The organism is Sphingomonas sp. ABOLH (genome assembly GCF_003951715.1).
GTDB lineage: Bacteria > Pseudomonadota > Alphaproteobacteria > Sphingomonadales > Sphingomonadaceae > Sphingomonas > Sphingomonas hankookensis_A.
Genome location: NZ_QQWV01000027.1, coordinates 1 through 52,015 on the forward strand (window position 1 = coordinate 1; position 52,015 = coordinate 52,015).

Annotated in this window: 51 protein-coding genes and 1 tRNA gene; 28 read left to right on the plus strand and 24 right to left on the minus strand. The window is 67.5% G+C overall.

Annotation, left to right across the window (positions count from 1 at the left end; genetic code table 11):
- Positions 1-598: 598 nt before the first annotated feature.
- From CA237_RS12780 to CA237_RS12790, 3 genes are read left to right on the plus strand one after another with little or no spacing between them, the layout of a single operon-like run.
- Complete coding sequence (locus CA237_RS12780) at positions 599-1,684, plus strand: PLP-dependent cysteine synthase family protein (protein WP_066690951.1); 1,086 nt, start codon at positions 599-601, stop codon at positions 1,682-1,684.
- Positions 1,681-3,033 carry an L-serine ammonia-lyase gene (locus CA237_RS12785; protein ID WP_232307974.1) on the plus strand — a complete coding sequence of 451 codons (1,353 nt, stop codon included), beginning with the start codon at positions 1,681-1,683 and terminating at the stop codon, positions 3,031-3,033. The genes CA237_RS12780 and CA237_RS12785 overlap by 4 nt, the downstream gene beginning before the upstream one ends.
- A gap of 11 nt (positions 3,034-3,044) precedes the next feature.
- On the plus strand, positions 3,045-5,030 hold the full coding sequence (locus tag CA237_RS12790) for a M3 family metallopeptidase (protein ID WP_332307333.1): 1,986 nt from the start codon (positions 3,045-3,047) through the stop codon (positions 5,028-5,030).
- A 304-nt stretch (positions 5,031-5,334) separates the two neighbouring features.
- Here the strand turns inward: CA237_RS12790 and CA237_RS12795 are convergent, their stop codons facing one another.
- Entirely contained in the window at positions 5,335-6,105 is a 771-nt protein-coding gene (locus CA237_RS12795; RefSeq protein WP_066690935.1) for an Ada metal-binding domain-containing protein, read from the minus strand.
- Between the two features lie 113 nt (positions 6,106-6,218).
- Here CA237_RS12795 and ogt point away from each other — a divergent pair, with 113 nt between their 5' ends.
- Complete coding sequence (gene ogt, locus CA237_RS12800; protein WP_232307975.1) at positions 6,219-6,734, plus strand: methylated-DNA--[protein]-cysteine S-methyltransferase; 516 nt, start codon at positions 6,219-6,221, stop codon at positions 6,732-6,734.
- A gap of 244 nt (positions 6,735-6,978) precedes the next feature.
- Here the strand turns inward: ogt and CA237_RS12805 are convergent, their stop codons facing one another.
- Positions 6,979-8,394, minus strand: a complete 1,416-nt coding sequence (locus CA237_RS12805) for a mannitol dehydrogenase family protein (protein ID WP_066690938.1) — start codon at positions 8,392-8,394, stop codon at positions 6,979-6,981.
- On the minus strand, positions 8,391-9,800 hold the full coding sequence (gene uxaC / locus CA237_RS12810; protein WP_066690940.1) for a glucuronate isomerase: 1,410 nt from the start codon (positions 9,798-9,800) through the stop codon (positions 8,391-8,393). The genes CA237_RS12805 and uxaC overlap by 4 nt, the downstream gene beginning before the upstream one ends.
- Positions 9,801-9,864: 64 nt before the next feature.
- Here uxaC and CA237_RS12815 point away from each other — a divergent pair, with 64 nt between their 5' ends.
- Both CA237_RS12815 and CA237_RS12820 read left to right on the plus strand, forming a co-directional pair.
- Positions 9,865-11,358, plus strand: coding sequence for an altronate dehydratase family protein (locus tag CA237_RS12815; protein ID WP_066690942.1), 1,494 nt, complete (start codon positions 9,865-9,867; stop codon positions 11,356-11,358).
- 40 nt (positions 11,359-11,398) lie between these two features.
- Entirely contained in the window at positions 11,399-11,947 is a 549-nt protein-coding gene (locus CA237_RS12820) for a hypothetical protein (RefSeq protein WP_126014296.1), read from the plus strand.
- Here CA237_RS12820 and CA237_RS12825 read toward each other — a convergent pair.
- The 3 genes from CA237_RS12825 to CA237_RS12835 all read right to left on the minus strand — a co-directional run bounded on the left by CA237_RS12825 (position 11,931) and on the right by CA237_RS12835 (position 16,707).
- Entirely contained in the window at positions 11,931-12,455 is a 525-nt protein-coding gene (locus tag CA237_RS12825) for a gamma carbonic anhydrase family protein (protein WP_066690948.1), read from the minus strand. The genes CA237_RS12820 and CA237_RS12825 overlap by 17 nt on opposite strands.
- Positions 12,456-12,468: 13 nt before the next feature.
- Positions 12,469-13,629 (minus strand): histidine-type phosphatase, encoded by a 1,161-nt coding sequence (locus CA237_RS12830; RefSeq protein ID WP_126014298.1) that lies wholly within the window; start codon positions 13,627-13,629, stop codon positions 12,469-12,471.
- Between the two features lie 267 nt (positions 13,630-13,896).
- A complete protein-coding gene (locus CA237_RS12835) occupies positions 13,897-16,707 on the minus strand; it encodes a TonB-dependent receptor (protein ID WP_066690498.1) in 2,811 nt (936 codons plus the stop codon).
- A 214-nt stretch (positions 16,708-16,921) separates the two neighbouring features.
- On the opposite strand from CA237_RS12835, the gene CA237_RS12840 reads away from it, so the two are divergent.
- Positions 16,922-17,677 (plus strand): DeoR/GlpR family DNA-binding transcription regulator, encoded by a 756-nt coding sequence (locus CA237_RS12840; RefSeq protein ID WP_066690496.1) that lies wholly within the window; start codon positions 16,922-16,924, stop codon positions 17,675-17,677.
- Positions 17,674-18,486, plus strand: a complete 813-nt coding sequence (locus CA237_RS12845) for an endonuclease/exonuclease/phosphatase family protein (protein WP_198158547.1) — start codon at positions 17,674-17,676, stop codon at positions 18,484-18,486. The genes CA237_RS12840 and CA237_RS12845 overlap by 4 nt, the downstream gene beginning before the upstream one ends.
- A 62-nt stretch (positions 18,487-18,548) precedes the next feature.
- Here the strand turns inward: CA237_RS12845 and CA237_RS12850 are convergent, their stop codons facing one another.
- The 3 genes from CA237_RS12850 to glmU all read right to left on the minus strand — a co-directional run bounded on the left by CA237_RS12850 (position 18,549) and on the right by glmU (position 23,261).
- Positions 18,549-19,817 (minus strand): sorbosone dehydrogenase family protein, encoded by a 1,269-nt coding sequence (locus CA237_RS12850; RefSeq protein WP_126014300.1) that lies wholly within the window; start codon positions 19,815-19,817, stop codon positions 18,549-18,551.
- A gap of 231 nt (positions 19,818-20,048) precedes the next feature.
- Complete coding sequence (glmS, locus tag CA237_RS12855; protein ID WP_126014302.1) at positions 20,049-21,872, minus strand: glutamine--fructose-6-phosphate transaminase (isomerizing); 1,824 nt, start codon at positions 21,870-21,872, stop codon at positions 20,049-20,051.
- 30 nt (positions 21,873-21,902) lie between these two features.
- Positions 21,903-23,261 (minus strand): bifunctional UDP-N-acetylglucosamine diphosphorylase/glucosamine-1-phosphate N-acetyltransferase GlmU, encoded by a 1,359-nt coding sequence (glmU, locus tag CA237_RS12860; RefSeq protein WP_126014304.1) that lies wholly within the window; start codon positions 23,259-23,261, stop codon positions 21,903-21,905.
- A 63-nt stretch (positions 23,262-23,324) separates the two neighbouring features.
- On the opposite strand from glmU, the gene CA237_RS12865 reads away from it, so the two are divergent.
- The 4 genes from CA237_RS12865 to wecC all read left to right on the plus strand — a co-directional run bounded on the left by CA237_RS12865 (position 23,325) and on the right by wecC (position 27,399).
- Positions 23,325-23,999 (plus strand): HAD-IA family hydrolase, encoded by a 675-nt coding sequence (locus CA237_RS12865; RefSeq protein ID WP_126014306.1) that lies wholly within the window; start codon positions 23,325-23,327, stop codon positions 23,997-23,999.
- A gap of 25 nt (positions 24,000-24,024) precedes the next feature.
- On the plus strand, positions 24,025-24,810 hold the full coding sequence (locus tag CA237_RS12870) for an SDR family NAD(P)-dependent oxidoreductase (protein WP_126014308.1): 786 nt from the start codon (positions 24,025-24,027) through the stop codon (positions 24,808-24,810).
- A gap of 218 nt (positions 24,811-25,028) precedes the next feature.
- Complete coding sequence (gene wecB, locus CA237_RS12875; protein ID WP_066690477.1) at positions 25,029-26,153, plus strand: UDP-N-acetylglucosamine 2-epimerase (non-hydrolyzing); 1,125 nt, start codon at positions 25,029-25,031, stop codon at positions 26,151-26,153.
- Positions 26,146-27,399: a UDP-N-acetyl-D-mannosamine dehydrogenase gene (wecC, locus tag CA237_RS12880; protein WP_066690467.1), complete on the plus strand. Its 1,254-nt coding sequence runs from the start codon at positions 26,146-26,148 to the stop codon at positions 27,397-27,399. The genes wecB and wecC overlap by 8 nt, the downstream gene beginning before the upstream one ends.
- Before the next feature lie 272 nt (positions 27,400-27,671).
- On the opposite strand, the gene CA237_RS12885 is transcribed toward wecC, so the two are convergent.
- Genes CA237_RS12885 through CA237_RS12900 form a run of 4 tightly spaced genes read right to left on the minus strand, consistent with a single transcriptional unit; the run spans position 27,672 to position 30,220 of the window.
- On the minus strand, positions 27,672-28,676 hold the full coding sequence (locus CA237_RS12885) for a nucleotidyltransferase family protein (RefSeq protein WP_066690464.1): 1,005 nt from the start codon (positions 28,674-28,676) through the stop codon (positions 27,672-27,674).
- Positions 28,673-29,536, minus strand: a complete 864-nt coding sequence (locus tag CA237_RS12890; protein ID WP_126014310.1) for an HprK-related kinase A — start codon at positions 29,534-29,536, stop codon at positions 28,673-28,675. The genes CA237_RS12885 and CA237_RS12890 overlap by 4 nt, the downstream gene beginning before the upstream one ends.
- A complete protein-coding gene (locus CA237_RS12895) occupies positions 29,533-29,817 on the minus strand; it encodes an HPr-rel-A system PqqD family peptide chaperone (RefSeq protein WP_126014312.1) in 285 nt (94 codons plus the stop codon). The genes CA237_RS12890 and CA237_RS12895 overlap by 4 nt, the downstream gene beginning before the upstream one ends.
- 7 nt (positions 29,818-29,824) lie before the next feature.
- Positions 29,825-30,220, minus strand: a complete 396-nt coding sequence (locus CA237_RS12900; RefSeq protein ID WP_126014314.1) for a hypothetical protein — start codon at positions 30,218-30,220, stop codon at positions 29,825-29,827.
- Between the two features lie 116 nt (positions 30,221-30,336).
- On the opposite strand from CA237_RS12900, the gene CA237_RS12905 reads away from it, so the two are divergent.
- The 10 genes from CA237_RS12905 to CA237_RS12950 all read left to right on the plus strand — a co-directional run bounded on the left by CA237_RS12905 (position 30,337) and on the right by CA237_RS12950 (position 39,672).
- Complete coding sequence (locus CA237_RS12905; protein ID WP_126014316.1) at positions 30,337-31,539, plus strand: ATP-binding protein; 1,203 nt, start codon at positions 30,337-30,339, stop codon at positions 31,537-31,539.
- Between the two features lie 67 nt (positions 31,540-31,606).
- Positions 31,607-32,638, plus strand: a complete 1,032-nt coding sequence (locus CA237_RS12910) for a substrate-binding domain-containing protein (protein ID WP_126014318.1) — start codon at positions 31,607-31,609, stop codon at positions 32,636-32,638.
- The gene (gene pstC / locus CA237_RS12915) at positions 32,638-34,020 is read left to right on the plus strand and encodes a phosphate ABC transporter permease subunit PstC (protein ID WP_066690441.1); all 1,383 of its coding nucleotides are present in this window, start codon (positions 32,638-32,640) and stop codon (positions 34,018-34,020) included. The genes CA237_RS12910 and pstC overlap by 1 nt, the downstream gene beginning before the upstream one ends.
- Before the next feature lie 79 nt (positions 34,021-34,099).
- Entirely contained in the window at positions 34,100-35,311 is a 1,212-nt protein-coding gene (gene pstA, locus CA237_RS12920) for a phosphate ABC transporter permease PstA (protein WP_084401561.1), read from the plus strand.
- Positions 35,311-36,093 (plus strand): phosphate ABC transporter ATP-binding protein PstB, encoded by a 783-nt coding sequence (gene pstB, locus CA237_RS12925; RefSeq protein ID WP_066690437.1) that lies wholly within the window; start codon positions 35,311-35,313, stop codon positions 36,091-36,093. The genes pstA and pstB overlap by 1 nt, the downstream gene beginning before the upstream one ends.
- 10 nt (positions 36,094-36,103) lie before the next feature.
- Complete coding sequence (gene phoU, locus CA237_RS12930; protein ID WP_066690435.1) at positions 36,104-36,805, plus strand: phosphate signaling complex protein PhoU; 702 nt, start codon at positions 36,104-36,106, stop codon at positions 36,803-36,805.
- Between the two features lie 2 nt (positions 36,806-36,807).
- Positions 36,808-37,500, plus strand: coding sequence for a phosphate regulon transcriptional regulator PhoB (gene phoB / locus CA237_RS12935; RefSeq protein WP_055761798.1), 693 nt, complete (start codon positions 36,808-36,810; stop codon positions 37,498-37,500).
- Between the two features lie 79 nt (positions 37,501-37,579).
- Positions 37,580-37,957 carry a hypothetical protein gene (locus CA237_RS12940; RefSeq protein WP_066690425.1) on the plus strand — a complete coding sequence of 126 codons (378 nt, stop codon included), beginning with the start codon at positions 37,580-37,582 and terminating at the stop codon, positions 37,955-37,957.
- 151 nt (positions 37,958-38,108) lie between these two features.
- A complete protein-coding gene (locus CA237_RS12945) occupies positions 38,109-38,579 on the plus strand; it encodes a VOC family protein (protein ID WP_084401558.1) in 471 nt (156 codons plus the stop codon).
- A gap of 67 nt (positions 38,580-38,646) precedes the next feature.
- Positions 38,647-39,672 (plus strand): hypothetical protein, encoded by a 1,026-nt coding sequence (locus CA237_RS12950; protein ID WP_126014320.1) that lies wholly within the window; start codon positions 38,647-38,649, stop codon positions 39,670-39,672.
- 52 nt (positions 39,673-39,724) lie between these two features.
- Here CA237_RS12950 and CA237_RS12955 read toward each other — a convergent pair whose 3' ends face one another.
- Together CA237_RS12955 and epsC are read right to left on the minus strand one after the other, a co-directional pair.
- Positions 39,725-40,066 carry a DUF2794 domain-containing protein gene (locus CA237_RS12955; RefSeq protein WP_066690411.1) on the minus strand — a complete coding sequence of 114 codons (342 nt, stop codon included), beginning with the start codon at positions 40,064-40,066 and terminating at the stop codon, positions 39,725-39,727.
- Positions 40,066-40,749 carry a serine O-acetyltransferase EpsC gene (gene epsC, locus CA237_RS12960; protein ID WP_066690403.1) on the minus strand — a complete coding sequence of 228 codons (684 nt, stop codon included), beginning with the start codon at positions 40,747-40,749 and terminating at the stop codon, positions 40,066-40,068. Before epsC ends, CA237_RS12955 begins: the two co-directional genes overlap by 1 nt.
- A 212-nt stretch (positions 40,750-40,961) precedes the next feature.
- Here epsC and CA237_RS12965 point away from each other — a divergent pair, with 212 nt between their 5' ends.
- The gene (locus CA237_RS12965; RefSeq protein WP_066690401.1) at positions 40,962-41,723 is read left to right on the plus strand and encodes a sulfite exporter TauE/SafE family protein; all 762 of its coding nucleotides are present in this window, start codon (positions 40,962-40,964) and stop codon (positions 41,721-41,723) included.
- A gap of 185 nt (positions 41,724-41,908) precedes the next feature.
- On the opposite strand, the gene CA237_RS12970 is transcribed toward CA237_RS12965, so the two are convergent.
- Together CA237_RS12970 and CA237_RS12975 are read right to left on the minus strand one after the other, a co-directional pair.
- Positions 41,909-42,430, minus strand: a complete 522-nt coding sequence (locus CA237_RS12970) for a carboxymuconolactone decarboxylase family protein (RefSeq protein ID WP_126014322.1) — start codon at positions 42,428-42,430, stop codon at positions 41,909-41,911.
- Between the two features lie 130 nt (positions 42,431-42,560).
- A complete protein-coding gene (locus CA237_RS12975; RefSeq protein ID WP_066690393.1) occupies positions 42,561-43,103 on the minus strand; it encodes a peroxiredoxin in 543 nt (180 codons plus the stop codon).
- A gap of 126 nt (positions 43,104-43,229) precedes the next feature.
- Here CA237_RS12975 and CA237_RS12980 point away from each other — a divergent pair, with 126 nt between their 5' ends.
- Positions 43,230-44,129, plus strand: coding sequence for a hydrogen peroxide-inducible genes activator (locus CA237_RS12980; protein ID WP_066690390.1), 900 nt, complete (start codon positions 43,230-43,232; stop codon positions 44,127-44,129).
- A gap of 106 nt (positions 44,130-44,235) precedes the next feature.
- Entirely contained in the window at positions 44,236-44,907 is a 672-nt protein-coding gene (locus tag CA237_RS12985; RefSeq protein ID WP_066690386.1) for a fasciclin domain-containing protein, read from the plus strand.
- A gap of 324 nt (positions 44,908-45,231) precedes the next feature.
- Here the strand turns inward: CA237_RS12985 and CA237_RS12990 are convergent, their stop codons facing one another.
- Genes CA237_RS12990 through pgsA form a run of 3 tightly spaced genes read right to left on the minus strand, consistent with a single transcriptional unit; the run spans position 45,232 to position 46,498 of the window.
- A complete protein-coding gene (locus CA237_RS12990; RefSeq protein WP_066690377.1) occupies positions 45,232-45,678 on the minus strand; it encodes a molybdenum cofactor biosynthesis protein MoaE in 447 nt (148 codons plus the stop codon).
- Positions 45,675-45,932 carry a molybdopterin converting factor subunit 1 gene (gene moaD, locus CA237_RS12995; protein ID WP_066690375.1) on the minus strand — a complete coding sequence of 86 codons (258 nt, stop codon included), beginning with the start codon at positions 45,930-45,932 and terminating at the stop codon, positions 45,675-45,677. The genes CA237_RS12990 and moaD overlap by 4 nt, the downstream gene beginning before the upstream one ends.
- Positions 45,932-46,498 (minus strand): CDP-diacylglycerol--glycerol-3-phosphate 3-phosphatidyltransferase, encoded by a 567-nt coding sequence (pgsA, locus tag CA237_RS13000; RefSeq protein ID WP_066690373.1) that lies wholly within the window; start codon positions 46,496-46,498, stop codon positions 45,932-45,934. Before pgsA ends, moaD begins: the two co-directional genes overlap by 1 nt.
- 125 nt (positions 46,499-46,623) lie before the next feature.
- Between pgsA and CA237_RS13005 the strand changes: the two genes are divergently transcribed.
- On the plus strand, positions 46,624-47,928 hold the full coding sequence (locus tag CA237_RS13005) for an MFS transporter (RefSeq protein ID WP_066690370.1): 1,305 nt from the start codon (positions 46,624-46,626) through the stop codon (positions 47,926-47,928).
- Between the two features lie 109 nt (positions 47,929-48,037).
- Here the strand turns inward: CA237_RS13005 and CA237_RS19700 are convergent, their stop codons facing one another.
- The 4 genes from CA237_RS19700 to CA237_RS13020 all read right to left on the minus strand — a co-directional run bounded on the left by CA237_RS19700 (position 48,038) and on the right by CA237_RS13020 (position 49,674).
- Entirely contained in the window at positions 48,038-48,190 is a 153-nt protein-coding gene (locus CA237_RS19700) for a hypothetical protein (protein WP_164523873.1), read from the minus strand.
- A gap of 81 nt (positions 48,191-48,271) precedes the next feature.
- Positions 48,272-49,012, minus strand: a complete 741-nt coding sequence (locus CA237_RS13010) for a Crp/Fnr family transcriptional regulator (RefSeq protein WP_084401557.1) — start codon at positions 49,010-49,012, stop codon at positions 48,272-48,274.
- Between the two features lie 145 nt (positions 49,013-49,157).
- Positions 49,158-49,233 (minus strand) — tRNA-Ala (locus tag CA237_RS13015).
- Positions 49,234-49,350: 117 nt separating this feature from the next.
- On the minus strand, positions 49,351-49,674 hold the full coding sequence (locus CA237_RS13020) for a TIGR02300 family protein (protein WP_066690367.1): 324 nt from the start codon (positions 49,672-49,674) through the stop codon (positions 49,351-49,353).
- A 99-nt stretch (positions 49,675-49,773) separates the two neighbouring features.
- Here CA237_RS13020 and aroA point away from each other — a divergent pair, with 99 nt between their 5' ends.
- Entirely contained in the window at positions 49,774-51,105 is a 1,332-nt protein-coding gene (gene aroA / locus CA237_RS13025; RefSeq protein WP_126014324.1) for a 3-phosphoshikimate 1-carboxyvinyltransferase, read from the plus strand.
- Complete coding sequence (cmk, locus tag CA237_RS13030) at positions 51,102-51,725, plus strand: (d)CMP kinase (protein ID WP_066690362.1); 624 nt, start codon at positions 51,102-51,104, stop codon at positions 51,723-51,725. The genes aroA and cmk overlap by 4 nt, the downstream gene beginning before the upstream one ends.
- The last annotated feature ends 290 nt before the right edge of the window (positions 51,726-52,015 follow it).

Here is a 52,015-nt window from a genome sequence, read left to right on the forward strand (position 1 = left end):
TTGATGTTCCAAATATGCCAGGTGGAATAACCCAACACACTCAGCTCACTTCAAGGAGCCGGCTCTGCACATTACAATCTTGGTGGTTGTAACGAGACATACGAGCCAGCTTAAACTTTAAACGATCACAACGCACCTTGAATGCCCATGACCGCAAGCCGCCGCCCACATGTCCCTTCATCTACATCAACAATGTCAAAGAACATTCCTGCCTCAAACCTTTCGGTTGAAGCGCCAGCGAACCGGCGATAGGAGGACCGGAACAGAGGCGCCAATCAATTGATCGGCACCGCGTCCCGGCTAGAAAAGAGCAAACTCGCTATCCGCTTCTGCGAAGCGACCCGAAGGCCAGCGAGGCGACCGGCGGGAGAAGCGAAGAGCGTCTCGTCGTCCGGTGAAGCTGCTTATATGGGCGGCTTCGGAAGGCGTCAACAACGTTTTTGCAGTTTTTTCGGTTCCATGTCGTTTTCGATCGCTGGCGGCTGTCCGGCGGCCTCCGGCAAGTCGTTTCGAACGATACCTTCCCCCTCGCCTGTCGCCGCGCCATAAGGATGCACCCGCGCGCGACGAACGTGCGCCTGCATGAGAGGATTTGATCGTGTCCCCCGCCCCCGCCGCTGCACGCTCCGAAGACCGCCATTGGACCCGCGAGGCGATCCGGCGACTGGAGGCGGACTTTTGTCGCTCGGCGGATACGCATCTGATCCGGGTCGAACTGCCGGCGACGCCAGGGATCACCCTCTACCTGAAGGACGAATCGGTGCACCCGTCGGGGAGCCTGAAGCATCGGCTCGCGCGGTCGCTGATCCTCTACGGCCTGTGCAATGGCTGGATCGGGCGCGATACCGTGCTGGTGGAGGCGACGAGCGGATCGACGGCGGTGTCCGAAGCCTATTTCGCGCGCCTGCTCGGGCTGCGGTTCGTGGCGGTCGTGCCGCGCAGCATCGCCAGCGCCAAGATCGCCGCGATCCGCTTTCAGGGCGGTGAGGTGCATTTCGTGGATGATCCGCGCGAGGTCTATGCCGCTGCGCAGGACCTGGCCGATGCGCATGGCGGCCATTATCTCGACCAGTTCACCTATGCCGAGCGTGCGACCGACTGGCGCGGCAACAACAACATCGCCGAATCGATCTTCGCCCAGTTGGCGAAGGAGGATCATCCGGAGCCGAGCTGGATCGTGTGCGGTGCGGGCACCGGGGGCACCTCGGCGACGCTGGGCCGCTTCATCCGCTATGGACGGCACAGTACACGGCTGTGCGTGGCCGATCCGCAAGGCTCGGTCTTCCATCGCCACTTCGCCGATCCGTCGATTACTACTGTCGAGGGCGATTGTTCGGGGATCGAGGGGATCGGCCGGCCGCGGGTCGAGCCGTCCTTCGTGCCCAGCGTCATCGATCGGATGATTGCGGTGGACGACGCCGACAGTATCGGCGCGATGCGTGCACTCAGCCAGCGGCTTGGCCGCCCCGTCGGCGGATCGACGGGGACCAACATCGTCGCCTGCGCTGCGCTGATCGCCGAGATGGCGGCCGTCGGGGCCGAAGGATCGGTCGTCACCATCCTGTGCGATTCGGGGCTGCGCTACAGCGACACCTATTTCGATGACGACTGGCTGGCGGCGCGGGGGCTGGACTGGCGACCGGCGGCGGCGCGCTATACGGCGTTCCTGGGAGCGGCGGCTTGATCCCGCTCAGCATCACCGACCTCTTCACCATCGGCATCGGCCCGTCGAGTTCGCACACAGTCGGGCCGATGCGCGCGGCCCATGCCTTTGCGACGATGCTGGCCGAGGACGCGATCGTGCCGGAGCGCGTCTATTGCGACCTGTACGGATCGCTGTCGCTGACCGGGCGGGGCCATGCGACCGACATCGCAGTGCTGCTGGGGCTGTCGGGCGCAACACCGGAGGGTGTCGATCCGGACGCGGTGGCAGGAATCGTCGCAGAGATACGCGCCAACCACCGCCTCATTCTTGCTGGCAAGACCCCGCTCCCGTTCGATCCCGAGCGCGACATCGTGTTCCACCCCGGTTTCCTGCCCGGCCATCCCAACGCCATGGCGTGCACCGCAGTGCTCACCGATGGCAGCCGGATCACCCGCCGTTACTATTCGGTCGGCGGCGGCGCGATCCGGGGCGAGGGCGAGGCGCCGCCGCGGATCAACCTGACGCTTCCGCACGCCTTTGCGACCGGCAACGACCTGCTCGCGCTATGCGCCGACACCCGCCAGTCGATCGCCGAGATCGTCGCGGCGAACGAAAGCGCTTGGCGGCCGGAGGCAGAGACGCTGGAGTTCCTCGACGCGGTGCGCGCGGCGATGCTGGGGTCGATCGACCGGGGCTGCGCCGGCAGCGGCGAACTGCCCGGCGGGTTGAAGGTCCAGCGCCGCGCGCGGGCGATCCGCGAAAAGCTGCTGGAGCGTGGCCCGCGTACCGATCCCAGCGTCGTGTTCGAATGGGTCAGCCTGTGGGCGCTGGCGGTGAACGAGGAGAATGCAGCGGGCGGGCGCGTGGTCACCGCCCCGACCAACGGCGCGGCGGGGGTAATCCCGGCGGTGCTCAAATATTACGAGACCTTCGTCCATGGATCGACGCGTGCGGGCGCGCAGGCACTGCTGATGACCGCTGCTGCCATCGGCTTTCTCTACAAGCAGAACGCGTCGATCTCGGCGGCCGAGATGGGGTGCCAGGGCGAGGTCGGCGTCGCCTGTTCGATGGCGGCCGCAGGGCTTGCCGCAGCGCTGGGCGCGACGCCGGCGCAGGTGGAGAATGCCGCCGAGATCGGCATGGAGCACAATCTCGGCCTCACCTGCGACCCGATCGGCGGGCTGGTGCAGATCCCCTGTATCGAGCGCAACACGATGGGCGCGATCAAGGCGATCAACGCCGCCTATCTGGCGCTGCACGGCGACGGCCGCCACATCGTCAGCCTCGATCAGGTCATCGAAACGATGCGCCAGACGGGTGAGGACATGAAAAGCCAGTATAAGGAAACCAGCCAGGGCGGCCTGGCGGTCAACGTCGTCGAATGCTGAAGGAACCCGGATTGTCTGCACTGCCCGATTTCGCCGCGATCACGCCCGACACGATCGTCCCGACGCTCGACGCCCTGCTGGCCGAGCGCGATGCAGCGGCCGACGCCGCCAAGGCCGCCGAGCCGAGCTTTGCCGCCACCTGGTTGCCGGTTGAGCAGGCCGATGTGGCGCTCGACAATTTCTGGTCGAGCGTGTGGCACCTGCATGCGGTCGCCGACACGCCGGAGCTGCGCGCGGCGCATGCGGCGGGACAGGCGGTGCTGACCGAGCGGGGCATCGCCGCGCAGCAGGACCGCGCGATGTTCGACACGCTGCGGTCGCTGGCGGTGACGCCGGACTTCGCCCAGCTGGACGACGCCGACCGGGTCGCGGTCGAACGGTCGATCCGCGACCGGACGCTGGCCGGGGTCGCGCTGGACGACACCGCGCGCGAGCGGTTCAAGGAAGTCGCGACCGAGCTGTCGGCGTTGCAGACCGCATTCGCCAGCGCGGTGCTGGACGCGACCGATGCGTGGACGCTGCACGTGACCGAAGAGGCGCGGCTGGCCGGGCTGTCGGAGGCGGACCGGGCGATGATGGCCGCCGCCGCCGAAGCACGCGGGCTGACCGGATGGGTGGTCACACTACAACAGCCGAGCGTCGTCGCGGTGCTGACCTTTGCCGAGGATCGGAGCCTACGCGCCGAGGTCTATCGCGCCTATGGCACGCGGGCGTCGGATCAGGGGCCCGATGCGGGCAAGTTCGACAATGGTCCGCGCATCCGCCGCATCCTCGAGCTGCGCCACGAAGCGGCGCGGCTGCTGGGCTTTCCCGATTCCGTAGCCCGGTCGCTCAGCACCAAGATGGCGCCGGACGTGGGCGAGGTGCTGGCGTTCCTTCGCGACCTGGCGCAGCGGGCACGGCCGCATGCCGAGGCGGAGATTGCCGAACTGCGTGCCTTTGCCGCCGAGCATCTGGGGATCGACGACCTGCAACCCTGGGATATCGGCTTTGTCGGCGACCGGTTGAAGCGGCATGCCCATGCGATCGACCAGTCGGTGGTGAAGCAGTATTTCCCGGTCGACCGGGTGCTGGCCGGATGGCGCGCGTTGCTGGGGCAGCTGTTCGGGCTGACGCTGACCGCGCGGCCCGACGTCACGACCTACCACCCCGATGCGCGCTATTACGACGTGGCGGACGAGGGCGGCGTGTTCGCCGGGCTGTACCTCGACCTGCATGCGCGACCGGGCAAGAAGGGCGGCGCGTGGATGGCCCCTGCCCGCCCCTATCTGACCGATGCCAGCCTGCCGGTCGCGTACATGGTCTGCAACTTCGCGCCGACCGGCGGGGCCACGCCGCTGCTGAGCCATGACGACGTGACGACGTTGCTGCACGAGACGGGGCATTGCCTGCACCACCTGTTCACCCGTGTGCCGCGCCCGGACATTGCCGGCACGACCGGGTTCGAATGGGATGCGGTGGAGCTGCCGAGCCAGTTGATGGAGGACTTCGCATGGGAGCCCTCCGTGCTGGCCGCCATGTCGGACCATGTCGAGACGGGCGAGCCGTTGCCGCGCGACCTGTTCGAGCGGATGCTGGCGGCGCGGCGGTTCCAGTCGGGCATGTTCCTGGTCCGGCAGATCGAGTTCGCGATGTTCGACCTGTTGCTGCATCTGGGCACCCAGGGCGACGACCCGATGGCGGTGATCGAGGCGGTGCGCGACGAAGTGGCGGTGGTGCGGCCGCCGGCATGGCACCGTTTCCCCAACAGCTTCGCCCACATCTTCGCCGGGGGCTATGCGGCGGGCTATTACAGCTACCTTTGGGCGGAGTTGCTGGCGGCGGACGGCTTTGCCGCGTTCGTCGAGGCGGGGACCGTGGACCGGGCGACCGGCGACCGGCTGCGCGAGACGGTGCTGAGCCAAGGGGCGGTGCGGCCGGCGATCGAGCTGTTCCGCGCGTTCCGGGGGCGCGATCCCGATCCGGCGGCGATGCTGGCGCGGCATGGGCTGGTGTGAGGCGGAAGTTGACGAAGGTTGCGGGATTCGAATGTTTGCGCGAGCCTGTCGGCATTGACCGCCAAGTCATAGTGAGTTGATTTAGCCTGCTTTTTTTTCGGTGACCGAAGGTGGCGCAGTGTCACCTTTGCCGGCGGAAGTTTGCACGATGTCGCGTTCGGCGTGGTTTTGCGACAGGCGGAGAAGCGGGACCCCGGATCAAGTCCGGGGTTACGCATTCTGCCGGGCTTTGCGGTAGCGAGCGATCACGATGGGAAAGAGCGGTCGCCATCCTGACCGCCCGTCACCGTGTAGGAAAGGCGTTTCACCCGCCCGCGAACACCGCGCGTTTCGCGGCGGCGATGGCACGGCCCAGCGCGGGGAGCGGCACGTCGGTCAGGGTGATGCGCAGGGTGCGGTCACCGGCCGGCGTGACCTCTGCGTGGCCCTCGGGCAGGGCGATCTCCACGGGGCCGCCGGGGTTGAAATCCGGGCGATGGGCGATGGTGACCGTGATCGGCGCGGCGGGATCGGGTAGCGCGCCTTCGCGCCGCAGGGCTGAGGGAGCGCGGCCGAAGGCGGACTGGAACGCCTCGTTGAAGCGGCGCACGCTGCCATAGCCGGCGGCGAAGGCGATGTCGGTCAGCGGCAGGCGGGTATCGTGGACGAGATGCTTGGCGAGGTGCAGCCGCCGCGTCGCCTCGATCGCGAGCGGGGTGAGACCCAGATGTTCGACGAACAGCCGGCGCAGATGGCGGTCGGTCATCCCCAGCCGCTCGGCAAGCATCGCGACGCCGCCCTCCGCCAGTGCCCCGTCGTCGATCAGGCGCAGCGCGCGGTGGATCGAAGCGAGCGTGCCGGCCCAGGCCGGGCTGTCGGGTGCGGTTTCGGGGCGACAGCGCAGGCAGGGGCGATAGCCCGCCGCCTGCGCCGCCGCCGCGCTGGCGTGGAAGGTGACGTTGGCGCGGTCGGGCGTGCGCGCCGGACAGACCGGGCGGCAATAAATGCGGGTGGTGTGCACCGCAGTGAAGAACAGCCCGTCCATCGCCGGGTCGCGCCGCTGGATCGCGGCATAGCATTGGTCGGGGTCGAGCATGGGTGTGACCTTATCGACGGCACGGCTTGCGACTAGCGAAAATCGGACATGGGCGTGGCGTCATGTCCGTTTTCCGCTGGCAGTCGATCCGGTGCGCAGCCAGATTGCCAGGCATGATGATGCTGTATCAGGAACTGCTCCCCAGCCCGGTGGGGACGATCACCATCCTGACCGATGGCGACGGGGTGCTGCGCGTGCTGGAATTCGAGGATTTCGGTGCGCGGATGGAGCGGCTGTTGCGGCTGCACTACGGGCCGGGCGGCTGGCAGGTCGTGCCGGCGACACGGACCAGCGACGCGATGCGGGCGATGACCGCCTATTTCGCGGGCGACGTAACGGCGATCGACGGGCTGCCGACCGCGACCGGGGGAACCGCGTTCCAGCGTTCGGTGTGGGCTGCGCTGCGCTCTGTCGAGGCGGGAAGGACGGTCGCCTATGCCGACATCGCCGCCGCGATCGATCGGCCGGGCGCGGTGCGGGCCGTGGGCCTCGCCAACGGATCGAACCCGATCGCGATCGTCGTGCCGTGCCACCGGATCATCGGTCGGTCGGGGGCGCTGACCGGCTATGGCGGCGGGCTGGAGCGCAAGCGGTGGTTGCTGGCGCATGAGGGGGTCGGGTTGGTTTAATTGGGTTCACGCGGAGGCGCGAGGAAGGGAAGAGTGATGTTTCGCGCAGAGGCGCAGAGGACGCAGAGGGGTTGCGTCCCGCGCGGTCGGTGCGCGACCGGAAGACCGTAGCGCCCTTTGCAACGGGAAATGAAGCCGCTGGCGCGGATGAGGCTGCATCAAGCACAACCTCTCCGCGCCCTCTGCGCCTCTGCGCGACAATCTACCTTCCCTTCTTCGCGCCCTTCGCGTGAACCAATCTTCTTTAGACCAACGCCGCGCTCACATCTCCACCCGGTGCCAACAAGGCATAGGCCCTCTCGACCGCCGCGACGAACTCCGCGTCCTCGCCCAGGTCGCCAATAACATCGCGCATTGTCAGCAACGCCGCTGGCTCCCCTGCCCGCGCCAGCAGCGCATCGGCGCGGGGGTCGACGAGTTTTTCGCCGCTGGCCTTGCGTCGTTCGAGGAAGCGGAACCATGCGGCGATCGGCACCGCCAGCCGCTCGACCGAACGCCCGGCCGCCCGCGCGTCGCGGATCGTGTCGCATAGCCGATAGGGCAGCTTTTGCGATCCGTCCCACGCGATCTGCGCCAGCTGGTGCGCGATCGCCGGGTTGGCGAAGCGCGCCAACACCGCATCGATATAGGCCGACAGGTCCATTTCGGCAGGCGGCGTGATCGACGGCGCGATATCCTGCCGCATCAGCCGTTCGGCGAACGCCGCGAGCGGGGCGCAGGCCATCGCGTCGCGCACCGTCGTCAGGCCCAACAGGATGCCGAGATAGGCGAGCGACGAATGCGCGCCGTTCAGCAGGCGGAGCTTGGCGTTTTCGAACCCGCGCACATCGCGGGTGAATTTTGCGCCGGCAAGATCGAAGGGCGGGCGGTCGCCGGCGAAATCGTCCTCGATCACCCATTGCGCAAAGCCTTCGCGCTGGATCGGCCATGCATCCTCCAGCCCGGTGGCGGCAAGGACCGATGCCCTGAGGGCGTCGTCGGTGGCAGGCGTGATCGAATCGACCATGGTCGAGGGGAAGCGGACGTTGTCGTCGATCCACCTCGCCAGATCGGGATCGCGCGCGGCGGCGAGATCGCGGACCGAGCGGCGGAAGCGATGGCCGTTGTCCGCGAGATTGTCGCACGACAGCAGCGTGATCGCGCCGCCGCCCGCCGCCCGGCGCGCCGCCAAGCCGGCGACCAGCCAGCCGGACAGGGTCGACGGCTCCGCGCCGGTTAGTTCGCGGACGATGGCGGGATGCTCCATGTCGAGGGCGCCGCTGCAGTCGAGGTGATAGCCCTTCTCCGTCACGGTGGTCGTCACCATCCGCGTGGACGCCGCGGCGATGCGCGACAGGATCGCGTCGCGGCGCTGCGCCGTCAACAATTCGGTGATCGAGCCGATGACGCGGTGCCGCGTCTCCGCGCCTAGCAACGCCAGCGTATAGAGGCCGTCCTGCGGCGCCAGCGCATCGGCGACCCCGGTCGAGTTGAGCGCGACCGCGCTGATCGCCCAGCGCGGGTCCCGCCGCAAGATGCTGTCCACATAGGCCGCCTGATGCGCGCGATGGAACGCGCCGGGGCCGATATGGACGATGCCCGGCGTCAGCGCGCTCCGGTCGTAATCGGGGCGGGCTATGGCGGCCGGCAGATGGCCAAGCGTCGCGTCGGACAGCCTCACAGCTTGTACGCCTGCTTGACGAGGCCATAGGCCAGGTCGTGGGCGACGGCGTGCGCATCCTCCTCGTCCAGCCGATGTTCGGCCACCAGTCGGGCGAGGAAGGCGCAATCGACGCGGCGGGCGACGTCGTGGCGCGCCGGGATCGACAGGAAGGCGCGGGTATCGTCGTTGAACCCGACGGTGTTGTAGAAGCCGGCCGTCTCGGTCGTCATCTCGCGGAAGCGGCGCATCCCCTCCGGCGAATCGTGGAACCACCATGCCGGGCCGAGCTTCAGGCAGGGATAATGGCCCGCCAGCGGCGCCAGTTCGCGGGCATAGGTCGATTCATCGAGCGTGAAGAGGATGACGGTCAGTTCGGTCGAGGTGCCGACGACGTCGAGCATCGGCTTCAACGCCGCGACATAATCGGTGCGGGTCGGGATGTCGGCGCCCTTGTCGCGACCATAGGCGTCGAACAGGCCGCGATTGTGGTTGCGGAACGATCCGGGGTGAAGCTGCATCACCAGCCCGTCATCGATCGACATGCGCGCCATTTCGGTCAGCATCTGCGCGCGGAACAGTTCGGCATCGGTCGCATCCGCCGCGCCTGCGACGACCTTGGCGAACAGGGCTTCGGCCTCGGCGGGCGAGAGGTTGGCGGTACGCGCGGTCGGATGGCCATGGTCGGTCGAGGTGGCGCCGGCGGCGATGAAGTCCTGCCGCCGTTTGCGGTGGGCGTTCAGATAGCCGGTCCAGTTATGGACGTCCTCCCCCGTCAGTTCGGCGAATGTGGCGAGCGCTCCGCGAAAGGCTTCGTGTTCGCAGTCGATCACCGCATCGGGGCGATAGGCGGTGACGACCCGCCCGCCCCAGCCGCTTTCCCGTATCGCGCGGTGATGGTCGAGCGGGTCGTCGGCGCCTTCCGTCGTCGCGATCAGTTCGATGCCGAACCGGTCGAACAGCGCGCGCGGGCGATAGGCGTCGGTCGCGAGCAGTTCGCCGATCCGGTCGTAATAGTCGTCGGCATTGGCGGCGGTCAGTGCTTCGGTGAACCCGAAGACCGCGCCGAACACATGGTCGAGCCACAGCCGCGACGGGGTGCCGCGGAACAGATGCTGGTGGGCGGCGAACACCCGCCATGCCTTGCGCGGATCGGCGACGATCGTCCCGTCGCGACGCGGGACGGCGAGGTCGTCGAGCGCGATCCCCTGGCTGTAGAGCATGCGGAACAGATAATGGTCGGGCGACAGCAGCAGCTCGGTCGCGTTGGTCCATGGGCGGTTCGTCGCGAACCAGGCCGGGTCGGTATGGCCGTGCGGGCTGACGATCGGCAGGTCGCGGACGGCGGCATAGAGGCTGCGGACGATGCCGCGCGTCGTCGGATCGGCCGGGAACAGGCGGTCGGGGTTCAGCAGCAGCGCGGGCATTTCAGTCTCCTTGCGCCTTCGATGCGACATTGTGCCAGCGCTGGCAACGGTCTATTTAGCCGCAATGGCTGACCCAAATCCTGCCCGCGCCGTCCGGGTCGATCGCGACGACGACGTCGCCCTGCTGCTCGATCCGGTGGCGGCGGGGGGCGCGGTGCGGTTCGACGATGCGACCGTGGTGGCGCGGGAGGACATTGCCCAGGGGCACAAGATCGCGGTGCGGGCGGTGGCTGCGGGCGCTCCGGTGCGGCGCTATCGCGCGGCGTTCGGGGTGGCGACGCGGGACATTGCGGCGGGCGAGCATGTCCATGTCCACAATGTCCGGACGGCGCTGTCGGGCGAGGATGCCTATCGCTACGTCCCTGCCCTGCCGCCCCAGGCCGAACGTCGCGCGGAGCCGGGCTTTGCCGGCTATGTCCGTGCCGATGGCAGCGTGGGTACGCGCAACGAAATCTGGGTGCTGCCGACGGTCGGCTGTGTCGGGCGGCTGGGCGAGCGGATCGCAGGCTTGGCGGGGCCGCGCCATACCGGGCGGGTCGACGGGGTGCATGCGTTCAACCATCCGTTCGGCTGTTCGCAGCTGGGCGACGACCTGAACCGGACGGGCGCGATCCTCGCGGCGCTGGCGTGCAATCCCAATGCCGGGGGCGTGGTGCTGCTCGGCCTCGGGTGTGAATCGAACCAGCTGGATGCGATGCTCGCGCGACTGCCCGCCGATGTACTGGCGCGGGTGCGGACGGTGCGGGCGCAGGCGAGCGCCGACGAGTTTGCCGAAGCGATGGCGGCGGTCGACGAACTGGCCGAAGCGGCGACGGCGAAGCGGGTGCCGGTGCCGCTGTCGGCGCTGCGGCTGGGCGTGAAGTGCGGCGGGTCCGATTCGATGTCGGGGCTGACCGCCAACCCGCTAATCGGGCGGATGACCGACCGGGTGGCGGCGGCGGGCGGCACGGTGCTGATGACCGAAATCCCCGAGATTTTCGGGGCGGAACGGCTGCTGATGGCGCGCTGTGCCGATGAAGCCGTGTTCGACCGGCTGGTCGAGGTGACCAACCGGTTCAAGCGCTATTTCCTCGACCATGGCGAGCCGGTGTCGGAGAATCCCAGCCCCGGCAATATCGCGGGCGGGATCACCACGCTGGAGGAAAAGTCGCTGGGCGCGGTACAGAAGGGCGGCGTGGCGACCGTCACCGACGTGCTCGACTATGGCGAGCCGGTGCGGAAGGCCGGGCTGTCGGTGGTCGATGGGCCGGGCAACGATGCGGTGTCGACGACCGCGCTGGCGGCGGCGGGGGCGACGATCACGCTGTTTTCGACCGGGCGGGGCACGCCGCTGGGGTCGCCGGTGCCGACGATGAAGATCGCGACCAATCGTGATCTGGCGACGCGCAAGGGGGGGTGGATCGATTTCGACGCCAGCATCGCGCTGGACGAAGGGCAGGATGCGGCGGCGGATGCGTTGCTGGCGCGGATCGTGGCGGTGGCGTCGGGCGAGCCGGCGCGGAACGAGGCAAACGAGGAACGCGCGATTGGGATTTGGAAGTCGGGGGTTACGCTGTAGGCGGCTTGCCCGCCCAGCATCGCTGGCCCACTATTGCGCCATGTCGCGCCGCTGCCTGCCCCTGATCGCGCTGCCGGTCCTGTTTCTGGCCGGCTGTGACCCACCAGCGAAGCGCTATTCCGACGCCGAAATGAATTTTTTCGATGCTGCACTACCGGGCATGACCCCAGAATGCCGCAATAAGATGCAATTTGGCGGCATTGGCGCGATGCCTCAGGATACCGACGAGTGTTACAAGACGTCCTTGCCCCGACGCTGGCAGGGACTGTGGCGCAATTCGTTTGAAAGCCACGTGTTCTGCGAGACGCCAGCGACGCGATGCCAGATCGAACCGGATGCCGATCCGCAGCCGGTCTATACTTGGATCGAGTTCAAGGACCCCATTGATCCGCGCGTGAAGCAAGCGGCAGAGGGATTGTACCGGATCGATTTCATCGGTCGCAGGACCGTCATTCCCGGCAATTACGGCCATTTCGGGCTGGCTCGACATGCCATCGTTGTGGACCGGGTGTTGTTCATCGACCGGCAGGACCGACCGGCAACGTCCGAACCGACGTCAGACCGGCGAACGATCAACCAAGTGCAGTAAGTCCGTCGCGATACCGCTTCGCCTTCCCAACATACACCGCCGCCGACATCCGCAACCCGGCGAGTTGCTCGTCGGTCAGCGTCTTGACCGCGCGTGCCGGGGCGCCGACGATCAAGCTCTTGGGCGGAAAACTCTTGCCCTCGGTCACCAGCGCCCCTGCCCCGACCACGCAATCCTCGCCGATCACCGCGTGGTTCAGCACCGTTGCTCCCATGCCGATCAGCACGCGGTCGCCGATGGTGCAGCCGTGGAGCACCGCGCGGTGGCCGATGGTGCAGTCTTCGCCCAGCGTCAGCGGCGCGCCGGGGTCGCTGTGGAGGACTGCGCCGTCCTGCACGTTGCTGCGCGCGCCGATGACGATCGCGCCATTGTCGGCGCGGACCACGGCGCCGAACCAGATGCTGGCCCCCGCCCCCAGCCGCACCGCGCCGATCAGGTCGGCGGACGGCGCGACCCAGCTGTCGGAGGCAAGGTCGGGAGTGGCGTCGGCGAGGGCGTAGATCGGCATGGCGCGGAGGCTATCATCCCGCGACGACGGGGGCGAGTTTCGCGCGCAACAATTTGTCGAACCGGTCGAGCGGGCAGCGCTTCGCACAGCCGGGGATGGAGATCGGGCGATCGATCACCTTCGCAGTCCCCTTACGGATCGCGTCGAGCGGCTGCACCCGGTAGGAGACGGTGACATACGGTCCCCGCGCGTCCCACCTGCGGGTCAGCACGAGTGCGCCGCCGGGGGCCGCATCGTTCCGCGCGAAACCGGGCGCGTCGAGATCGACGCCGAGTGCCGCCGCCAGCGCGGTGACGTTGGTGTCGTGGCCGACCAGCACTTCGAGGCGCGGACCATTCGCGGCGGTGAGCGTCCGCAGCATATGGTCGCCGACCGGCCCGGTCTGATGCGCGGTCATATAGGGTGAGCGGGTGAAGACGTCGAACAGCGCGGCGTGGAGCGCGCCCAGCCGGCGGATCGTCGCGGCATCGGCGCGGCCGAAGCCGACGTCGCGCATCGGCATCCCCTCGGCATATTGCAGCAGGATCACCTGCGCGGTGCCCGACGTCGCGCGGATCGGCCCGGTAAAGTCGACGCCGCGTCCATCGGCGGAGGGTTTCAGCGTCGCCAGGCCCGGCGTCGAACAGCCCGCGGGCAGGCCGCAGCCGAGCACGCGGTCGAGTTCGCGGATCGTGGCGGCATGGCGGGCGGTCAGCGCGTTCACCCCGCCGGTATAGGCGGTGATCGCCGCGACGGCCTTCGTCGCGTCGAACGCGGTCGCGCCGGCGCGCAGCGGTTCGAACAGCGGGTCGGTCTTGCCCTCCGGGTTATGCTCGACAGTCAGGTTGCAGCCGGGAGCGAGCGCGTCGGCATAGGCGCGGCCGGTGGCGATGGTGCGCTCGGGCGTGTTGGTGTGGATGCGGACGGTGCCGGGCGCGGGGCAGCCGGCGCCATTCAGCCAGCGGCGGTCGTGGCGGGCGAGTTGGGCGATTGCCCGAGCACCGTGGGGGGTGAGGAATTCGGGGGCGACCGGCCATGTCGGCCACTGTCCGGCGACCTTCGTGTCGAGCGGCGCCTCCCCGGTGATCGGCGCGCGCACGCCGTGGCGCATCAGCATCACGACGCGCTCCACCCGGTCCTGCGCTGCGGCGGGTAGCGGGGTCAGCAGGGTTGCGGCGAGGAGCAGGAGGCGCATGATTCGTCCTTGTCTTCGTAAAGGGCCGTACCCCGCGCAGGCGGGGGTCCAGAGCGACAAACGGGATCGCTCTTGGCTCTGGACCCCCGCCTGCGCGGGGGTACGGTCGTTTACTTCTTCGTCACCCCGGACTTGATCCGGGGTCTCGCTGTTGCGCAACGGCGGAAGAAGAAGCGGGACCCCGGGTCAAGCCCGGGGTGACGTCAGGGGTAGGCGTCACGACGCGGCATACGGACGCGGGCGGCGACGCTGACGCCGCCCACCCCCTCACATCTTCATCGTCAGGCTGAACTGGAACACCCGGCCGGTCTTCAGATAGCCGCCGTTGCGGTCGTTGGAGATATATTTCTCCGTCTTCCCCACGGTCGCCCAATAGGTGTGCTGGTCGAGCAGGTTGCGCGCCGACACGCCGATTTCGAGATTGTCGGTGACTTCGTACGCGGCACCGAAGTTCAGCTCGCCGACCGGCTGGACATAGATGTCCGGCTGGCTGTCCTGCACCGCCGCCAGGAACTTGCCGGTATAGTTGTACCACAGGTTCGTGCGGAACCCGCCGCCGGCATAGAAGACCTCCGCATTATAGATCAGGTCCGGTGCCTGCGGCAGCGTGCTGGTGCGGGTGGTGCGCACGCCGTTCAGCGGGATGACGTAGTTCGCCTCGGTCTTCTGGTAGGTGATGTTGCCGCCCACGCCGAAATTGCCGAGGAACGCGCTGTCGACCATGTCGCCGACGGTGAAGCGGCCCGATGCCTCGACGCCCTTCGCCGTGCCGCCGCCGCCGTTGATCGGGCGGGTATAGGTGATGCCGTCGATCGTCTCGCCCGCGGTCCGGGTCGCGGTGGTGACGACGAAGTTCGACAGGTCTTTGTAATAGGCGGCAAGCTGGACGTAGCGGCCGACGCCCATCTGGACATCGACGCCCGCGTCATAGCTCCATGCCTGCACCGGCTTCAGGTCCGGGTTGGGCTGGCTGATCGCGGTGATCGCGTTGCCCCGTGCCGCGTCGCGGGTGATCCGGGTCGGGCCGGCCAGCAGGTCGAACGCCGGGCGGGCATAGCTCGAACGGGCCGAGGCGCGGACGGTCAGGTTGCCGTTCGGCTTCCACGCCGCCAGCACGCTCGGGTCGACATGGTCGTAATCGCGACCGGCATTGACGAAGCGCGCGCCGTCGCTGTCGCTCAGATAATAGCGCGCGGTGAAGCTGTTATCCTCGTACCGGATGCCCGGCATCACTTCGAGATTGCCGAAGGTCAGCGTGGCGGTGCCGTACAGCGCCTTGCGCCGTTCGCTGCCGTCGAGCAGCCCCTGGTTGATCGTCGCCTGCGCGATGACCATCGGATCGACGAACCCGCGCACCTGCGCATCGAGCTGCGCCCGCGACAGCACCTTGAGCGGGCGTGCCGGATAATAATCGAGGAAGTCCTTCAGGACATAGCCCAGATACTGGTTGATCGACGGCCCCTGCACCGTGCCGTTCTGCAGCGGCGTGAGGAAGCGATAGCGGGTATTGTCGGGGGCAAGGCTGCGGCCGTCGCGGTCCGCGTCCTCATACAGTCCGCCGACCTCGACCGACAGGAAGTCGTCGTTGGTCCAGCCGATGCTGCCCTTCAGCGTCTTCTTGGTTTCGCTGAGATAGTCATAGCCGCGCTGGACATAGAGCTGGGTCGGACGGTCGAGCGAGGAGACGAAGGCGGTCGCCCCGGCCGACAGCACCGGGCGCGGCGATTTCGGGTTGGACAGGTCGACGACGACGCCTTCGGTCGCGGCACCGGTGTTGGTCGCAGTGCCGTTATAGGCGATGCCGCGGAACGCCGCCTCGATCCGGGTCGGCTGGTCGAAGCGGCCATCGGCATAGGCGCCTTCCAGCGCGGCGGTGAAGCCATTCCAATGCGCCTTCGCGCCCAGCTGGGCCGAGAACAGTTCCTGTTCGATATCCTCGGTACGGAAATAGCTGGCCGGGTTCACGCCCTGCGGGGTGTAGACGCCCGCCGCGTTATAGGCGCGGGTGGTGCTGCCGTCGCGGCGCGTGCGCAGCGGATTGCCGCTCGACTGGCCGCTGGTCGTCTCGTTGCGCAGACCCGTCTGGTTCATCGTGTTGGTGTTGAGATATGTGGCGTAGTTTACGCGGGCGAACAGGTCGATCGCGTCGCTGCGGAAATCGAACGCGCCGGTCGCGCCGTACCGCTTGATCTTGTTGTTGTAGAAATTCCACTGCACGCCGTTGCCCGACAGCGCGTTGGGATTGTCGCGCGCGGTGCCGACGTCGAACTGCGTCGTCTGGTAATCGCTCTGCACCGCGGTCGATTCGGCCGCGTTGCCGCGCTCTTCATAATAGCCCGCGAGGTACCCGCCGAACTGGTGGTCGCTGCCGAAGCGGCGCGCGGCGTCGAGGCCGATCGCCCCGCCGAACGCTTCCTGTTCGCGGTCGAGCGCGAGGCCGGCGACCTGCCCCAGCACGCGGGCGCGGGTGAAGCTCTGGTTGAAGTCGAACGCGGTCGGAGTGCGCAGGTCGACGATGCCGGCGATGCTGTCGGCATCCTTGGCGGCGCCCGGCGTCTTGTCGGTGACGATGCCGCCGATCGCGAAGGGTGAGAAGAGGTTGAGCGAGATCGCGCGGTTGTTGCCCGAGGTCTGCGGCAGGCGCAGGCCGTCGAGGGTATAGGCGTTGTAGCTGGTGTCGAAACCGCGGATCGTCACGAACTGCGCTTCGCCGGTCGCGCTCTGGTTGCGGCCCTGGTCGCGGCTGACCGAAACGCCGGGCAGCATCTTGGCGAGGTCGGCGATGCTGGTCTGCGAATGGATCGCCACGTCGCCGGTAGTAACGATGTCGATCGTGGCGATCGCCTGCTGTTCCTCGTTCAGCGCGGTGCGCTGCCGACGGCCGTTGACGACGATGTCGTCGGTCAGCGATTCGCTGGCGGTCTGCTGCGGTTCTTCCGTCGCGGGCAGCGCGGTCGCGTCCTGCGCAAGGGCGGCGGCGGGCAGCAGCGCGCCCAGCGTCAGCGCGGCGATGCCGCTGGACAGGACGAGCGCATGGGCGCGCCGCCGGCGTGCCGGCAGCGTCGGGATCGACGACATGGATATTCCCCCTGGGACGTGTTCTGGATGATGCGGGGTTGTTCCCCGTTGGCCCGCGCCCCTAGGCGGCTGCTGTGTATATTTTATGACACTTGCCGTTCATATCCATGAATCCGCCAATATGAGCGATCCAGTTCACAAAATTTGATGGAATCCTGTTGATATCCGCATGGATCGCTTGTCTCGCGACCTGTCGGCGATATGGTGTGCGCCCATGATGAAGCGCCGCGACCGCCGCCAGGAGATCCTCGACCTGCTCGCGCAGGGGGAGCCACTGGGCATTCACATGCTGGCCGATACGCTGACCGTGTCGGACGAGACGGTGCGCCGCGAGCTGCGGCTGCTGGAGGCGGACGGGCTGGTCGAGCGCATCCATGGCGGCGCGCGGCTGGCGAAATCGGTCGAGGAAGGGCCGTTCGAGGCGCGGCTGCATCGCAATGCCGGCGCGAAGCAGCGCATCGCCGCCGCCGTCGCACAGACGGTGGCCGATGGCGACTCGCTCTATCTCGATGCCAGTTCGACCGCCTTCCATGTCGCGCAGGCTTTGAAGGGGAAGCGCGACCTGACCATCGTCACCAACGCGCTGGGCGTCGCGGCGGAATTGGGCGGGCGCTATGGCAACCGGCTGTATCTCGCCGGGGGCGAGCTGGACGAACGCTATCGCGCATTTTTCGACGCTACTGCACGGGCCTATCTGGCACAGTTCCGGCCGGCCATGGCGATCGTGTCGACCGAATCGGTCGATGTCGCGGCCGGCTTCACCGATTATCACATCGGCGAGGGCGAAGTGTGCCGCCAGATGATTGCCCAGTCGCGGCGGGTGACGATGGCGGTCGACGCATCGAAATTCGACCGGGCGAGCGTGGTCGCGGTGGCGTCGTTCGCGGAGGTCGACCGAATCGTCTCCGATCGGGAGATGGACGACGCCTATGCCGGGGTGAGTGCCGGCGTCGAATGGATCGTCGCATGATCCGCTGGCTGGCGCTGGCGCTGGCGATCGTCGTCCTGCCTGCCGATGCGCGCGACCTGCGCGTGATGAGCTTCAACGTGCGCTATCCCAACCCGGACGACGGCGCGAACCGGTGGGAGGCGCGCGCACCGATCCTGATCGACACGATCCGTAGCGCAGATCCGGACGTGATCGGCACGCAGGAATTGTACCGGCGACAGGGCGACGCGATCGTCGCTGCCCTGCCGCACTGGCGCTGGTTCGGGCGCGACCGGCATGGGGGCCATGCCGACGAGCATATGGGCATCCTCTATCGCACCGACCGGCTGCGGCTGGTGCGGCACGGCGATTTCTGGCTGTCCGCGACCCCCGACCGGGTGGGGAGTGCGAGCTGGGGCATCGATCTGCCGCGCATGGTCAGTTGGGGCGAGTTCCGGCGGGCGGACGGCCAACGCTTTGTGCTGTTCGACACCCATTTCCCGCATCGCGACGTCGATGCGGTGGCGCGGACGAGGGCGGCAGAGGTGCTGCTCGGCCGGATGCGGGGCATCGCCGGGCGGTTGCCGGTGGTGGTGACCGGCGACCTGAACGCGCAGCCCGACAGCGCGGCCTATCGGGTGTTCACCGGCGCGCTGACCGATGCGTGGCAGCAGGCGCCGAAGCGGTCCGGGCCGGTGCTGACGTTCCACGACTTCACCGGCACGCCGGACCGGCGGATCGATTATGTGTTCGTGCGCGGGTTGCGGCCGGTATCGGCGCGGGTAGCGACCGACCATCGCGGCCCGCGCTACCCGTCCGATCATTTCCCGGTGGTGGTGGATCTGCACTGAGGGGCGGACATTTGCCCTGCTCAAATTGTCACCCCGGACTTGATCCGGGGTGACGGGCGGGATCACCCCCGCCGCCGCACCAGCCACACCGTATCGCCGGCATCGTCGACCACGAAGATCGCGCCGTCGGCCCGCGTCTGGATGCTGACCGGGAGGCCATAGACGGTGCCCTTCTTCGCATCCGCCACGAATCCGGTCAGGAACGGCTGCGGCTCGCCGGTCGGACGACCCTCGGCAAAGGGCACGGCGAGCACGTCATAGCCGCTGAAGCTCGACCGGTTCCACGATCCGTGCCGCGCGACGAACGCGGTCGGCGTGCCCTGCTTGGCAAAGGCGATGCCGAGCGCCGCCGCATGCGCGCCGACCGCGACGTCGGGCAGCAGCGTGGTGGCGAGCAGTTCGCGCTTCTCGTTGGCGTGGCGCGGGTCCTGCTTGCCGAAATAGCTGTACGGCCAGCCGTAGAAACCGCCTTCGCGCACCCCGACCAGATAGTCGGGGGCGATGTCGTCGCCGATCTCGTCGCGCTCGTTGACCGCGGTCCACAGGGTGTTGGTGCCCGGCACGAAGTCCATGCCGACCGGATTGCGCAGCCCCGACGCATAGGTCCGCTCGCGCCCGGTGGTCAGGTCGATGGCGAGGATCGCGGCGCGGCGCTTTTCCTCTTCCATGCCATATTCGCCGACATTCGACGCCGACCCGACCGACACGAACAGCGTACGCCCGTCGGGGCTGAGCAGCAGGTTGCGGGTCCAGTGGTTGTTATAGCCACCGGCGGGCAGGGTCGCATGGGTACGCGGCGCCGCGGTGATGCTGGTCTGGCCCGGCTGATAGGGGAAGCTGACCACCGCATCGGTATTGGCGACATACAGCCGGCCATTGGCGTACTGCATCCCGAACGGCTGGTTCAGATTCTCGCGCAGCACGAAGCGCTGTTCGGCGATCCCGTCGCGGTTCGCGTCGCGCAGCAGGGTGATGCGGTTGGCGCTGTAGCCGGTGGTCTTCGACAGCGCCTGTCCGCGCGCGACCTCCGGATCGGCATCGAGCTTGGGCAGGGTGCGCGCTTCGGACACCAGCATGTCGCCATTGGGCAGCAGCAGCGCCTGGCGAGGATAGTCGAGCCCGCCGGCGAACTTCACGACCTCCCAGCCCCGCGGCGCGGTGGGAGCGCGGCCTTCGGGCCAGCCGATGGTGACCGGATGGTTGACCACCGATTCGGTCGCATAGGGCGGCGCGGTTTCGGTGTAGCCTGGAATCGATTTCTGCGGCGCCTGCGCGAAGGCGGCGGTCGAGAACAGGGCAAGCGTCGTCGCGCCCAGCGTGCGAAGGTTCATTGCGAGTCCCCATGTTGCCATGGGGGCGTGAACCGGGCGCGCGCCGCGCGGCTCCGTCAGCAATGAAATGATACGGGATCGGTACGGATATGATCCTCCCCGGCACGGGGGGGGACCGTCGCCGAAGACGATGGTGGAGGGGCTTGGCCGCGCAACGCAGCCGTGCCGTATGTCGACGCCCCCCTCCACCAGCTTCGCTGGTCCCCCTCCCCGAGCCGGGGAGAATATGGGTTATTCCACTGTCACCGACTTCGCCAGGTTACGCGGCTGGTCGACGTCCGTCCCCTTGGCCACCGCGACATGGTACGCCAGCAGCTGCACCGGCACTGCATAGACGATCGGCGCGATCAGCGGGTGGACCTTGGGCATGGTGATCGTCGCCACCGCGCCGTCGCCCGCCGCCTGGATACCGTCATAGTCGGAGATCAGCACGACCTTGCCGCCGCGCGCCTGCACTTCCTGCATGTTGCTGACGGTCTTGTCGAACAGCGGGCCCGACGGTGCGATGACGATGACCGGCACGGACTCGTCGATCAGCGCGATCGGACCATGCTTCATCTCGCCGGCGGCATAGCCCTCGGCATGGATATAGCTGATTTCCTTGAGCTTCAGCGCCCCTTCCAGCGCCAGCGGATAATCGGTGCCGCGCCCCAGATACAGCACGTCGCGCGCAGCGGCGATGACGCCGGCCATCCCCTCGATCGCCTCGTCATAGGCGAGCGCACCGTTGATCGACGCGGGCGCTTCGGCAAGGTGGCGGACGATGCTGCGTTCCTCGGCCTCGCTCAAGCGTCCCTTCGCCTTGGCGAGGTTCGCGGCGAGTGCTGCCAGGACCGCGAGCTGGCAGGTGAACGCCTTGGTCGAGGCGACGCCGATTTCCGGGCCGGCATGGGTGGGGAGCAGCAGGTCGGCCTCGCGCGCCATGGTGCTGGTCGGCACGTTGACGACGACGGCGATGGTCTGTCCCTCGCTCTTGGCATGGCGAAGTGCTGCCAGCGTGTCGGCGGTCTCGCCCGACTGGCTGATGAACAGGGCGAGGCCGCCCTCCTCCATCACCGGCGCGCGGTAGCGGAACTCGCTGGCGACATCCAAGTCGACCGGCACGCGCGCGAATTGTTCGAACCAGTATTTGGCTACCATGCCGGCATAGAAGCTGGTGCCGCACGCGACGATGGTGACGCGCTTGATGCCCGACAGGTCGAATTCGGGGATCGGCAGCGACACGCGCCCTTCGAAGCGCTGGAGATAGCCGCGCAGCGTCTGGGCGACGACGATCGGCTGTTCGTAGATCTCCTTCTGCATGAAGTGGCGGTGATTGCCCTTGTCGATCAACGCGCCGGTGACGCCGGACAAAGTGACCGGGCGGTCGACGGGGTTATTGTCGCGGTCGAAGATATCGGTGCCGTCGCGGCGGCAGACGACCCAGTCGCCCTCCTCCAGATAGGCGATGCGCTGCGTCAGCGGGGCGAGCGCCAGCGCGTCGGAGCCGAGATACACCTCGCCCTCGCCATAGCCGACGACGAGCGGCGAGCCCAGCCGCGCCCCGATCAGCAGGTCGTCATGCTTGCGGAACAGGATCGCCAGCGCGAAGGCACCGTGCAGGCGCGGCAGGATCGCCTTCACCGCGTCCTGTGGCGACAGCCCGGCCTCGACCTGTTCGCTGACCAGATGGGCGACGACCTCGGTATCGGTCTCGCTGGTGAACACCCGGCCGCGCGCGGTCAGTTCCTCGCGCAGCGGCTTGAAATTCTCGATGATGCCGTTGTGGACCACCGCGACCTCGTCGGTCGCGTGCGGGTGGGCGTTGTCGGTGGTCGGGCCGCCATGCGTCGCCCAGCGGGTATGGGCGATGCCGATATTGCCGGGCAGCGGATGCTCGGCCAGTTCGGCGGCAAGGTTCTTGAGCTTGCCCGACGCACGGCGACGCTCGATCGACTGCCCCTCGACCGTGGCGATGCCCGCCGAGTCATAGCCGCGATATTCGAGGCGCTTCAGGCCATCGAGCAAGCGGTCGGCGACGCTTTCAGTGCCGATGATGCCAACAATTCCACACATAGTCTTGTCTCCGGCGGGATGCCCGCTTGGTTATTTCTTGGCGGCTTTCAGGGCGGCCTGCTTGTGGCGGAACCGCTTGGCCCAGCCGGGATGGTCGGCGCGTTCGGCGCGGACCAGCGCCAGCGCGTCGGCCTCGACATCGCGAGTCACGACCGATCCGGCGGCGACCAGTGCGCCGTCGCCGATCCTGACCGGCGCGACCAGCGCGCTGTTCGACCCGATGAACGCGCCTTCGCCGATCTCGGTGCGGTATTTGAAATAACCGTCATAATTGCAGGTGATCGTGCCCGCGCCGATATTGACGTTCGCGCCGACGCTGGCATCGCCGAGATAGGTCAGGTGGTTGGCCTTGGCCCCCACCCCCAACGTCGTGTTCTTGACCTCGACGAAATTGCCGACGCGGCTCCCCTCGCCCAGCACCGCGCCGGGGCGCAGCCGCGCATAGGGGCCGACATCCGCCTCGGTCGCGACGGTCGCGCCTTCCAGATGGCTGAAGGCGTGGATCGTCACGTTATCGGCGACGGTCACGCCGGGGCCGAACACGACATTGGGTTCGATCGTCACGTCGCGGCCGAGCTGCGTATCGTGCGCGAAGAACACGGTTTCGGGCGCGATCAGCGTCACGCCATCAGCCATGGCGCGGGCGCGGCGCTTGGCCTGCCACGCACCTTCGACCGCCGCCAGTTCGGCGCGGCTGTTGATGCCGGCCACTTCGTCCGCTGCCGTCTCGATCACCACCGCGCCGCGTCCGTCGGCGATGGCGAGCATGACGATGTCGGGGAGGTAATATTCGCCCGCCGCATTGTCGTTGCCGACCCGTTCGAGCAGCGCCCACAGATCGGCCGAGCGCACCGCGGTCACGCCGCTGTTACAGAGGTCGACCGCGCGCTCTTCTGCCGAGGCGTCCTTATATTCGACCATCTTGGCGATGTTGCCGGCATCGTCGGCGACGATCCGGCCATAAGCCGCCGCGTCAGCCGGGCGGAAGCCGAGCACCGCGACCGCCGGGCGATCGTCCTGATCCAGCCGCGCGGTCAGCCGGGCGACGGTATCGGCCGACAGCAACGGAGTATCGCCGAAACAGACCAGCACGATGCCGTCGTGGCCGGCGAGCGTTTCCTTCGCCTGCAACGCGGCATGCGCGGTGCCCAGCTGTTCGCGCTGCCACGCGATCTCGACACCTCGGCCGGCGACCGCCTTCTCGACCTGTTCGCCGACCGCACCGACGATCACCACCCGGCGGGTGACGTTCGCGGCGGACAGGCTGTCGAGCAGATGGAACAGCATCGGCTGTCCGGCGAGCGGGTGCAGCACCTTGTGCTTCGACGACTTCATGCGGGTGCCCTGCCCGGCGGCGAGGATCACGGCAGCGATGGGTTGTGCGATCATGGGGGCCGTCTGTGGCACACGACCCTTGCCAATTCCATATCGCGCGCGCCAATGCCGATGATGATGACAACAATTTCATTCGATATCGTCGGCTTCGACCTCGACGGGACCTTTATCGATACCAGCGGCGACCTGACCGATGCGGTGAATCATGCTTTGGCCGATGCCGGGCGGCCGCTGCTGACGCGCGAACAGGTCATTCCGATGATCGGCGGCGGGGCCAGGCACATGCTGCGGCAGGGGATGGAAGCGACCGGCGGCTGCGACGAGGCGGAACTGAACCGGCTCCACCGGCTGCTGCTCGATTATTACGAAGCGAACATCGCCGTCCATTCGCGACCCTTTCCGGGCGCGATGGCGGCGCTCGACCAGCTCGACGCGATGGGGGTCAAGGTCGCGATCGTCACCAACAAGCTGGAGGGGCTGGCGCTGCGGTTGCTGGACGAACTCGACCTCACCCGCCGCTTCGGTTGCGTCATCGGTGGCGATACGCTGGGGCCGGGCAAGTCCAAGCCCAACCGCGCGCCGATCGACGCGATGATCGAACGCTGCGGCGGCGGGTGCGCCGCGTTCGTCGGCGATTCGCATTTCGATATCGATGCCGCCAGGAATGCCGGCATCCCCAGCATCGCCTGCTCGTTCGGTTTCATGATGCAGCCGGTCGCCGAGCTGAGGGCCGATGCGGTGATCGATCATTTCGACGAACTGATCCCGACGCTCGCGCGTTTGGCCGCCTGACCCCTTCCCCTTTCGAGGAACTGCCATGACCCGCCCCGTCGCTCTCATCACCGGCGCATCGTCCGGTATCGGCCTCAGCTTCGCGCATCACCTCGCGCGCACCGGCCACGACCTCGTCATCGTCGCACGGCGCGAGGACCGGCTGCGCGACCTCGCCGAACAGCTGTCGACCGAACACGGCATCGATATCGAGGTGATCGTTGCCGACCTCGCCGACCCGGACGATCTCGATGTGGTCGAGGAACGGCTGGAGGCCGGTGAGCCGATCGCGCTGTTCGTCAACAATGCCGGCTTCGCCGCGATGGGCAAGGTCGGCGAAGGCGACCGCGACGACATGACCGACATGCTGTTGCTGAACGTCGTCGCGTTCAGCCGGCTGGCCGATGCGGCGATGGCCGGCATGAAGCGCTCGGGCCGGGGCACGATCATCAATGTCGGGTCGGGCACGCTGTTCACCAAGATGCCGGCCTATGCCGGCTATGGCGCCACCAAGGCCTATGTCGCCTATTACACCCGCACGATGCAGGCGGAGGCGAAGGACGGCAACATTCGCATCCAGCTGCTGATCCCCGGCGTCACCGCGACCGATTTCCACCATGTCGCGGGCAAGAGCATCGACGATTTCCCGCCCGAGCGGGTGATGGAGCCGGACGATCTGGTCGTCGCCTCGCTGCGCGGGCTGGAGCTGGGCGAGGCGGTGTGCATCCCGTCGCTGCCGGATGTGGCGGATTGGGAAGCGCTGGAAGCGGCCGAAGCGAAGATCGCGCCCAATGCGTCGCGGAACAAGGTGGCGGACAGGTATCACGCCTGAAGCTCCTCCCCGCTCAGCGGGGAGGGGAACCATGCGCAGCATGGTAGAGGGGGGTCTCGACGCAACGCAACCGTGCCGAATGCGGACACTCCCCTCCACCATTCGCTGCGCGGACGGTCCCCCCCGGTGCCGGGGAGGAGCTTGAGCGCCACCAATTATTAAGCTCCCGCCGCTAGTTCGGCCATGGTAGCGGCCAATTCCGGTCGCGGGGGTTGCGGATGTTCAAGCGGGTGCAGCGAATCCTGGTCGTGTTCGGTACGCGGCCCGAGGCGATCAAGCTGTTCCCGCTGATCCATGCCCTTCGTGCCCATCCCGGCTTCGACACCCGCGTCGTCGTCACCGCGCAGCATCGCGAGATGCTGGACCAGGTGATGGAGTTCGCCGGGATCACCCCGGACATCGACCTGAACATCATGACCGCCGGCCAGTCATTGGACGGCCTGACCGCGCGGCTGCTCGATGCGCTGGGCCCGGTGTTCGATGCCGAACAGCCCGACCGGGTCATCGTGCAGGGTGACACCGCGACGGCGATGGTCGCCGCGCTCGCCGCTTATTACCGCAAGGTGCCCGTAGCCCATGTCGAGGCGGGTCTGCGCAGCCACGACGTCTATCATCCCTGGCCCGAAGAGGTGAACCGCAAGATCGTCGGCAGCATCGCCGACCTGCATTTCGCCCCGACGCAGACCGCCGCCGACGCGCTGCTGGCCGAGAATGTGCCGGCCGAGCGCGTCCTCGTGACCGGCAACACCGTGATCGACGCGCTGCACATGGCGCGGACACGCCTCGCCGCCGAACCGGCGCGGACGCAGGCGCTCGACGAACTGGCCGAGCGGTTCGCCGGCACGCGCGTCGTGCTGGTGACGACGCATCGCCGCGAGAATTTCGGCGGCGGCATGGAGAATATCGCCCGCGCCATCGCCCGCATCGCCGCGCGCGAAGATGTCGGCGTGATCTTCCCGGTCCATCCCAATCCGCAGGTTCGTAGCGTGATGGACGCGATCCTCGGGCACAATCCGCGCGTCGCGATGATCGCGCCGCAGGATTATCCGCATTTCGTCCGGCTGCTCGACCTGTGCCATCTGGTCCTGACCGATTCGGGCGGGGTGCAGGAGGAAGCGCCGGGCCTCGGCAAACCGGTGCTGGTGATGCGCGAGACGACCGAGCGCCCCGAGGGCGTGATGGCCGGCACCGCGAAGCTGATCGGATCGGACGAGGACCGCATCGTCGCCGAAGTGGCGACCCTGCTCGACGACCCCGCCGCCTATGCCGCGATGGCCAAGGCGCACAACCCCTTCGGAGACGGCCATGCGTCCGCCCGCATCGTGGAGACCCTCTATGCTTGAACAGCGGATCGCCGCCGCCGACACCTATGACGTGTGCGTCGTTGGCCTCGGCTATATCGGCCTGCCGACCGCCGCCGTCGTCGCCCGGTCGGGCGCGCGGGTCATCGGCATCGATGTCAGCCAGCATGTCGTCGACACCGTGGCGCGCGGTGACATCCATATCGAGGAGGCCGATCTCGACACGCTGGTGCGCGACGTCGTGCTGCTCGGCCGCCTGACCACCGCGACGACCCCGGCGCCGTCCGACATCTTCGTCATCGCCGTGCCGACGCCGTTCGGGCCGGGCCATGTGCCCGACCTCAGCTATGTCCTGAACGCCACCCGCGCGATCGCACCGGTATTGCGCAAGGGCAATACGGTGATCCTCGAATCGACGTCGCCGGTCGGGACCACCGAACAGATCCGCGACCTGCTGGCCGAACTGCGGCCCGACCTGGCGATGCCTGGGCTGTCGGATACGCCCGACATTGCGGTCGCCTATTGCCCCGAACGGGTGCTGCCGGGGCGGATCATCCTCGAACTCGTGTCGAACGAACGCTCGATCGGCGGGATCACCCCGGCCTGTGCGGAAGCGGCGTGCGGTTTCTATCGCCGTTTTGTCGAGGGGGCGTGCACCGTCACCACCGCGCGGACGGCGGAAATGGTCAAGCTGGTGGAGAATACCAGCCGCGACGTCGCCATCGCCTTCGCCAACGAACTGTCGATAGTGTGCGACAAGATGGACCTCAACGTCTGGGACGTGATCGAGCTGGCCAACCGCCACCCGCGCGTCAACATCCTGAAGCCCGGCCCCGGCGTCGGCGGCCACTGTATCGCGGTCGACCCCTGGTTCATCGTCGATGCCGCCCCCGAACAGACCCCGCTGATCCGCACCGCGCGCGAGGTGAATGACGGCAAGGTCGACCATGTCGTCGCCCGCGCCGCCGCGATGCTCGACGCCGCTCCGCACGCCCGCGCCTCGCTGCTGGGCCTGGCGTTCAAGGCGGATATCGACGACCTGCGCGAAAGCCCGGCGGTGAAGGTCGCGGCCGAACTTATCGCGCGTTATGGCGACCGGATCGATCTGGTCGAACCGTTCGTGACCACCCTGCCCCGATCGCTCGTCGGCGGGCGGCTGGTGTCGCTGGAGGCGGGGCTGGCGAACGACATTCTGGTCGTGCTGGTCGACCATAGCGTGTTCAAGGCGGTGCCGGTCGAGGCGCGCGAGGGCAAGCAGGTGTACGATACGCGGGGGATGTGGCGGTAGGCGGAAGAGGATTCGGTTTCACGCGGAGGCGCGGAGGCGCGGAGGCGCGGAGGCGCGGAGAAGGAGATGAAGAGAGTTTTCGCGCAGAGGCGCCGAGGACGCTGAGATGTTGGGGAGCAGGCCATCTCGGCCTGTCTGGCGCAGCCTGGTTCCTGCCGGCGGCCGATGATGGAGAGCCGCTGTCGCGGCGAGCGTTACCCCTCAGCGTCCTCTGCGCCTCTGCGCGCAATCAAAACTTCTTCTTCGCGTCTCCGCCCCTTCGCGTGAAAACCCTATCTCTTCCGAAACTTGGTCCACAAATGCCGCGCCAGCATGACCGGCGGCATCCGCAGCCAGTGCGAGCGGACATAGAAGCCGAACTCGGTCCCCTTATGGCTGAGCCGTCCCCAGCCGTCGCGCGCCAGCAGGCGGCGGGCGAACAGCGCGTCGGACGCGACCGGATCGCCGCCCCCCGGCGTCCCGTAGATGCGCCGCGCCAATCGTAGCGCCCGCGCGACCGCATCCGACAGATCGTGCAGCGCCGCCCGCTCGGTCAACGACGCGACGAACCCGGCATCCCGATCGACAAACTCGCGGACCAGCCGGTCGATATCCCACAGGTTGCGTAAGCCACCCTGCAGGTCGCCATCGGCGAACAGGTGCGCAGCGGCGTGGACCACCATATCCTCCGGGCACAGCACCGACAGGCCGTTACCAAGCGGCACCGCCCCGGCGATCAGCGCTGCCGCGTCAGGCTTAGGTCGTGCGGTGGGCGGCAGGATCGTGTGGTGGACGTCGATCATCCGGTCGCGTGTCCGGTGGATCAGCGGCGGCAGCTCGTGCATCCAGCGGCGGTAATAGGCGTCGTCATAGGGGTCGGGCTTCACCCATTCCCACCCGGCGGCCAGCAGCGCCGCCTCCACCGCATTGAGGGCGTCGCGCGGCACGAGGATGTCGAGATCACCGATCGCCCGCCCCCGCCCCGCATCCAGTCCGGCGGCGACGAAGGCGGTGCCCTTCAGCAGAACGATCGGCAAACCCAGCGGGGCGAGCGCGCGCCGTGCCATCTCCGCCTCCCACAATGCTGCCACGCGCCCCTGTTCGGCGGACGCGCGCGCGTCGGCCATGATGCGTGCGGCGGCAGGGGGCATCTCGATCCCGTCGAGCCGGGTGGCAAGGCTGCCGATCAGCTGCTCCGCCCGCGCCGCCGCGATCAGCGCGTTCCAGCTGTCGGCGGAATCCAGACCGTCCCACAACTCGGGATCGGCGAGCGCGCCGGCCGTCCTGGCATCCGTCATGCCAGTTTCCCCCACAGCCCCTCCACCAGCGCCAGCGCGGTGTCGGTATCGGGATAGTCGATCGCCCGCACCGGCATTCGCCCGACCAGGCCGGTCAGCGCATCGAACCCGCGCTCGCCCATCGCGACATAGTTGGTCGATGCCTGGGTCAGCCGCACGAAGGTTTCGGCCGCCTCGACCGGCCGCACCGCCTCCGCCTGTCCGAAGGTCGGGAACAGCAGCAAAGCAGGGACGGCGGGGCGATCCATCGCGGCGATAGCGGCGGCATCGGGAACGAGGTGGCGAATGTCCCCCTTCGGCGTGCCCGCCAGCAGCGGGCCGAACCGGCCGGCGGGTGCCGCGCGTTCCATCACCCCGATCGCCTGATTCTTCAGGCTGATGAGCCTGGGAAAGGCATGGACCAGTCCGGTCGCCGGATCGAGCAGCGCGAACTCGTCGCCCATCAACCGCCAGCCGCGCGTCATCAGCAGCGCCGCCAGCGTCGACTTGCCCGCACCCGATTCGCCGGTCATCAGCAGCGCCCGCCCGTCGCGCTCGACCGCCGAGGCGTGGAGCAGCAGATAGCGGCGCTGCGCCAGCGCCATCTGCAAATTCATCCCCATCTCGGCCGCCAGCAGCCCTTGGCGCAGCGGCAGCGGCGCGGCATCGGGGATGGTGAAATCGCCGCCGATCATCACCGATGGGCGCACGAACCGCCGCCACGGTCGCGCGGCGAACAGGCGGACGTTGAAATCGGCGATGCTGTCCTCGGGCCGGGGATAGTCGCGATACAGAGCGCGCAACTGGTCGACCGGGCCACGCCAGTCGCTGCCGATGCGAAAGCCTATGGGGCCGATGCGCAGCGTCGCGAAGTGCCTCACGCCGGTTGGTCCAGGCGTTCGACCAGTCCGGTATCGACCAGTTCGTCCAGCCGCGCGGTCAGCGCCGCCGCATCGCCATCGGGCAGGTCGAACCGCTCGGCCAGCGCCGCCAGCAGTTCGTCGGCAGTCATCGCCCGGTCGGCCAGCAGGTCGAGCAGTTCGGGCACCGGCGGCGCGACGACATGGGTCTGGCCCGATGCGCGGTGATAGACGGCGCTGAGCGTATCGAGCGCCACGACCCGGAGAGCAGCCGGCGGCGGCGCGCGATAGCGTGCCGGCATGGAAGCGTCAGCCGCGCGGCATCTGGAGCGAGGCGAAGCAGGTGAAGCCGCTGGTCCCGTTCTGCAACCGCTGGACATATTTCAGATAGGCGCGGGTCGTATCGCCATCGGTGCCGGGCAAATTCTGCCCCTTCATCGCCAGCTTCACCTGTTCGCCGGTGAAGGGGCGGTTCGCGCCGGGAAAGGCGCCGGGCGTGCCGGGGGCGACGACCTGTCCGTCGGCGGCGATCATCTGCCCGGCGCGCGCGCGGTCGGGGATCGGGATTTCGCAGGTCATGATCGACGCCTGGGTCTGTGCCAGCGCCGGACGGATCGACACCACCGCCGACGCGCTGGCCGCGCCGATCAGCAGCGTGCGCCGCGCGAGCTTGCCATCGGGCGAAGGGGTGGGAGCGTCGGTCATCGCGCCATCTTCCCTAACCCGGCATAATTCGCAATCGCAAAGAGGGTTAACCTGTCCGATCGAGGGGCACGCCGCTCCCTCTGGCCTTGATCGTCACTTCCGCCTAATCGGGGGCGATGGACGAATTCGGCCCCCGCCTGCCCCTCGCCCTCGCCATCGCGATCGGCGTCGCCCTGCTGGCGCTGCTGCTGGGTGCCGGGATCAATGCCAGCGCGGTCGTGGCGGTCGGCGCGGTCGCCGCCGTGCTCGTCGCCGGGCTGCACCCGCCCGAACGCGGCGCCAGCGAATCGCCCGATACCGCGCGCCAGCATGTGGTCGCCGCGACCCAGGCCGCGATCGATGCGGTCGACGAACCGATCCTGGTGATCGCGCGCGGCCATGTCGAGGCGGCGAACCCCGCCGCGCTCTCGCTGCTCGGCCAGCATATCGTCGCCGGCGACGTCCGCCTGGCCATCCGTCACCCGGCGGCGGCCGAGCGGCTGTTCGGCACGCGCGACGATCGGGAACCGGTCGGGCTGGTGGGCTTGGGCGCGCGCGACCAGAGCTGGGAGATGCGGGTCCGCCCGCTCGCCGACGACCGCCGGCTCGTCCATCTGGTCGACCGCACCGGCAACCGCGCGACCGAAAAGATGCGAGTCGATTTCGTGGCGAATGCCAGCCACGAACTGCGCACCCCGCTCGCCTCGCTGCTGGGCTTCATCGAAACCTTGCGCGACGAGGCGGGGGAAGACCCGGCCGTGCGCGAACGCTTCCTGAAGGTCATGAACGACGAAGCGCGGCGGATGCAGCGGCTGATCGACGACCTGATCTCCTTGAGCCGGATCGAGGCGGAGAAATATCGTCCGCCCGACCAGGCGGTCGACCTGTCGGCGATGGTGCCGGCGGTGCAGGGCGAACTGGCCGCGACCAACCCGACGCGCGGTGCCGACATCGTGCTGTCGGTCGCCCCCGATGTGACCGTGATCGGCGACCGCGCGCAATTGTCGCAGCTGCTGCACAACGTCATGGGCAATGCGATGAAATATGGCCGCGCCGGAACGCCGGTCGAAATAAGCCTGACCGCGCGCGATACCATGGCGGCGCTGGTGGTGCGCGATCATGGCGAGGGGGTCGCGATCGAGCATCTGCCGCGGCTGACCGAGCGGTTTTATCGTGTCGATTCAGGGCGCAGCCGGGCGCTGGGCGGCACCGGCCTCGGCCTTGCCATCGTCAAGCATATCGTCGAACGGCATCGCGGCCGGCTCGATATCGGCAGCGTGGTGGGCGACGGCACGACGGTTTCCGTGCTGCTGCCCCTCCACGGTGTCATAAAGGCGTAACGCCATGGTAACATGGCACCGCCGAGCGTCGCGAATGACCGTCAACGCCCATGGAAACTGGAACCGCATGACCCGCCGGATCGCGTCCGTCCTGGCCCTCGGCCTCGCGCTCACCGCGTGCGAGCCGCAGACGTCGCGCGACCATATCCGCGTCGTCGGATCGTCGACCGTCTATCCCTTCACCACCGCGGTCGCCGAAATGCTGGTGAACGCGAACCCCGACCTGCGCGCGCCGCTGGTCGAATCGACCGGCACCGGTGCGGGCGCGGCGCTGTTCTGCGCCGGGGTCGGCCCGCAGCATCCCGACATTCTCGACGCGTCGCGCCGGTTGAAGAAGTCGGAATATGCCAGCTGCGTCGCGCATGGCGTGAAGGACATCATGGAAGTGCAGGTCGGCGTCGACGGCGTGGCGCTGGCCGAATCGAACAACGGGCCGAAGCTGAAGCTCAGCAAGCGCGACGTCTATATGGCGTTGTCGGCCAATCCGCTGGGCAAGCCGAACAAGGCGCGGATGTGGAACGAGATCAACCCGGCGCTGCCCGCCATCCCGATCCAGTTCTTCGGCCCGCCGGCCACCAGCGGCACGCGCGACGCGCTGGTCGAACTCATCATGGTCCCGGCCTGCGAAGCGGCGATGCCCGAGGTGAAGAAGCTCAAGGACAGCGACAAGGATCGCTACGAGGATATCTGCACCCGCATCCGCGAGGACGCGGCCTATGTCGACAAGGGCGAGAACGACAATCTGATCGTGCAGAACCTGTCGACCAACCCCAATGCGGTCGGCATCTTCGGCTATTCTTATCTGGAGGAAAACAAGTCGCGGCTGCATGGCGTGCCGATCGACGGGATCGTGCCGACCTATGACAGCATCGCCGACGGCAGCTATCCCGGTGCGCGACCGCTGTTCATCTATGTCAAGAAGGCGCACATCAAACCGGTGCCGGGCATGAACGACTTCCTCGCCGCCTATGCGAAGTCGTGGGACCCGGGCGGGCCGCTGACCCGGCGCGGCATGATCGCCGCCCCTGCCACCGTCCGCGCCGAATCGGCGGCCGAGATCAAGGACCAGACGCCGATGAACCCGGCGGGGTTGCACTGATGCACGGCTTTACCCTGATCCTGCTGATGCTGGGGTTCGGCGGCATCGGCTGGATGGTCGCGCGCGCCCGCGCCGCCCGTTTCGCCAAGCCCGCGACCGCTGCGGACCGGCCCAATTCGCTGCCCAGCCAGCATGGCTGGCACATGGCGATCTGGATCGCGGCCCCTGCCCTGCTGTTCCTCAGCATCTGGAGCGCGGTGTCGCCTGCGCTGGTGCGCGATGCGGTGCTGCAGGCGCCCGCCGCCGCCGGGCTGCCCGGCCCCGGCTTCGAACGCTCGGCGATCCTGGCGGAGGCGCGCTCGCTGGCGCTCGGTAATGCCTATGGCGCGTTCAACAGCCAAGCCGAAGCGCTGGCGCCTGCCTATGCCGCCGCGCAAAGCCGCTACGACTGGATCGGCACCGCGCTCGCCATCCTGCTCGCCTTTGCCGGCGGCGCCTTCGCCTTTACCCGCATCCGACCCGATTATCGCGCGCGGACGCAGGTCGAACGCGCGGTGATGCTGGCGCTACTGGTCGCGTCGCTGATCGCGATCCTGACCACGCTCGGCATCTTCCTGTCGCTGGTGATCGAAAGCTGGCGCTTCTTCCGCATCGTGCCGGTCACCGACTTCCTGTTCGGCACCAACTGGAGCCCGCAGGTCATCCGCTCGTCCGATCCGGGGGCGACATTGGGCGCGGTGCCGCTATTCTGGGGCACCTTCTTCATCGGCGCGGTGATCGCGATGATCGTCGCCATCCCGTTCGGGCTGATGAGCGCGATCTACCTGACGCAATATGCCAGGCCGGCGGTGCGCAAGTGGATGAAGCCGATCCTCGAAATTCTCGCCGGCGTGCCGACCGTGGTCTATGGCTATTTCGCCGCGCTGACCGTCGGTCCGGCGATCCGCGACCTCGCCGTCATGCTCGGCATGCCGTTCGCCAGTTCGGAAAGCGCGCTCGCCGCCGGCCTTGTCATGGGGGTGATGATCATCCCGTTCGTGTCGTCCATGGCCGACGATTCGATCGCCGCCGTGCCGCAATCGATGCGCGACGGCAGCCTGGCGATGGGCGCCACCACCAGCGAGACGATCGGCAAGGTCCTGCTCCCCGCCGCGCTCCCCGGCGTCGTCGCGGGCGTGCTGCTCGCCGTCTCCAGAGCGATCGGTGAGACGATGATCGTCGTCATGGCCGCGTCGGGCGCGGCGTCGATTACGCTCAACCCGTTCGAAAGCGCGACCACCGTCACCAAGCAGATCGTCGACCTGCTGACCGGCGAGGCCGAGTTCGACAGCCCGAAGACGCTCGCCGCCTTCGCGCTCGGCCTGACCTTGTTCGCGATCACCTTCCTTCTCAACGTCGTCGCGCTGCGCGTCGTGAAACGCTACCGGGAAGCCTATGAATAGTCCTGCCAACGTCGCCGGATCGCCTGCGATCGAGCGGGACGTGCCCGAACGCGTGCCGACCGACTGGAAAACGGGCGCGATGCAGAAGCGCATCCGTCGCCGCTATGCCGCCGAACGCCGCTTCCGCTTCTTCGGCCTTGCCGCCGTCGTGCTGTCGGGCGGGTTCCTCGCCTTCCTGCTCGTCACCATGTTGATGAGCGGGATCGGCGGGTTTCAGCGGACCTTGGTCACGCTGCCGATCGATTTTCCGTCGGCGGGACTAGAAGTCGACCGCGCGCAGCTGAAGACGCGCGGTGCCGATCTGGCGCTGGCCGGCGCGGGCCTCGAAAACACCGTCAACGGTGCGGCGGCTGCCGCGTTCGGCGAGGAGAACCGCGTCATCTCCGACAGCGCGTGGCTGACGGTGCGCGACGCGATCAAGGCCGATCCGTCGATCCTGTCGCAAAAGGTCAGGATCCCCGTTCCCGCCGCGCCGGGGATCGAGGAAGCGGCCAAGGCCGATGGCGAGCCGGCGGACGAGGCGCTGGTCGCCCGGCTGGAGCGAGCCGGCACCATCTCGACCGGGTTCAACACCGACTTCTTCAGATCGGCCGATTCGACCGATCCGACCGCCGTCGGCATCTGGGGCGCGCTCAAGGGCTCGCTGATGACGATGCTCGTCACGCTGCTGATCGCCTTTCCGGTCGGCACGCTGTCGGCGCTCTATCTGGAGGAATACGCCCCCCGCAACCGGTGGACCGACCTGATCGAGGTGTCGATCAACAACCTCGCCGCCGTGCCCTCGATCATCTTCGGCCTGCTCGGCCTTGCCGTGTTCCTCGGCACGCTCAACCTGCCGCGCTCCGCGCCGATCGTCGGCGGGCTCACGCTCGCGCTGATGATCATGCCGGTCATCGTCATCGCCGGGCGCAACGCGATCAAGGCGGTGCCGCCGTCGATCCGCGACGCCGCGCTCGGCATCGGCGCGTCGAAGGTGCAGGTGGTGTTCCACCATGTCCTGCCGCTCGCCCTGCCCGGCATCCTGACCGGCACCATCATCGGCATGGCCCGCGCGCTGGGCGAAACCGCACCGCTGCTGATGATCGGCATGCGCGCCTTTATCAGCCAGCCGCCGCAGGGGTTCGCCGATCCCGCAACCGTGCTGCCGGTGCAGATCTTCCTGTGGTCCGATCAGGTCAGCCGCGGCTTCATCGAAAAGACCAGCGCCGCGATCCTCGTGCTGCTGGCGTTCCTCCTCGCGATGAACGCGCTCGCCATCTATCTCCGCAATCGCTTCGAGACCCGCTGGTAATGACCGACACCCAACTCAACAACGCGACCCCGAAACTGTCGGCGCGCGGCGTCGACGTGTTCTATGGCCAGAAACAGGCGATCAAGGACGTGTCGATCGACATCGACATGGAGCATGTGACGGCCTTTATCGGTCCGTCGGGCTGCGGCAAGTCGACCTTCCTGCGCACGATGAACCGGATGAACGACACCGTGTCGTCGGCGCGCGTCACCGGCGACATCCGGCTGGATGGCGAGGATATCTATTCCCCCGCGATGGACGTGGTTCAGCTGCGTGCGCGGGTCGGCATGGTGTTCCAGAAGCCGAACCCCTTCCCCAAGTCGATCTATGAAAACGTGGCCTATGGCCCGCGCATCCACGGCCTCGCCGCGTCGAAGGGCGATATGGACGGGATCGTCGAACGCTCGCTAACCCGCGCGGGGCTCTGGAACGAGGTGAAGGACCGCCTGACCGACAGCGGCACCGCACTGTCGGGCGGTCAGCAACAGCGATTGTGCATCGCAAGGGCCATCGCGGTCGATCCGGAAGTGATCCTGATGGACGAGCCGTGCAGCGCGCTCGACCCGATCGCGACGGCGAAAATCGAGGAGCTGATCCACGAACTGCGCGGGCGCTATGCCATCGCGATCGTCACCCACAACATGCAGCAGGCCGCGCGCGTGTCGCAGCGGACCGCCTTCTTCCACCTCGGCACGTTGGTCGAATATGGCCGGACCTCGGACATCTTTACCAACCCCCGCCAGGAGCGCACAAAAGACTATATCACCGGGCGTTATGGTTGAGGGAGGCGAGATGACGACGGGCCACGAACATACGGTCAAGGCGTTCGATCGCGACATCGGCCATCTGCGCGCGCTGATTTCGCAGATGGGCGGCCTGGCGGAACAGGCGATCAGCGACGCGATGCTGGCGCTGACCCGCAACGATCCGGCGCTCGCCAAGGAAGTGCGTGCCAAGGACAAGGCGATCGACGCGATCGAGGCGGAGGTCGAGAAGCTGACCGTCCGTGTCATCGCGCTCCGCGCGCCGATGGCTGACGACCTGCGCGAAGTGGTCGCGGCGCTCAAGATCGCCGCCGTCATCGAACGCATCGGCGACTATGCCAAGAACATCGCCAAGCGGGTCGCATCGATCCATGGCGAAACCCACGAACCGCGCATCGAACCCTTAAGCATCCTGCCGGCCATGGCCCAGCTGGCATCGGACATGGTGCATGACGTGCTCGACGCCTTTTCGGCGCGCGACCCGCAGGCGGCGGTCGAGATCTGCAAGCGCGACAGCGCGCTAGACGATTATTACAACAGCATCTTCCGCGTGCTGGTGACCTATATGGTCGAAAATCCCAAGACGATCAGCCAGGTCGCGCACCTGCTGTTCGTTGCCAAGAATCTCGAACGCATCGGCGACCATGCGACCAACGTCGCCGAAATGGTCTATTTCGCCGCCACCGGGCAGACGATGGCGGAACGTGAAACCTCGGACTTCGCAGGATAATCATGAGCAAGGCACGGATGTTGCTGCTGGAAGACGATGCGGCGCTGGCCGAATTGATCGCCTTCCACTTCCAGCGTGAGGATTTCGAGGTCGTCCGCACCCATGAGGGCGAGGAGGCACTGCTGCTCGCGCGCGAGGCGACACCCGACATCGTCCTGCTCGACTGGATGGTCGAAGGGCTGTCGGGGATCGAAGTCTGCCGCCAGCTGCGCCGCCAGGCCGAGACGCAGAATGTGCCGATCATCATGCTGACCGCGCGCGGCGAGGAAGAGGATCGCGTGCGCGGCCTCGAAACCGGTGCCGACGATTATGTCACCAAGCCCTTCTCCCCGCGCGAACTGGTCGCCCGCGTCAATGCGGTCCTGCGCCGCGTCCGCCCGGCGCTGGCCGGCGAGGCGCTGAGCTATGCCGATATCGAGATGGACACGGTCGGCCACCGCGTGCGGCGCGGCGGCGAAGTCGTGCCGTTGGGGCCGACGGAATTCCGCCTTCTCAAACACTTCCTCGAACATCCCGGCTGGGTTTTCTCGCGCGAACGGCTGCTCGATGCGGTGTGGGGCCATGATTCGGACATCGAATCGCGCACGGTCGACGTACATATCCGCCGCCTGCGCAAGGCGATCAATGTCGGCGACCGGCCCGATATTATCCGTACCGTCCGCTCGGCGGGCTATGCTCTGGACGCGACAGGCTGAAAACTTGCGCGGAAACCTTTTCGTGCCTGGTCGTTCTGGTTCGCAGCCTCAACGATAAAAGTCGAAAAGGAGCTATCCGATGAAGACTGTCGCTTTCATGGCCGCCCTGCTGATGGGCAGCGCCGCCGTCGCGCAGACCACGCCGCCGACGACGCCCGCCCCCGACGCCACCATGCAGCCGGGCACGACGACCGCGCCGACCCCGCCGGCCGACAACATGACCCCGCCGCCGGCGCCCGACGCCCCGGCAGCACCGGCTGATCCGATGGCGACCACCGCCGCCCCGGCCCCGATGGCGCCGCCGGCACCGCCCGCCCCGATGGCAGGTTCGCCGATGGCCGGCCAGCAGATTCAGTTCGCGCCGCCGCAGGTGACCCCGCCGCCGCCGGCGAAGGACAGCTACCCGGTGTGCACGCGCACGCTGAAGGATGGCTGCCGCAATCCGGGCGGCAAGTAACCCGCCCCGGCCTGGCGGCAAGCAACGGCGCCCCGCCCACCCGGCGGGGCGCCTTTTTCATGTCCGGCGGACAGGCGGAGAACCGATCTCGAAACGCAGGCCCTCCGACCTATATATCCGTCATGTTCGACCAGTTCCGCGAGGTAACGACATGACTGGCTCAACCGATCCGCGCGGCGCTGTGGGGGTGGCTGAACGCCCCTCCGCTCCCCCCACGATCGATGGCGTGCTCGAAACCGCGCTCTATGTCACCGATCTCGACCGTTCGGTTACTTTCTTCGCCGACGATCTCGGCCGGCCGGTGCTGCTGCGCAACGAGCGGATGGCCGCGTTCGATGCGGGGCGGCGCAGCGTTCTGCTGCTGTTCGCGCAGGGGCAGTCGGCGGAATCGATGGCGGTGCCCGGCGGCGCCATCCCCGGCCATGACGGCGCTGGCCGGCTGCACATGGCCTTTGCGATCGCCGATGCCGATTATGCCGCGTGGCGCGACCATCTCGAGCAGCGCGGGATCGCACTCACCAGCGAAATCCGGTGGCCCGGCGGCGGTCGCAGCCTGTATTTCGACGATCCCGACGGCCATGTCATCGAACTGGCCACGCCCGGCCTGTGGCCGAACTACTGACCGATCGCCCTGTATTGCATGAGCAATACACATGTGTCATACTCCCCTAATACAGGGAGGTAATGGCATGTATAGCGAGAGCGATCTGAACGGCGCGGTGGAGGCGGGCGTGCTGTCGCGCGACTCCGCCGACGCATTGCGTGCGCATATCGCGCAGCAACGCGCGACCCCGGTGGTGGATGAGGAGCATTTCCGCCTGCTGACGGGGTTCAACGACATCTTCGTCTCGGTCGCGCTCGCGCTGCTGCTGGTATCGCTCGCCTGGATCGGCGGCACGATCCTGACGCCACTGGGCGGTCTGGGCGTCGCGGGCGCCGCATGGTTTCTCGCCGAATATTTCACCGCGCGCCGCCGCATGGCGTTGCCCAGCATCCTGCTGCTGCTCGCGTTCGTCGGCGGGGTCGCTGCAACGCTGTTCGGGATCGTGGTCGAACTCGACCCGCAAAATGTGCCCGACCGGACGACCGCAATGATCTTCGCCGGCATCGGCGTGGTCGCGGCCGGCGCAGCATGGCTGCACTGGCGGCGGTTCATGGTGCCGATCACGGTTGCAGCGGGGGCAGCGGCCTTGGTCGCGACCGTGGCGTCGCTGATCGTCGCGGCGTTCCCGGTGCTCAAGGACAATTTCTACCCGGTGACCCTGCTCGGCGGGATCGCGGTGTTCGTCGCTGCGATGCGCTGGGACATGTCCGACCGCGACCGCCGCACGCGCCGCAGCGACGTCGCCTTCTGGCTGCACCTCGTCGCCGCCCCGCTGATCGCGCATTCGCTGTTCCAGCTGCTGGGCGTGTTCGGGCCGAGCGTCACCGCACCGATGGCGGCGGTGGTGATCGCGCTCTACGTCGTGTTCGGCCTCGTGGCGCTGGCGGTCGACCGCCGCGCGCTGCTCGTCTCCAGCCTCGCCTATGTCCTCTATGCGCTCTACGCGCTGTTCGAAAAGGCGGGGGCGGTCGAACGGTCGGCGGCGTTCACCGCCTTCGTCATCGGATCGGCGCTGCTGACCCTGTCGGTTTTCTGGCAACCGATGCGGCGTCAGGTGGTTGGACTGCTCGGCGGCATCGGCCAACGCCTGCCGCCCGTGGCGATGGCCTGAAAACTCATTCCTTGGAGCGTACCTTGCGGCCCCGGGCGACCGGGGCCGTTTTTTATTCCTCGACCAGCTTCATCAGCCGGCGCTCGACCGGGGCCAGTACCGGTCCCAGTTCATGCCCGCGCTTCACGATCGCGCCGGCTTCTCCCACCAGCGCCCAGATGCCCTGCTTGTTGCGCAAGCTCGGCCGCTTCTCGATGCGGAACTCGGGCCGTTCGGTCGCGCGGCGGAAGGCGCTGAACACCGCCGCCTCGCGCCCCAGATCGATCGCATAGTCGCGCCAATGCCCGGCGGCGACCATCCGGCCATAGAGGTCGAGGATGCGGGTCAGCTCGGCGCGTTCGAACCCGACCTGCCCCGGCTGGCGTGACGCGGGAAAGGGGGTGACGATTCCCATCAGGCGCGGTCGCGATGGTCCTGCTGCTCGGCCAGCAGCGCGTCGAGCTGCCGCTTGAGCGTTTCCACCTCGCAGCGCAGCAGCTCGATCCGCTGCGTCTGCGGATCGAACGTGTCGCGGCATGGCGTGCCATAGGGGACGAAGCGCGGATCGGGTGCCTGCCCGCCCTCGACCACGGTCGGTCGCGCCGGGATGCCGACGACGGTCGTCCCCTCCGGCACGTCCTTCGTCACCACCGCATTGGCGCCGACCCGCGCACGTGTCCCGATAGTGATCGGTCCCAGCACCTGCGCGCCCGACCCGATGATCGCGCCGTCGCTGATCGTCGGATGCCGCTTGCCGGCGATGCCGTTGTCGGGGCTGGTCCCGCCCAGCGTCACATTCTGGTAGATGGTGACGCCGTCGCCGATCTCCGCCGTTTCGCCGATCACGACGAAGCCGTGGTCGATGAAGAAATGCCGGCCGATCGTGGCACCCGGATGGATGTCGATCGCGGTCAGGAAGCGCGAAAAATGGTTGATCGATCGCGCGGCGAAATACCAGCGCGCGCGGAACAGCCGGTGCGAAACCTTGTGGAACGCGACCGCCCATACGCCGGGATAGGTCAGGATTTCGGCGCGCGACCGCGGCGCGGGATCGCGCGCCTTGATCGAATCCAGATAGCGCAACAGCCGCGCAACCATGTGCAGTTCCCTTGGTCGTCAGAATCCTGCGGTGCCGGCCCGCCACGAAACCCGCCTTCGCGCGTTTCGAAACGGACTCTCAACCCGGAATGTAGGCGGCCCGCCCCCATTCGCCAAGTCGTACTGTAGGCGCAACAAACCCTATGTATCTTGTAGGCATTGTCGTTTGCCGCCATCACTGAGCGCCGCTGCGCCAACTCGAAGGGAATGGGATGCTCGAGAATATCGACTGGGCGCGTCTGGCCGAGTTCATTGCCGCCGGATTTGCCGCCCAGATCGTCGATGGTGCGCTGGGCATGGCGTTCGGGGTGATTTCGTCGACCCTGCTGGTGAGCGTGCTGGGCGTGCCGCCCGCGACCGCCTCCGCCAGCGTGCATGTCGTCGAATGTTTCACGACCGGCGTGTCGGGGATCAGCCACGCGCTGCACAAGAATGTGAACTGGAAGCTGTTCTGGCGGCTGGTGCTGCCCGGCATCGCTGGCGGCGTTACCGGCGCCTATCTGCTGTCGTCGCTCGACGCTTCGGTCACGCGGCCGTTCGTGATGACCTATCTGGCCGGGATCGGCCTGTACCTGCTGTGGCGGGGCTTACGGAAGCCACCCGAGCCGAAGGAGCCGAAGGTCATCGCCCCGCTGGGGCTGGTCGGTGGGTTCCTCGACGCGGCGGGCGGCGGCGGCTGGGGTCCGGTCGTGACCTCCAACCTGCTGGTACAGGGCGCCACCCCGCGCACGACGATCGGCACGGTCAACACGGTCGAATTCTTCCTGACCGTCAGCATTTCGGCGACGTTCCTGTTCCATCTGGGGCTGGAGGCCTTCACCACCGCGGTTGCCGGCCTGCTGATCGGCGGCATCGTCGCCGCGCCGTTCGGGGCGATGTTCGCCAAACACATCCCGGCGCGCACGCTGCTGATCCTCGTCGGCGTCGTGCTGACGATCACCAGCCTGTACAGCGTGTATCGGGCGCTTTCATAGCGCAGGCAGAAAAAGAAACTGGTTCGCGCAGAGGCGCAGAGAGGCTCGTTTGGGGAAGCCGATCGCGTAGCGATCAGCCTCTTCGTAGGCTGCGGCTAGGATGAGGGTCCCGCTGACGCCGGACGATCGTGCGCCGCAACTCCTCCGCGCCGCCGCGCCTCCGCGCGAACCAGATTTCTTCTTACTTACGCCACCGCCGCGTGCACCGTCGCCACCCCCGCCAGCACCGCACCGATCCGCACCGCGCCCTGGATGACCTCGGCCTTCACGCCGTGCTTCTTCAGCACGTCCTCATGCGCGTCGATGCACATGCCGCAGCCGTTCATCGCCGACACCGCCAGGCTGAACAGTTCGAAATCGACCTTCTCGATCCCCGGCGCAGCGATCACGTTCATCCGGAGCTTCGCGGGCAGGTTGCCATATTCCTTGTTCTTGGCGAGGTGGACGAAGCGGTAATAGACGTTGTTCATCGCCATCACCGCCGCTGCGGCACGCGCCGCGTTCGCCGCCTCGGGCGACAGCTTGTCGGCGACTTCGGCCTCGGCCGCCTCGACCAGCGGCTTGTGACCGGTGGCATGGGCGCAGGCGAGCATCGTCCCGAACTTCTTCTGCGGGTCGAGCACCGTCTCGTTCAGCAGCGAGCCGACGTTCAGGCGGATATCCTTGGCGAAATCGGGCAGCTGGCCCGCAAATTCCTTGAGCGACATGGGATGTTACCTTCGATGAAAACACGTCACCCCAGCGCAGGCTGGGGTCTCCCAGTTACGGAGAGACCCCAGCCTGCGCTGGGGTGACGTTTGGGAATGGTCGGGCGGGACCGCAGCCCCGCCCGATAAATTATGCCGCGACCTGGAGGACGTCGTCGCCCTTGTTCCAGTTGCACGGGCACAGTTCGTCGGTCTGCAGCGCGTCGAGCACGCGCAGCGTCTCGGCCGGATTGCGGCCGACGTTCAGGCCGTTGACCTGCACCGCCTGGATCACATTGTCCGGATCGATGATGAAGGTCGCGCGGAACGCAACATGCTCGTTCTTGTCGAGGATGCCGAGCTTGCTTGCCAGCACCGCGCCATTGTCCGCGATCCACGGGAAATCGGCCGCGGCCAGATCCGGGTCCGACTTGCGCCACGCCAAGTGGACGTGCGCGGTATCGGTCGATGCGCCGATCAGCACGGCGTCGCGATCGGCGAAGTCTTCCTTCAGCTCGCTGTAACCGACGATTTCGGTCGGGCAGACGAAGGTGAAGTCCTTCGGCCAGTAGAACAGCACCTTCCACTTGCCCGGGAACGCGTCGTGGCTCAGCGTTTCGCCGGCCGGGAGCGCGTCGGTGCCCTGCTGAACGGGAACGGTGAATTCAGGGAGCTTGTCGCCAACGGTCAGCATGGAATGCCCTTTCTTATGGTGCAGTGCGCACCGTGAATTGCTGCGTTGCGATATAGGGTACGCGTTGGACCGATCCAATCGAAATTACCCTTGGGATTGATCGTCGCACTCGATAAGTAACCGGGCATGTCGGTGTACCTGCCTACCCTGAAACAGCTGCAATATCTGGTCGCGCTGCGCGACGCTGGTCATTTCGGCCGCGCCGCCGAGGCGTCGTTCGTCACCCAGTCGACGCTGTCGGCGGGCATTCGCGAACTGGAGACGCTGATCGGCGTAGTGCTGGTCGAACGTACCCGCCGCGTGGTGCGCTTCACGCCGCTGGGCGAAAGCATCGTCGCCAAGGCGCGCACCGTGCTGCGCGAGGCGGAGGAACTGACCGACATGGCGCGCGCCGCCGGACGACCGCTGTCGGGCGAGATGCGGATGAGCGTCATCCCGACCATCGCCCCGTTCCTCCTGCCCCAACTCCTCCCCCGCCTGCGCCGCGACTATCCCGACCTGAAACTGTATCTGCGCGAGGAGCCGAGCGCGGCGGCGTGCGAGGGGCTGCACCATGGCCGCACCGACTGCGTGCTGCTGGCGCTGCCCTATGGCTGTGGCGAGGTAGAAGTCGCGCCGCTGTTCGACGACCGGCTGTTCCTGGCGGTGCCGGGCAACGATGCCGCCGACACGACGCCGCTGGTCGCCGACGATATCGACGCCGAACGCCTGCTGCTGTTGGAAGACGGTCATTGCCTGAAGGACCATGCCCTGCGCGCGTGCGAACAGCCCGAAGCGCGCGGACAGGCGATGATGATGGGCACGTCGCTCCACACCATCGTCCAGATGGTCGACAATGGCTTGGGCACCACCATGCTGCCGCAGATGGCGATCGATGCCGGCATCCTCGACAATACCGGGGTCACCGCCCGCCCGATCGAGGCGAAGAACGCGTCGCGGCGCATCGCGCTGGTGTGGCGACGCGCCTCTCCGCGCGAGCGGGATTTTCGGCTGCTGGCAGAGGTACTTGGCGCGCAACGGCCCTGATCCTTCGGGCAGCGCGGGAACCGTTGGCGTGGGAAAACCGTATTTCTCCGGTCGCTGCTCGATCGGACAGCGAACATGTTTCGACCGCAACCACCGGAGAAAACCGATGATTCGCGCAACGATTTCGGCCGCCGCGCTCACCCTGTCGCTGACCGCCGCCGCCTATGCCCAGACCACGACTGCCCCGACTGCGCAGACGGGGGTGAAGACCGGCACGACCGCCACCGTGCAGACTCCGGTCGGCACCGTCCAGACCGGCGTGAACACCAACATCAACGCAGCTGCCAAGGCACCGGTGACCGTCGGCGGCGCGCCGATGCTGCCGACCGCGACCATCGTCGCCAACGCGTCGAAGGCCAGCAACCTCACCACCCTGGTCAAGGCGGTGCAGGCCGCCGACCTGACCGCCACGCTGTCGGGCCCCGGTCCCTTCACCGTCTTCGCGCCGACGGATGAAGCGTTCGGCCGCCTCGCCCCCGGCACGCTCGACCAGCTGATGAAGCCCGAGCAGAAGGCCTCGCTCGCCAAGCTGCTGAAGTATCACGTCGTCGCGGGCAAGCTCGACGCCGCGGCGCTCAAGCAGCAGATCCAGGCCGGCGGCGGCACCGCCACGCTGACCACCGTCGAGGGCCAGCCGCTCAAGGCGACGCTGGAAAACGACGCACTGGTGCTGACCGATGTCGGCGGCGGCAAGAGCTATGTCACGCAGTATGACGTCGAACAGTCGAACGGCATCGTTCACGTGGTGAACGGCGTGCTGGCACCGAAGCTCGGCTGATCCGGGGTTCAGGCGAGAATGGAGCCGGGCGGGAGCGATCCCGCCCGGTTTTGTTTTGGGGCGCTGCCCTGCCCCGCCATTCCGTCCGGTTCGAGCAGCTTCGAGCGAAGTCGAGAAGCGTCCGTCGAGAACTCCTGCCGCAAACGGACCCTTCATGGGTCACCCCAGCGGAACCCCGTTCTCGATACGCGCTCTCGACGAGCTCGATCGCTACTCGAACCAAACGGGATTGGACGGGTTTGGGTTGGGACTTCTCCAGCCGTTCGTCCTGAGTAGCCATTGAGCTTGTCGAAGGGGCGTATCGAAGGACCCGCCCCAAGCACCTCAGCCAAGATCCCCCCACCGCGCGGCGGCCGCGTCGTCACTCTCCCGCGTCTCGACCCAGCGCGTCTCTGCCCCCCGCCGCTCGCGCTTCCAAAACGGCGCCCCGGTCTTCAACCGGTCGATCAGGAACGCACAGGCTTCCAGCGCCGCGCCGCGATGCCGTGCGGTCGTCGCGACGAACACCACCCGGTCGCCGGGCACCATCGGCCCGACGCGGTGCACGACCGTCGCCTTCACCAGCGACCAGCGCGCCACCGCCTGCTCGCACAAAGCCTCCAGCGCGCGCTCGGTCGCTCCCGGATAATGTTCGAGCGCCAGTTCGGTGACGCCATCGTCACCACGCACCAGCCCGGTAAAGGTCGCCACCGCCCCCGCATCCGCCCCCTCGGCCGCCGCAAATTCGGCGGCGAGGTCGATCGGTGCCGCCTGCACGACCACGCGGATCATCCGCCGGTCACCGGGGGAAAGATCGCGACCTCGCGCGCGCCGGCGATCGGCGTATCGAGCGCCACGAACGCCTGGTCGACCGCCGCGCGCAGCCTTTGCCCATCGGCAAAGGCCGTCGCATAGCCCCCGCCCCTTGCCGCCAGCCAGTCGACCAGATCGGCGACGGTCGCCACCTCGGCCGGCGGGTCGACCCGCTCGCCCGCCACGCCGATCGCCTCGCGCACCCAAGCGAAATACAGCAGCTCGATCGCCATTATGTGTCCATGTGCCGGAGACCGAGCCGCAGATAATCCCAGCCGGTGATCGCGGTCAGCACCGCCGCGCCCCACAGGCAGACGAGCCCGGTCACATGCACGAAGCTATAGGCCGGCACCGCCCCGGCGAGGATCAGCGCCCCGAACGCGACCAGCTGCAGCGTCGTCTTCCACTTGGCCAGCTGCGACACCGGCAGAGATACCTGAATGCCGGCGAGGAACTCGCGCAGCCCCGACACCGCGATCTCGCGCAGCAGGATGATGAGCGCGGCGATCAGGTGGATGCCGGTGATGATCGCCACGTCATGCCGCGTGCCGACCAGCATCAGGATGACGGCGGCGACCATGATCTTGTCGGCGATCGGGTCGAGGAACACGCCCAGCTTCGACACCGTGCCCTGCGCGCGCGCCAGATAGCCGTCGAAATAGTCGGTGATCCCCATCAGGCAATAGAGTGCGAAGGCAATGGCATAGCCCGCCTCCCACATCGGCCACCACAGGAACGCGACCAGCAGCGGCACCGCCAGGATACGCGACAACGTCAATATGTTGGGAAGCGTCAGCACAGTTCGGCGCTTAGCATCCCCGGCCCCTCACGCGAAAGCGGCAAAACGGCGTTGAAGCAGGCGGAGGGGCTGGCTACACCCGATCCAACCAAGCCGACAGGCACGTAGATCAGGTCGTACCCGGAATGAATAATGCGCTGGGGTTGCTCAAGCAGCGCCGTTTCCTGCCGCTGTTCGTCACCCAGTTTCTGGGCGCGTTCAACGACAACCTCTTCAAGCATGCGATGGTGCTGTTCGCGACATACCAGTTGTTCAAGGACCCGGCGAGCGAACAGAATTTCAACGCACTGGCCACCGGTCTGGCCATCCTGCCGTTCGTTTTGCTGTCCGCACTGTCGGGACAGCTGGCCGACACGCATGACAAGGCGCGGATCATCCGCATCGTGAAGACGGCGGAAATCGGCATCATGCTCTATGGCGCGGCCGGCATGCTGATCGCGCGCACCGGCTATGTCACCACCGGCGTGGTGATGATGCTGAGCGCGGTCGTGATGCTCGGCGTCCATTCGACCTTTTTCGGGCCGATCAAATACGCGATCCTGCCCCAGCATCTGGAGGATCATCAGGTGCTGGGCGGCACCGGGCTGATCGAGGCGGCGACCTATCTCTCGGTGCTGACCGGCACGATCGTCGCCGGCTGGATCAGCGTCGAATGGGCCGCCGGGCTGGTCGTCGTCGTGGCGATCATCGGCTGGTTCACCGGGCGGCTCGTGCCCCCGGCACCGCGCAGCGGGCCGGAACTGGTCATCAACTTCAATCCCTTCACCTCGTCCTGGCACCTGATCGCGGCGACGATGCATATCCGCCGGCTGTTCCTTGCGATCGTCGCGATCAGCTTCTTCTGGACGATCGGGTCGGTGCTGATCGTGATCTTCCCGGTGCTGGTGAAGAATGTGCTGACCGCCGACCAGCAGGTCGCCTCGCTCACCATCGCGATCTTCTCGATCGGGGTCGCGATCGGGTCGGTCATCATCAATGCGTTGCTCAAAGGACAGATCTCGGCGCGCTATTCGCCCGCATCGGTCATCGCGATGGCGTTGTGCGTACTGGCGTTCGCGTTCGAGGCGAAGGCCTGGGTCCCGGCGCCCGACGGCACGCTTTATGGCGTGATCGACTTCGCCACCCATCCGCAATCGCTGCTGCTGCTCGCCACGCTGGCGCTGATCGCGATCTTCGGCGGCATGTTCGTGGTCCCGCTCTATGCGTTCCTGACGACGACGGTGACCAAGGACCAGACCGCGCGGACGGTGGCGGCGAACAACGTCGTCAACTGTGCCTCGATGACGATCGGCGCGGTCAGCGTCATCCTGCTGACCAAGGCCGGCCTCGGCCCCACCGACATGCTGCTGATCGTCGCCGCCATGTGCCTCGGCTCGGCATGGCTCGCATGGCGGCTGCACAAGGCGTGCGACGACGGCTGCCCGGCTTGAAGACACCGTCACCCCAGCGAAGGCTGGGGTCGCAAGTGGCTCCTGCTGCGCGCTACCATGGCGAGATCCCGGCCTTCGCTGGGATGACGTCGAGTTCGGTCGACCCGCCCTACAGAAAGAACGTGTAGAAGCAGATGAAGAAGGCGGTGAAGCTGACCGTGAACAGCTTCAGGTCGCTGTCCTCGCTGCGCACCGGAACGCTGGCCATACGCGGCAGCGTGGCGCGGAACGGGTGGCGGCGGCGGGGTGCGTGCGGCTTCATCATGGCCGCGTTAACGCATTATTTACCTTTTTGTCGCCTGCCGCATTTTCGGGCAGCCGTCCGATTACGGGACGGACGCCCTCAACCCGCCGACACCGCGCGGTCGAGGTGCAGATAGGCCGGGGTGAACGACGCGACCCCGCACAACGCGTCAAGGTCGAGAATCGTCAGCGTCCGCCCACCCCAGGCGATCAACCCGTCGCGGCGCAATTCCTGCACCATGCGATTGACGTGCACCGGGGTCAGGCCCGTCGCCTCCGCCAGATCGGCCTGGGTCAGCGGAAATTCGCAGGCGCGGCCCATGCACCGCCCGCTCGTCCGCAACCGGAAATAGACTTCGCAGAACAGCAGCGCGATACGTTCGCGCGCGCTGCGCAGGCCGAGGCTGGCGATCCATTCGCGCTGCGTGCCCATCGCCACATGGTTGTTCCACCACAGCGCGCGGGCGATCGTGGCGCTTTCCCGCCCCAGCGCGGCGAGCGCATCGGGCGCGACCTCCGCCACGGTCATCGTCGTGATCGTGCCGACCGCATGATCGGACCGCGCCACCGCCTGCGGATAGGGATCGATCAGGTCGCCCGGCAGCAGCAGCGACAGCAGCTGGCGCCGCCCGTCGGACAGCTGGCGATAGCGGCACGCCCAGCCGTCGAGCACGACATGCACGAATCGCGGCACTTCCCCTTCCGCCACCACGTCGCGACGCGGGGCGATGACCCGCTGCCGCTGGTCGAGCAGGGCATCGATCGCCGTCCGATCGGCGTCGGTCAGTTCGGAAAATGCGTGCAGTCGCGATCGGTACCGCAGATCATGGCCCCCAGTCATAGGGCCGTTCAGCTAGCCGCTATCGCGACCGCGCACGATATACTGGTATAATCGCGAACGGTTCGCGTGTTTTTTGTAATATGGCCGAAACGATTATACGACGGCCAACAAAAAACCCCGCATCGCTGCGGGGTCCTTGGAAAAATGGTGGAGCCGAGGGGGATCGAACCCCTGACCTCTGCAATGCCATTGCAGCGCTCTCCCAGCTGAGCTACGGCCCCGTCCATTTTGTCGGGGCCGCTGCTGGTGGGCAGCCCCGCTTCCCCGTTGGGGAGGAGCGCCCTCTATGCGGAGGGCGCCGGTTTGGCAAGCGGCTTTTGTTGCCGCCCGCCAAAAAATCAACGCTCGGCGTCGTTGTCCTCGTCGGACGTGTCGACGCCCAGGTCGTCGTCGCCGCCCAGATCGACATCGTCGTCCGCCGACGGCTCGTCGTCGCCCTCGATGTCCAGATCGGCGTCGAGATCCGTATCCTTCTCGCCATCCTTGTCGCCGCCGACCTTGACCTGCTCGAACGGCAGCGGCTGCTTCGACTTCAGGATCGGTTCGGGCGTCCAGTGCACGCCGCAATTGATGCAGGTGACGGGATCGTCATTGCCCAGGTCGTAGAAGCGCGTCGCGCATTTCGGACAGGTACGCTTCGTACCCCATTCCGGCTTCACCATGTGTAGCCAAACCTTTCGGTATCGTGGAAGAACGGGGCACATACCCCGGATGGGGCCGCGCCTTGCCATAGCGGGCACGCGCTGTCAAAGCCGCCGGTCATGCACGACGCCACCCCCACCCCGCTTTCCGTCGCCGCCAGCGGCCCGCTGACCGGCACCGCCCCCGTTCCCGGCGACAAGTCGATCAGCCACCGGTCGCTGATGCTTTCCGCGCTCGCCGTCGGCACCAGCCGCGTGACCGGTTTGCTGGAGGGTGAGGACGTGCTCGCCACTGCCGCCGCGATGCGGGCGATGGGTGCCGTGATCGAACGCGGCGACGACGGGATGTGGACCATCGACGGCGTCGGCGTCGGCGGGCTGCTGCAACCCGCGACCGCCTTGGAAATGGGCAATTCGGGCACCTCGACCCGGCTGCTGATGGGTCTGGTATCGAGCCACGCCATCACCGCGACCTTCACCGGCGACGCCTCGCTCAGCAAGCGCCCGATGGGCCGCGTCATCGAACCGCTGTCGCGGATGGGTGCCGAGTTCACCGCCAGCCCCGGCGGCCGCCTGCCGCTGATGCTGCGCGGGATCGTGCCCGCCGTGCCGATCGACTATACGCTGCCGGTCGCCTCCGCGCAGGTGAAGTCGGCGATCCTGCTCGCCGGCCTCAACACGCCGGGCATCACCCGCGTCGTCGAACCGGTCCCGACCCGCGACCATAGCGAGCGGATGCTGACCGGCTTCGGCGCGAAGCTGACCGTCGAGGAAACCCCCGCAGGCCGCGTCATCGAACTGCACGGCGAAGCGGAATTGCAGCCACAGACGATCACCGTCCCTGGCGATCCGTCCTCCGCCGCCTTCCCGGTCGTCGCTGCGCTGCTGGTGCCGGGCAGCCATGTCACGATCACCAATGTCGGCCTGAACCCGACCCGCGCCGCGCTGTTCGACGTGCTGCGCGCGATGGGCGGCGACATCACCTTCGAGAATCGCCGCGAGGTCGGTGGCGAGCCGGTCGCCGACCTGGTCGTCCGCGCCTCGACGCTGACCGGCATCGATGTCGACCCGGCGGTCGCCCCGGCGATGATCGACGAATTCCCGGTCCTGTTCGTCGCCGCCGCGCTCGCCCAGGGGCGCACCGTCACGCGCGGTCTCGAAGAGCTGCGCGTCAAGGAAAGCGACCGCATCACGACCATGGCCGAAGGACTGCGCGCGATCGGCGCGCGGGTCGAGGAGACCGAGGACGGCCTGATCATCGACGGCACCGGCGGCGACCTGTTGCCCGGCGGCGGAACGGTCGAGGCAAAGCTCGACCACCGCATCGCGATGAGCTTCGTCGTCGCCGGCCTCGTCTCGCGCGCGCCGGTCACCATCGACGACATGGCACCCGTGGCGACCAGCTTCCCGACCTTCACCACGCTGCTGCGTGGCCTCGGCGCATCGCTGTGATCATCGCGGTCGATGGCCCGGCGGCATCGGGCAAGGGCACCATCGCGCGGGCGCTGGCACGGCATTACGGCCTGCCGCATCTCGACACCGGCCTGCTCTATCGCGCGGTCGCGACCCGCGTGCTGCGCGACGGCATGGACCCGACGCGTGAGGCGGATTGCGTCGCCGCCTGCGACTTTTCCGACACGCTGCTCGACGACCCGTGGCTGCGCACCGACGAGGCCGGACAGACCGCCTCGATCGTGTCCGCCCATCCGCTGGTGCGCTCGGCGCTGCTGCGCCGCCAGCGCAAGTTCGCGCAGCAACCGGGCGGCGCGGTGCTCGACGGACGCGACATCGGCACGGTCATCGCCCCCGACGCCGATGCCAAGCTGTTCGTGAAGGCGACCCCGGCGATCCGCGCCCGCCGCCGCCACACCGAACTGGCGAAGGCGGGGTCGAGCGTCACCTATGACCGCGTCCTCGCCGACATCCGCGCCCGCGACGAACGCGATTCGAGCCGATCGACCGCGCCGCTGGTCATGGCCGCCGACGCCGCGCCGCTCGACACCAGCACCCTGTCGATCGAAGTCGCGGTCGAACGCGCCATTGCGCTCGTCGAGGCACAGCGGGGCAAGTAAGCTGCAACCTTCACCCCCGGACCGTACCCCCGCCTGCGCGGGGGTACGAGGAATTGGCTAGAGGTAGACCCAACTGCCCGCAGACGGGGTTAGGAACGTCACCCCTTTCCTACATGGCAGCCACCTGCCATCGTCGGCGGGTCACCCCTTAACACCCGCCGCCCGCACGTCTCTACCGACCACCGCCACATCCATCGCGCAAACACGTCACTAGTGTGAACTTAGTGAACTTTGACCCGCGAACCGCTCGCAAAAGGCCCTGTCACCGCCCGCCGCCCGCCTCTATACCT

Excerpts from the sequence above, each read along its gene's own strand:
- CA237_RS12795 (WP_066690935.1), bottom strand. The coding sequence starts at position 6,105 with ATGCTCGACCCCGACCAATGCTATGCCGCGATCCAGCGGCGCGACCCG.
- ogt (WP_232307975.1), top strand. The coding sequence starts at position 6,219 with ATGATGATGCTGTATCAGGAACTGCTCCCCAGCCCGGTGGGGACGATC.
- uxaC (WP_066690940.1), bottom strand. The coding sequence starts at position 9,800 with ATGCCCGCGCTGCTGCTGAACCCCGACCGCCTGTTCCCGGCCGATCCG.
- CA237_RS12815 (WP_066690942.1), top strand. The coding sequence starts at position 9,865 with ATGGCTGACCCAAATCCTGCCCGCGCCGTCCGGGTCGATCGCGACGAC.
- CA237_RS12820 (WP_126014296.1), top strand. The coding sequence starts at position 11,399 with ATGTCGCGCCGCTGCCTGCCCCTGATCGCGCTGCCGGTCCTGTTTCTG.
- CA237_RS12825 (WP_066690948.1), bottom strand. The coding sequence starts at position 12,455 with ATGCCGATCTACGCCCTCGCCGACGCCACTCCCGACCTTGCCTCCGAC.
- CA237_RS12830 (WP_126014298.1), bottom strand. The coding sequence starts at position 13,629 with ATGCGCCTCCTGCTCCTCGCCGCAACCCTGCTGACCCCGCTACCCGCC.
- CA237_RS12835 (WP_066690498.1), bottom strand. The coding sequence starts at position 16,707 with ATGTCGTCGATCCCGACGCTGCCGGCACGCCGGCGGCGCGCCCATGCG.
- CA237_RS12840 (WP_066690496.1), top strand. The coding sequence starts at position 16,922 with ATGATGAAGCGCCGCGACCGCCGCCAGGAGATCCTCGACCTGCTCGCG.
- CA237_RS12845 (WP_198158547.1), top strand. The coding sequence starts at position 17,674 with ATGATCCGCTGGCTGGCGCTGGCGCTGGCGATCGTCGTCCTGCCTGCC.
- CA237_RS12850 (WP_126014300.1), bottom strand. The coding sequence starts at position 19,817 with ATGAACCTTCGCACGCTGGGCGCGACGACGCTTGCCCTGTTCTCGACC.
- glmS (WP_126014302.1), bottom strand. The coding sequence starts at position 21,872 with ATGTGTGGAATTGTTGGCATCATCGGCACTGAAAGCGTCGCCGACCGC.
- glmU (WP_126014304.1), bottom strand. The coding sequence starts at position 23,261 with ATGATCGCACAACCCATCGCTGCCGTGATCCTCGCCGCCGGGCAGGGC.
- CA237_RS12865 (WP_126014306.1), top strand. The coding sequence starts at position 23,325 with ATGACAACAATTTCATTCGATATCGTCGGCTTCGACCTCGACGGGACC.
- CA237_RS12870 (WP_126014308.1), top strand. The coding sequence starts at position 24,025 with ATGACCCGCCCCGTCGCTCTCATCACCGGCGCATCGTCCGGTATCGGC.
- wecB (WP_066690477.1), top strand. The coding sequence starts at position 25,029 with ATGTTCAAGCGGGTGCAGCGAATCCTGGTCGTGTTCGGTACGCGGCCC.
- wecC (WP_066690467.1), top strand. The coding sequence starts at position 26,146 with ATGCTTGAACAGCGGATCGCCGCCGCCGACACCTATGACGTGTGCGTC.
- CA237_RS12885 (WP_066690464.1), bottom strand. The coding sequence starts at position 28,676 with ATGACGGATGCCAGGACGGCCGGCGCGCTCGCCGATCCCGAGTTGTGG.
- CA237_RS12895 (WP_126014312.1), bottom strand. The coding sequence starts at position 29,817 with ATGCCGGCACGCTATCGCGCGCCGCCGCCGGCTGCTCTCCGGGTCGTG.
- CA237_RS12900 (WP_126014314.1), bottom strand. The coding sequence starts at position 30,220 with ATGACCGACGCTCCCACCCCTTCGCCCGATGGCAAGCTCGCGCGGCGC.
- CA237_RS12905 (WP_126014316.1), top strand. The coding sequence starts at position 30,337 with ATGGACGAATTCGGCCCCCGCCTGCCCCTCGCCCTCGCCATCGCGATC.
- CA237_RS12910 (WP_126014318.1), top strand. The coding sequence starts at position 31,607 with ATGACCCGCCGGATCGCGTCCGTCCTGGCCCTCGGCCTCGCGCTCACC.
- pstC (WP_066690441.1), top strand. The coding sequence starts at position 32,638 with ATGCACGGCTTTACCCTGATCCTGCTGATGCTGGGGTTCGGCGGCATC.
- pstA (WP_084401561.1), top strand. The coding sequence starts at position 34,100 with ATGCAGAAGCGCATCCGTCGCCGCTATGCCGCCGAACGCCGCTTCCGC.
- pstB (WP_066690437.1), top strand. The coding sequence starts at position 35,311 with ATGACCGACACCCAACTCAACAACGCGACCCCGAAACTGTCGGCGCGC.
- phoU (WP_066690435.1), top strand. The coding sequence starts at position 36,104 with ATGACGACGGGCCACGAACATACGGTCAAGGCGTTCGATCGCGACATC.
- phoB (WP_055761798.1), top strand. The coding sequence starts at position 36,808 with ATGAGCAAGGCACGGATGTTGCTGCTGGAAGACGATGCGGCGCTGGCC.
- CA237_RS12940 (WP_066690425.1), top strand. The coding sequence starts at position 37,580 with ATGAAGACTGTCGCTTTCATGGCCGCCCTGCTGATGGGCAGCGCCGCC.
- CA237_RS12945 (WP_084401558.1), top strand. The coding sequence starts at position 38,109 with ATGACTGGCTCAACCGATCCGCGCGGCGCTGTGGGGGTGGCTGAACGC.
- CA237_RS12950 (WP_126014320.1), top strand. The coding sequence starts at position 38,647 with ATGTATAGCGAGAGCGATCTGAACGGCGCGGTGGAGGCGGGCGTGCTG.
- CA237_RS12955 (WP_066690411.1), bottom strand. The coding sequence starts at position 40,066 with ATGGGAATCGTCACCCCCTTTCCCGCGTCACGCCAGCCGGGGCAGGTC.
- epsC (WP_066690403.1), bottom strand. The coding sequence starts at position 40,749 with ATGGTTGCGCGGCTGTTGCGCTATCTGGATTCGATCAAGGCGCGCGAT.
- CA237_RS12965 (WP_066690401.1), top strand. The coding sequence starts at position 40,962 with ATGCTCGAGAATATCGACTGGGCGCGTCTGGCCGAGTTCATTGCCGCC.
- CA237_RS12970 (WP_126014322.1), bottom strand. The coding sequence starts at position 42,430 with ATGTCGCTCAAGGAATTTGCGGGCCAGCTGCCCGATTTCGCCAAGGAT.
- CA237_RS12975 (WP_066690393.1), bottom strand. The coding sequence starts at position 43,103 with ATGCTGACCGTTGGCGACAAGCTCCCTGAATTCACCGTTCCCGTTCAG.
- CA237_RS12980 (WP_066690390.1), top strand. The coding sequence starts at position 43,230 with ATGTCGGTGTACCTGCCTACCCTGAAACAGCTGCAATATCTGGTCGCG.
- CA237_RS12985 (WP_066690386.1), top strand. The coding sequence starts at position 44,236 with ATGATTCGCGCAACGATTTCGGCCGCCGCGCTCACCCTGTCGCTGACC.
- CA237_RS12990 (WP_066690377.1), bottom strand. The coding sequence starts at position 45,678 with ATGATCCGCGTGGTCGTGCAGGCGGCACCGATCGACCTCGCCGCCGAA.
- moaD (WP_066690375.1), bottom strand. The coding sequence starts at position 45,932 with ATGGCGATCGAGCTGCTGTATTTCGCTTGGGTGCGCGAGGCGATCGGC.
- CA237_RS13005 (WP_066690370.1), top strand. The coding sequence starts at position 46,624 with ATGAATAATGCGCTGGGGTTGCTCAAGCAGCGCCGTTTCCTGCCGCTG.
- CA237_RS19700 (WP_164523873.1), bottom strand. The coding sequence starts at position 48,190 with ATGAAGCCGCACGCACCCCGCCGCCGCCACCCGTTCCGCGCCACGCTG.
- CA237_RS13010 (WP_084401557.1), bottom strand. The coding sequence starts at position 49,012 with ATGACTGGGGGCCATGATCTGCGGTACCGATCGCGACTGCACGCATTT.
- CA237_RS13020 (WP_066690367.1), bottom strand. The coding sequence starts at position 49,674 with ATGGTGAAGCCGGAATGGGGTACGAAGCGTACCTGTCCGAAATGCGCG.
- aroA (WP_126014324.1), top strand. The coding sequence starts at position 49,774 with ATGCACGACGCCACCCCCACCCCGCTTTCCGTCGCCGCCAGCGGCCCG.